This is a genomic window from Kitasatospora sp. NPDC057965 (assembly GCF_042887135.1).
Lineage (GTDB): Bacteria > Actinomycetota > Actinomycetes > Streptomycetales > Streptomycetaceae > Kitasatospora.
In genome coordinates this window covers 137,171-194,841 of the sequence record NZ_JBHVPZ010000001.1, presented here as the reverse complement: position 1 = coordinate 194,841, position 57,671 = coordinate 137,171, and the positions used below count along the sequence as shown (strand labels likewise).

At 71.6% G+C, this 57,671-nt stretch carries 42 protein-coding genes (2 of these 42 running past the window's edge); 22 read left to right on the top strand and 20 right to left on the bottom strand.

Going from position 1 to position 57,671, the window contains the following annotated elements; translation table 11 throughout:
- A protein-coding gene (locus ACFVVU_RS00700) for an aminoglycoside phosphotransferase family protein (protein ID WP_380684566.1) crosses the window boundary here: on the top strand, positions 1-398 show its 3' end. The gene continues 469 nt to the left of window position 1, outside the view; 398 of the gene's 867 nt are visible here — the last part of the coding sequence; the start codon falls outside the window, past its left edge; it ends in the stop codon at positions 396-398.
- A gap of 91 nt (positions 399-489) precedes the next feature.
- On the opposite strand, the gene ACFVVU_RS00695 is transcribed toward ACFVVU_RS00700, so the two are convergent.
- Positions 490-1,704: an 8-amino-7-oxononanoate synthase gene (locus ACFVVU_RS00695; RefSeq protein ID WP_387787299.1), complete on the bottom strand. Its 1,215-nt coding sequence runs from the start codon at positions 1,702-1,704 to the stop codon at positions 490-492.
- 224 nt (positions 1,705-1,928) lie between these two features.
- Between ACFVVU_RS00695 and ACFVVU_RS00690 the strand changes: the two genes are divergently transcribed.
- The 4 genes from ACFVVU_RS00690 to ACFVVU_RS00675 all read left to right on the top strand — a co-directional run bounded on the left by ACFVVU_RS00690 (position 1,929) and on the right by ACFVVU_RS00675 (position 7,865).
- The gene (locus ACFVVU_RS00690; protein WP_387787296.1) at positions 1,929-2,381 is read left to right on the top strand and encodes a WXG100 family type VII secretion target; all 453 of its coding nucleotides are present in this window, start codon (positions 1,929-1,931) and stop codon (positions 2,379-2,381) included.
- 13 nt (positions 2,382-2,394) lie between these two features.
- Positions 2,395-4,668, top strand: coding sequence for a hypothetical protein (locus ACFVVU_RS00685; RefSeq protein ID WP_387787294.1), 2,274 nt, complete (start codon positions 2,395-2,397; stop codon positions 4,666-4,668).
- 4 nt (positions 4,669-4,672) lie between these two features.
- Positions 4,673-5,305, top strand: coding sequence for a hypothetical protein (locus tag ACFVVU_RS00680; RefSeq protein ID WP_387787292.1), 633 nt, complete (start codon positions 4,673-4,675; stop codon positions 5,303-5,305).
- A gap of 67 nt (positions 5,306-5,372) precedes the next feature.
- Positions 5,373-7,865 carry a DEAD/DEAH box helicase gene (locus tag ACFVVU_RS00675; protein ID WP_380684571.1) on the top strand — a complete coding sequence of 831 codons (2,493 nt, stop codon included), beginning with the start codon at positions 5,373-5,375 and terminating at the stop codon, positions 7,863-7,865.
- Positions 7,866-7,927: 62 nt separating this feature from the next.
- Here ACFVVU_RS00675 and ACFVVU_RS00670 read toward each other — a convergent pair whose 3' ends face one another.
- Positions 7,928-8,692, bottom strand: coding sequence for a hypothetical protein (locus tag ACFVVU_RS00670; RefSeq protein WP_355372543.1), 765 nt, complete (start codon positions 8,690-8,692; stop codon positions 7,928-7,930).
- A gap of 326 nt (positions 8,693-9,018) precedes the next feature.
- Here ACFVVU_RS00670 and bioB point away from each other — a divergent pair, with 326 nt between their 5' ends.
- The 5 genes from bioB to ACFVVU_RS00645 all read left to right on the top strand — a co-directional run bounded on the left by bioB (position 9,019) and on the right by ACFVVU_RS00645 (position 13,775).
- The gene (gene bioB / locus ACFVVU_RS00665; RefSeq protein WP_387787289.1) at positions 9,019-10,284 is read left to right on the top strand and encodes a biotin synthase BioB; all 1,266 of its coding nucleotides are present in this window, start codon (positions 9,019-9,021) and stop codon (positions 10,282-10,284) included.
- Positions 10,285-10,378: 94 nt separating this feature from the next.
- Positions 10,379-11,683, top strand: coding sequence for an adenosylmethionine--8-amino-7-oxononanoate transaminase (locus ACFVVU_RS00660; RefSeq protein ID WP_387787286.1), 1,305 nt, complete (start codon positions 10,379-10,381; stop codon positions 11,681-11,683).
- A gap of 50 nt (positions 11,684-11,733) precedes the next feature.
- The gene (bioD, locus tag ACFVVU_RS00655; protein ID WP_387787284.1) at positions 11,734-12,498 is read left to right on the top strand and encodes a dethiobiotin synthase; all 765 of its coding nucleotides are present in this window, start codon (positions 11,734-11,736) and stop codon (positions 12,496-12,498) included.
- Positions 12,499-12,638: 140 nt separating this feature from the next.
- On the top strand, positions 12,639-13,085 hold the full coding sequence (locus tag ACFVVU_RS00650) for a hypothetical protein (RefSeq protein ID WP_387787282.1): 447 nt from the start codon (positions 12,639-12,641) through the stop codon (positions 13,083-13,085).
- 36 nt (positions 13,086-13,121) lie between these two features.
- The gene (locus tag ACFVVU_RS00645) at positions 13,122-13,775 is read left to right on the top strand and encodes a hypothetical protein (RefSeq protein ID WP_387787279.1); all 654 of its coding nucleotides are present in this window, start codon (positions 13,122-13,124) and stop codon (positions 13,773-13,775) included.
- A 28-nt stretch (positions 13,776-13,803) separates the two neighbouring features.
- Here the strand turns inward: ACFVVU_RS00645 and ACFVVU_RS00640 are convergent, their stop codons facing one another.
- Together ACFVVU_RS00640 and ACFVVU_RS00635 are read right to left on the bottom strand one after the other, a co-directional pair.
- Entirely contained in the window at positions 13,804-14,742 is a 939-nt protein-coding gene (locus ACFVVU_RS00640; protein WP_387787276.1) for an aldo/keto reductase, read from the bottom strand.
- Positions 14,739-16,241 (bottom strand): MFS transporter, encoded by a 1,503-nt coding sequence (locus ACFVVU_RS00635; RefSeq protein ID WP_387787274.1) that lies wholly within the window; start codon positions 16,239-16,241, stop codon positions 14,739-14,741. The genes ACFVVU_RS00640 and ACFVVU_RS00635 overlap by 4 nt, the downstream gene beginning before the upstream one ends.
- Positions 16,242-16,300: 59 nt before the next feature.
- Here ACFVVU_RS00635 and ACFVVU_RS00630 point away from each other — a divergent pair, with 59 nt between their 5' ends.
- Entirely contained in the window at positions 16,301-16,444 is a 144-nt protein-coding gene (locus ACFVVU_RS00630) for a hypothetical protein (protein ID WP_387787271.1), read from the top strand.
- A gap of 25 nt (positions 16,445-16,469) precedes the next feature.
- Here the strand turns inward: ACFVVU_RS00630 and ACFVVU_RS00625 are convergent, their stop codons facing one another.
- Together ACFVVU_RS00625 and ACFVVU_RS00620 are read right to left on the bottom strand one after the other, a co-directional pair.
- Positions 16,470-17,375 carry a helix-turn-helix domain-containing protein gene (locus ACFVVU_RS00625; RefSeq protein ID WP_387787269.1) on the bottom strand — a complete coding sequence of 302 codons (906 nt, stop codon included), beginning with the start codon at positions 17,373-17,375 and terminating at the stop codon, positions 16,470-16,472.
- 209 nt (positions 17,376-17,584) lie between these two features.
- On the bottom strand, positions 17,585-17,938 hold the full coding sequence (locus tag ACFVVU_RS00620; protein ID WP_387787268.1) for a deoxyxylulose-5-phosphate synthase: 354 nt from the start codon (positions 17,936-17,938) through the stop codon (positions 17,585-17,587).
- 141 nt (positions 17,939-18,079) lie between these two features.
- On the opposite strand from ACFVVU_RS00620, the gene ACFVVU_RS00615 reads away from it, so the two are divergent.
- Positions 18,080-18,886, top strand: coding sequence for a thioesterase family protein (locus ACFVVU_RS00615; protein ID WP_387787266.1), 807 nt, complete (start codon positions 18,080-18,082; stop codon positions 18,884-18,886).
- A gap of 11 nt (positions 18,887-18,897) precedes the next feature.
- A complete protein-coding gene (locus ACFVVU_RS00610; RefSeq protein ID WP_387787263.1) occupies positions 18,898-19,050 on the top strand; it encodes a hypothetical protein in 153 nt (50 codons plus the stop codon).
- Between the two features lie 71 nt (positions 19,051-19,121).
- Here the strand turns inward: ACFVVU_RS00610 and ACFVVU_RS00605 are convergent, their stop codons facing one another.
- The 9 genes from ACFVVU_RS00605 to ACFVVU_RS00565 all read right to left on the bottom strand — a co-directional run bounded on the left by ACFVVU_RS00605 (position 19,122) and on the right by ACFVVU_RS00565 (position 25,936).
- Positions 19,122-19,895, bottom strand: a complete 774-nt coding sequence (locus ACFVVU_RS00605; RefSeq protein WP_387787261.1) for a maleylpyruvate isomerase family mycothiol-dependent enzyme — start codon at positions 19,893-19,895, stop codon at positions 19,122-19,124.
- A gap of 89 nt (positions 19,896-19,984) precedes the next feature.
- Positions 19,985-20,533 (bottom strand): SixA phosphatase family protein, encoded by a 549-nt coding sequence (locus ACFVVU_RS00600; protein ID WP_380688856.1) that lies wholly within the window; start codon positions 20,531-20,533, stop codon positions 19,985-19,987.
- A gap of 173 nt (positions 20,534-20,706) precedes the next feature.
- Entirely contained in the window at positions 20,707-21,486 is a 780-nt protein-coding gene (locus ACFVVU_RS00595; protein WP_387787259.1) for a class I SAM-dependent methyltransferase, read from the bottom strand.
- Positions 21,487-21,508: 22 nt separating this feature from the next.
- Positions 21,509-22,030, bottom strand: a complete 522-nt coding sequence (locus ACFVVU_RS00590; RefSeq protein ID WP_387787255.1) for a hypothetical protein — start codon at positions 22,028-22,030, stop codon at positions 21,509-21,511.
- A gap of 68 nt (positions 22,031-22,098) precedes the next feature.
- Complete coding sequence (locus ACFVVU_RS00585; RefSeq protein ID WP_387787254.1) at positions 22,099-23,505, bottom strand: pyridoxal phosphate-dependent aminotransferase; 1,407 nt, start codon at positions 23,503-23,505, stop codon at positions 22,099-22,101.
- A gap of 114 nt (positions 23,506-23,619) precedes the next feature.
- Positions 23,620-24,087 carry a hypothetical protein gene (locus tag ACFVVU_RS00580; protein WP_380687705.1) on the bottom strand — a complete coding sequence of 156 codons (468 nt, stop codon included), beginning with the start codon at positions 24,085-24,087 and terminating at the stop codon, positions 23,620-23,622.
- A gap of 197 nt (positions 24,088-24,284) precedes the next feature.
- Positions 24,285-24,674 carry a hypothetical protein gene (locus ACFVVU_RS00575; protein WP_387787252.1) on the bottom strand — a complete coding sequence of 130 codons (390 nt, stop codon included), beginning with the start codon at positions 24,672-24,674 and terminating at the stop codon, positions 24,285-24,287.
- A 77-nt stretch (positions 24,675-24,751) separates the two neighbouring features.
- On the bottom strand, positions 24,752-25,189 hold the full coding sequence (locus tag ACFVVU_RS00570) for a GNAT family N-acetyltransferase (protein WP_387787250.1): 438 nt from the start codon (positions 25,187-25,189) through the stop codon (positions 24,752-24,754).
- Positions 25,190-25,246: 57 nt separating this feature from the next.
- Positions 25,247-25,936 (bottom strand): class I SAM-dependent methyltransferase, encoded by a 690-nt coding sequence (locus ACFVVU_RS00565; RefSeq protein WP_380687699.1) that lies wholly within the window; start codon positions 25,934-25,936, stop codon positions 25,247-25,249.
- Positions 25,937-26,227: 291 nt separating this feature from the next.
- Between ACFVVU_RS00565 and ACFVVU_RS00560 the strand changes: the two genes are divergently transcribed.
- Both ACFVVU_RS00560 and ACFVVU_RS00555 read left to right on the top strand, forming a co-directional pair.
- Entirely contained in the window at positions 26,228-27,016 is a 789-nt protein-coding gene (locus tag ACFVVU_RS00560) for an SDR family oxidoreductase (RefSeq protein WP_380687697.1), read from the top strand.
- A gap of 333 nt (positions 27,017-27,349) precedes the next feature.
- Positions 27,350-28,534, top strand: coding sequence for an ROK family protein (locus tag ACFVVU_RS00555; protein ID WP_387787246.1), 1,185 nt, complete (start codon positions 27,350-27,352; stop codon positions 28,532-28,534).
- Between the two features lie 48 nt (positions 28,535-28,582).
- Here the strand turns inward: ACFVVU_RS00555 and ACFVVU_RS00550 are convergent, their stop codons facing one another.
- The 3 genes from ACFVVU_RS00550 to ACFVVU_RS00540 all read right to left on the bottom strand — a co-directional run bounded on the left by ACFVVU_RS00550 (position 28,583) and on the right by ACFVVU_RS00540 (position 37,430).
- On the bottom strand, positions 28,583-28,840 hold the full coding sequence (locus ACFVVU_RS00550) for a hypothetical protein (protein ID WP_380686582.1): 258 nt from the start codon (positions 28,838-28,840) through the stop codon (positions 28,583-28,585).
- A gap of 38 nt (positions 28,841-28,878) precedes the next feature.
- The gene (locus ACFVVU_RS00545; protein ID WP_387787243.1) at positions 28,879-36,438 is read right to left on the bottom strand and encodes an RHS repeat-associated core domain-containing protein; all 7,560 of its coding nucleotides are present in this window, start codon (positions 36,436-36,438) and stop codon (positions 28,879-28,881) included.
- Between the two features lie 218 nt (positions 36,439-36,656).
- Positions 36,657-37,430, bottom strand: coding sequence for a GntR family transcriptional regulator (locus tag ACFVVU_RS00540; RefSeq protein ID WP_380683901.1), 774 nt, complete (start codon positions 37,428-37,430; stop codon positions 36,657-36,659).
- A gap of 275 nt (positions 37,431-37,705) precedes the next feature.
- Here ACFVVU_RS00540 and ACFVVU_RS00535 point away from each other — a divergent pair, with 275 nt between their 5' ends.
- The 4 genes from ACFVVU_RS00535 (at position 37,706) to ACFVVU_RS00520 (ending at position 45,866) form a co-directional block, all read left to right on the top strand.
- Entirely contained in the window at positions 37,706-38,509 is an 804-nt protein-coding gene (locus ACFVVU_RS00535; protein WP_387787240.1) for an exodeoxyribonuclease III, read from the top strand.
- Positions 38,510-38,897: 388 nt separating this feature from the next.
- On the top strand, positions 38,898-42,953 hold the full coding sequence (locus ACFVVU_RS00530) for a hypothetical protein (RefSeq protein WP_387787239.1): 4,056 nt from the start codon (positions 38,898-38,900) through the stop codon (positions 42,951-42,953).
- A complete protein-coding gene (locus tag ACFVVU_RS00525; protein ID WP_387787237.1) occupies positions 42,857-45,202 on the top strand; it encodes a hypothetical protein in 2,346 nt (781 codons plus the stop codon). The genes ACFVVU_RS00530 and ACFVVU_RS00525 overlap by 97 nt, the downstream gene beginning before the upstream one ends.
- Positions 45,189-45,866, top strand: coding sequence for a hypothetical protein (locus ACFVVU_RS00520; protein ID WP_387787234.1), 678 nt, complete (start codon positions 45,189-45,191; stop codon positions 45,864-45,866). Before ACFVVU_RS00525 ends, ACFVVU_RS00520 begins: the two co-directional genes overlap by 14 nt.
- Positions 45,867-46,206: 340 nt before the next feature.
- Here ACFVVU_RS00520 and ACFVVU_RS00515 read toward each other — a convergent pair whose 3' ends face one another.
- Together ACFVVU_RS00515 and ACFVVU_RS00510 are read right to left on the bottom strand one after the other, a co-directional pair.
- Positions 46,207-50,808 (bottom strand): ATP-binding protein, encoded by a 4,602-nt coding sequence (locus ACFVVU_RS00515; protein ID WP_387787232.1) that lies wholly within the window; start codon positions 50,806-50,808, stop codon positions 46,207-46,209.
- 1,198 nt (positions 50,809-52,006) lie between these two features.
- Positions 52,007-52,204, bottom strand: coding sequence for a hypothetical protein (locus ACFVVU_RS00510; RefSeq protein ID WP_387787230.1), 198 nt, complete (start codon positions 52,202-52,204; stop codon positions 52,007-52,009).
- 122 nt (positions 52,205-52,326) lie between these two features.
- Between ACFVVU_RS00510 and ACFVVU_RS00505 the strand changes: the two genes are divergently transcribed.
- The 3 genes from ACFVVU_RS00505 to ACFVVU_RS00495 form a co-directional block, all read left to right on the top strand.
- On the top strand, positions 52,327-53,586 hold the full coding sequence (locus ACFVVU_RS00505; protein WP_387787227.1) for a helix-turn-helix transcriptional regulator: 1,260 nt from the start codon (positions 52,327-52,329) through the stop codon (positions 53,584-53,586).
- 28 nt (positions 53,587-53,614) lie between these two features.
- A complete protein-coding gene (locus tag ACFVVU_RS00500; protein ID WP_387787224.1) occupies positions 53,615-54,913 on the top strand; it encodes a hypothetical protein in 1,299 nt (432 codons plus the stop codon).
- 476 nt (positions 54,914-55,389) lie between these two features.
- A protein-coding gene (locus ACFVVU_RS00495) for a WGR and DUF4132 domain-containing protein (protein WP_387787222.1) crosses the window boundary here: on the top strand, positions 55,390-57,671 show its 5' portion. 1,366 nt of this gene lie beyond the right edge of the window; only the first 2,282 of its 3,648 coding nucleotides appear in the window; the start codon lies at positions 55,390-55,392; its stop codon lies beyond the right edge, outside the window.

Sequence of the window (57,671 nt, the reverse complement as noted above, 5' to 3'; positions counted from 1 at the left end):
TCGAGCTGACCGGCCGCCGGGCCCCCGGGGTGCCGACGGCCGACGCGCGCGCCCTGGCCCGGGAACTGACCGCCTACGGCGCCCCGGTGGCCCTGGTGCACGGCGACCTGCACCCGGCCAACGTGCTGCTCGGCCCGGACGGCCCGGTGGCGATCGACCCGCGCGCGTGCCTGGGCGACCCGGACTTCGACCTGGTCGACTGGGCGCTCGACGGCGTCACCGACCCGGCCGCCCTGTCGGCCCGCATCGGCGCGCTGACGGCCCTGGTCCCGGGCGCGGACGCCGACCGGGTGCTGGCCTGGTGCCGCGCGACGGCCGTCGTGGCCGCCGCCCCGCGGCTGACCGCAGGCCGACGGGACGCCGGAACCCGCTTCCTGAGCGAGCTGGCGGGCCTCTAAACCGCTCTTCGGACCACGTCGACGCCCGGCGTGATCCGAAGGCGCAGGCCCAACGCGCGGCCAGGGCGCCCGCGAAGCCCACCGGACCCGCTCATGCCGGGGCGGTGGCGGCGATGACCCGCACCGCGTCGACGATCTGAGCATTCGTCAGATCGCCCCGGGCGGTCAGACGCAGCCGGGAGACGCCGTCGGGGACGGACGGGGGGCGGAAGCAGCCGACGGCGAGGCCGGCCCGGCGGCAGTCGGCGGCCCAGGCGACGGCGGCCTCGGGGCCGGGCGCGCGTACGGAGACGACGGCGGCGTCGGGGCTGGAGGCGTGCAGGCCGGCGGCGGTGAGGCGGGCGGCGAGACTGCGGGCCACCTCGCGGGCGCGTTCGGCACGGTGGGGTTCGGCCCGCAGCAGGCGCAGCGCGCCCAGCGCGGCGCCGGCGGCGGCGGGGGCGAGGCCGGTGTCGAAGATGAAGGTGCGGGCGGTCTCGGTGAGGTGCCGGATGACACGCCCGGGGCCGAGGACGGCACCGCCCTGGGAGCCGAGGGACTTGGAGAGGGTGACGGTGGTGACGACGTCGGGCGCACCGGCGAGCCCCGCGGCGGCGGTGGCGCCGCTGCCGCCGGGGCCCAGCACGCCGAGGCCGTGGGCGTCGTCGATAAGCAGTGCCGCGCCGAACCGCCGCGCGGCGTCGGCGAGTTCGGCGAGCGGGGCGGCGTTGCCGTCGACCGAGAACACCGAGTCGGTGACCACCAGGGCGCGCCGGTGGGAGCGCCCGGCGAGCACCTCGGCGACGGCGCCCGGGTCGCTGTGCGGGGCGCGGTGGACGTCGGCGCGAGCCAGGCGGCAGCCGTCGATCAGCGAAGCGTGGTTGTAGGCGTCGGAGACGATCAGGGTGTCGGGGTCGGTGAGCGCGGTGAGCGCGGCGAGGTTGGCGGTGTACCCGGAGGAGAACACCAGCGCCGCCTCGGCCCCGCAGAAGGCGGCCAGCTCCTCCTCCAACTCGGTGTGCAGCGCCGTGGTGCCGGTGACCAGCCGCGACCCGGTGGCACCGCCGCCCCACCGCAGCGCGGCCTCGGCGGCGGCCCGGGTGACGGCGGGGTGGCGGGTGAGCCCGAGGTAGTCGTTGCCCGCGAGGTCGAGCACGGCGTCGTCGGCGGCCCGGCTGCGCAGGGTACGGGTCAGCCCGGCCCGGGCCCGCTGTCCGGCGCTCTCGTCGAGCCAGTCGAAGACGGCGCCGGGACCGGCGAGGGCGGAGCCGTCGGGGCCGGACACCTCGGACGCCTCGGAGGTCTCGAACACGCTGCGGTTGACCATGCCCGGCACTCTGACACGCCCCGCCCGACCCGGGCAATGTGCGCCGGGGCACACCGCCGGAGGCGGAGCCACCCCGTCAGAACCACAGATTCACCTAAAATAAACCTCGCATTTCACATGCATTCATTCATTCGATCATCGTCCTCCGATTCCCGCGAACTCGACCGATTGTTCGTCCTCCCCCGGTAGTGTCCCCACAAGTCGAACAGTCCTGGGGGGACTTGGTGGCAGACCTCGAATTCGAGCGACGGATGAACCCGTGGCTCTTCGACAGTTCCGGAAACCTCACCGCGGAGGCGAAGAAGCAGTTCCCCGACCTCGCGGCGGCCGCCGCCGGGGCCCCGCCACCCGTCACGCTCCCGCCGGCCGCCGGCGGCCCGTCCGTCAAGGCGAACCCCGGGATGATCCGCCAGGCCGGCACCAACGCCACGGCCCTGCGCGAGTCCGTCCGCACCGAGTGCGCACAGCCCGCGGGGCACGTCACCGGCGCGGTCACCGCGCTGATGGGCTGGAACCTCTCCACCGCCCTCAACACCGCGTGGAGCGTCTGGTCGGGCCAGGCCCACACGCTCGGGGAAGCCGTCGGGACGATCGGCAAGAACCTGCACGCCACCGCCCAGAACTACGACAACACCGAGAGCGCGATCCACAGCCAGTTCGCGCAGCAGCACGGCTGAGACGGGGCCCGACATGGTGACGTACACCCAGCTCCAGACCGTCGACCTCACCGGCCTCAACGCCGCGGCCGGCGACTTCGAGAAGATGGTCCGCGCCTGGGACCTCTCGACCAGGATCCAGAACGAGGTGATCGGCCCCGTCCAGCAGTCCGGCTGGACCGGGCCGAGCTCCGAGTCCGCCGCGACCGCCCTCACCCAGGCGCGCGACCAGATCCGCGCCGCCTTCGAGGAGGCCTCGGCGATCGCGCGCACGCTGCGCGACGCGCACGACGAGTTCGTCGCCGCGAGGAAGGACCTCCAGGTGGCCGTCCAGCACGCCACCGAGCAGGGCCTGACCGTCGCCGCCGACGGCAGCGTGCACTGGCCGCCGGCCACCGACCCGGCCGACAAGCACGACCCCGACTACGCCAGGACCCAGCGGGAGACCGCCCAGGCCGCCGCCCAGGAGATCGGCAAGGCGCTGGACCGCGCCACCGAAGCCGATTCCGCGGCCGCCCTGGCCCTCGCGATGGACACCGGCAACGACACCAAGAGCTTCAACAGCACCCCGCTGGGCAGCGTCGCCGACGCCGAGGCCAAGCAGGCCGCGCAGATCCTCGGCCTCGGCAGCGCCGCCACCGACGCCCAGCTCACGCAGTTGCAGGCCCTGCTCCAGCACCACTCCGGCGACCCCCGGTTCGCCACCGCCTTCTACGGCGGCCAGGACCCGGGGACCTTCCTCGCCTCCTACGGCGCGCTGGCGCAGAGCGGCGACTTCGCCGGCAGCCCCGTCCGCGCGGCCGCCGTCAGGGGGATCCAGGAAGGGCTCGGCCTCACCCTGGCCACCGCCACCAACAGCGGCGGTCAACCCCACCTGCCCCCGGACTGGGGCGAGCGACTGCGCCGGGCCGGCAGCCGGCACATCCAGCTCGGGCCCGGCGCCGACTACGAGTCCAGCCCCTACGGCTACCAGATCCTGGGCAACGTCCTGCGGTACGGCAACTACGACGCGGCGTTCCTCAAGCCGATCGCCGAGCACGTCACCCAGCTCACCCAGGAGAACCCGGCCCGCTGGGACGCGGTGGCGATGAAGGGCGGCGCGCCGTTCCAGGACTTCTGGTTCACCGGCACCCCGGACGAGAAGGGCAACTACCACGGGTTCAACCCGATGGGCTCGGTGCTGAACGCGCTCGGGCACAGCCCGGACGCGGCCACCAGGTTCTTCACCGACCCGCCGACGACGTACTGGCCGGACGGCTCTGTGAGGAGCACCGGCGGGACGAACACCTATTTCACGCTGCTCACCGACACGGGCCCGCGCTCGCTGCTGCGCGACGTCTCCTACCCGCTCGCGCCGAACAACGGCAAGGCGGGCCCGCTCCAGGTGGAGGCGCTCGGCCACGCCCTGGAGGCGGCGGCGACCGGGCGGGCGTACGACGACGAGACGGGGCCGCTGCCGCCGCACAGCAAGGCGATGGCCGACGTGATGCAGCGAACCGTGCACAAGTTCGGCGGGGACGAGGCGTCCGCGCTGCTCTACGACAAGGACAAGGCGCTCTTCGGCGATCTGCAGGGGTCGCTCGGCAAGATGGCCGGCGCGTACATGGGCGACGTGCAGACCGCGCTGGCCGGCCCGTCCACCAAGCTGCCGATCAACGGAGAGATCGCCCGCCTCAGCGAGATAGACGCGCAGCGGCTGCTGGTCACCCTCGGCCACAACCCGGAGGCCTACGCCGCGGTGGCCGCCGCGCAGCAGGCGTACACCACCGCGGCGATCAACGACGTCCTGCTGCACGCCTCCGACCACGGCGACCTGACCGCCGCGATCGGCGCATCCGCACAACCCGGCGGCACGGTCGCCGGACTCCTGAGCAAGGGCATGGTCGACGAGGTCTTCACCGACGGAAAGAACCACGATGAGGAGTTCAACTCGGCCGTCAGAACCACCCGCGACTGGGCGGGCACAATCTGGGACGCGACGCTCGGATCGGTCCTGGAGACCAGGGCGCCGATCGTCGGCCCCTACGCGAACGACGCGGTCGACAAGATCATGGACGGCATTGCCGAGAGCTACCAGGTGAACACCGACGCGCAGACCACCAACAAGGCGCAAGCGGCGCAGAACCACGCGTTGGCGGGCGCCCAGGGGTCCGTCCAGGACGCGATCCGTGACGCGGCGGACCGGACCGGCCTCGAACGGAAGTACCTCAACGACATGGCCCCCTCCGTGGAAGGCGACATCAAGGGCGCGTTCGGCGCTGCCACCGGCACCGCATGGCAGGTCACCCATCCGAAGAAGGAGGACTGAAACGGTGCGGCGAAACGGCAGGCGGATCGCGGTCGCAGCCCTGGTCACGGCGCTGGTGCTCATCGGGGGCGGACTGTGGTGGTGGCAGCAGCCGTCGAAGTCGACGGACGTGCCGGCCAGCGCCTGCTGGGGGCTGGTCACGGCGGACGACCTGCGGACGCTCATGCACGACGACGGGAAGGCCGTCAAGACACCCTTCAGCAGCGGAGACCTGTCGGGCCGGAGTGTCAAGGCCGAATGCGAGGTCGAATGGCAGCCAGCGCAACAGGATCACGTGGTGGAGATCGGGGTGGCTCAGATCGAGGAGGACTACTACCGCGCCACGCGGAACCACGAGACCGAGATGGCCGGCACCGGGCAGAACACGGTTCTCGACTTCGGGGCAGGGGTCGAGGGCTGGCTCCAGCCCTTCAACTCCCTCTTGCTCTTGCTGCGGTGCGACAACGGCCGGCCGGCGCAGCCGAGGAGGGTCTACCGGCAGATCCACCTTTCGGGCGGCCGCGACAGCGGCCTGCCCGAACGGGAGCGCCTGCAGCTCTTCACCGACCTCGCCCGCCGCACCGCCGCCGAGATCGTCCGCCAGGAGGGCTGCCCCGACGTGCGGATCGCCGAGCGGGCGCCCGTGGTGGCGGGCTGATGGGCGCCGGGCTTTGCCGGGGGTGGCGGCGAGCAGGCAAGATAGCCGGGTGACCCTCCTTGATCTGATGCCGAAGCCCGCCACGCCCGACGCGCTGTACGAGACGTTCGCCGCCTGGACGGAAGAGCGCGGGATCTCGCTGTACCCGGCGCAGGAGGAGGCGCTGATCGAGCTGGTGTCGGGGAACAACGTGATCCTGGCGACGCCGACCGGCTCGGGCAAGAGCCTGGTCGCCGCCGGCGCGCACTTCGCGGCACTGGCGGAGGGGAAGCGGACCTTCTACACGGCGCCGATCAAGGCGCTGGTGTCGGAGAAGTTCTTCGACCTGGTCAAGATGTTCGGGACCGAGCAGGTCGGCATGATGACCGGCGACGCCTCGGTGAACCCGACCGCGCCGATCATCTGCTGCACCGCGGAGGTGCTGGCGCAGATCGCACTGCACGACGGCGCCCGGGCCGACATCGGCCAGGTGGTCATGGACGAGTTCCACTTCTACGCCGAACCGGACCGCGGCTGGGCGTGGCAGATCCCGCTGCTGGAGCTGCCGCAGGCGCAGTTCCTGCTGATGTCGGCGACGCTGGGCGACGTGCGGCGGTTCGAGGAGGACCTGACCCGCCGCACCGGCCGCCCGACCACCGTCGTGCGCAACGCGACGCGTCCGGTCCCGCTGTTCTACGAGTACCGGCGCACGACCATGCACGACACCCTGGAGGAGTTGCTGCAGACCGGCCAGGCGCCGGTGTACGTGGTGCACTTCACGCAGAAGGAGGCGGTGGAGCGGGCGCAGTCGCTGATGAGCATCAACATGTGCTCGAAGGCGGAGAAGGACGCCATCGCCGACCTGATCGGCAACTTCCGCTTCACCACCAAGTTCGGCCGCAACCTGTCGCGTTACGTCCGCCACGGGATCGGCGTGCACCACGCGGGCATGCTGCCGAAGTACCGGCGCCTGGTCGAACGGCTCGCCCAGGCGGGCCTGTTGAAGGTGATCTGCGGGACGGACACGCTGGGCGTGGGCGTCAACGTGCCGATCCGCACGGTGCTGTTCACCGCGCTGTCGAAGTACGACGGGCAGCGGGTGCGGATCCTGCGCGCCCGTGAGTTCCACCAGATCGCCGGCCGCGCCGGGCGGGCCGGGTTCGACACCGTCGGCCAGGTGGTGGCGCAGGCGCCCGAGCACGTCATCGAGAACGAGAAGGCCGTCGCCAAGGCGGGCGACGACCCGAAGAAGAAGCGCAAGATCGTCCGCAAGAAGGCGCCGGAGGGCTTCGTCGGCTGGTCCGAGGAGACCTTCAACAAGCTGATCGCCGCCGACCCGGAGCCGCTGGTCTCCCGGTTCAAGGTGAGCCACGCGATGCTGCTGTCGGTGATCGGCCGGCCCGGCAACGCCTTCGAGGCGATGCGCAAGCTGCTCACCGACAACCACGAGGACCGCCCCGCGCAGCGCCGGCACATCCGCACCGCGATCGCCATCTACCGCTCGCTGCTGGAGGGCGGCGTGGTGGAGCGGCTGCCGGAGCCGGACGCCGAGGGCCGGATCGTGCGCCTGACCCTGGACCTCCAGGAGAACTTCGCGCTCAACCAGCCGCTGTCCACCTTCGCGCTGGCCGCCTTCGAGCTGCTGGACCCGACCTCGCCGTCGTACGCGATGGACGTGGTGTCGGTGGTCGAGGCGACCCTGGACGACCCGCGCCAGATCCTCGCCTCGCAGCAGAACAAGGCGCGCGGCGAGGCCGTCGGCGAGATGAAGCGCGACGGCATCGAGTACGAGGAGCGGATGGAGCGGCTCCAGGAGATCACCTACCCGAAGCCGCTGGAGGAACTGCTCACCCACGCCTACGAGGTGTACCGGCGGGCGCACCCGTGGATCGGCGACCACCAGCTGCAGCCGAAGTCCGTGGTGCGCGACCTCTACGAGCGGGCGATGACCTTCTCGGACTACGTCGGCCACTACGAGCTGGCCCGCACCGAGGGCATCGTGCTGCGCTACCTGGCGGGCGCCTACAAGGCGCTGGAGCAGACCGTTCCCGAGGACGTCAAGACCGACGACCTCAAGGACGTCATCGCCTGGCTCGGCGAGCTGGTCCGCCAGGTCGACTCCAGCCTGCTGGACGAGTGGGAGCAGCTGGCCAACCCGACCGAGCCGCAGGCCGCCGAGGTGACCCTGGACGACAAGCCGGCACCGGTGACGGCGAACGCGCGGGCGTTCCGGGTGCTGGTGCGCAACGAGATGTTCCGCCGGCTGGAGCTGTGCGCGCTGGAGCACTACGACGAGCTCGGCGCGCTGGACGGCGAGTACGGCTGGGACGCGGACCGCTGGGCGGACGCCATGGACGGGTACTGGGAGGAGTACGACGACCTGGGCACCGGTCCGGACGCGCGCGGCCCGAAGATGCTGATCATCGAGGAGGAGGACTCCGCCTGGCGGGTCCGGCAGATCTTCGACGACCCGGAGGGCGACCACGACTGGGGCATCAGCGCCGAGGTCGACCTGTACGGCTCGGACGAGGAGGGCCGCGCGGTGCTGCGGGTCACCGCCGTGGACCGCCTCGGCGGCTGACGCGAGATCGGCCCGGCCCGGCGGAGCGCCCGAAGGCGGCTCCGCCGGGGCCACGGGGCCCGCTACATCCAGACGAACGGCGCGCCGGCGGTGAACGAGATGGCCCGGGTGGCCTCGTCGAGCAGCTGGTCGAGGTTGGCCGCGCTCATCGACGGCACTGGCAGCGGGCTCACCGGGGAACCGGACGGGCTCGGCGAGCCGGTGCCGGAGGCGGTGGCGGCGCCGAAGCCGGGGTGCGCGTCGGCGGGCCGCGAGCTGGTCACCGTCACGTAGTGGCCGACGAGTTCGACCCGCGCCTCGGTGGCGGGCCGGGCCGCGGCGGCCGGCAGGGCGGGGGCGGTGGAGGCGTCCGGGAGGATGAAGGCGACCGAGCCCGGCTTGGCCCGCAGCGACTCGGCGGCGCGGGCGGCGGCCGGGGCGTCGGCGAAGCGCAGCAGGGTGATGCTGCTGAGCACCGGCTTCTCCTGGGCGGTGAAGCTGACGCCCAGGTAGCCCTTGCAGCCGGCCTCGCGCAGCAGCTCCAGGGTGCGGTCCTGGAGCACCTCGGTGCAGTTCTCCCCGCGCCGCACCCCGGAGCGCTTGCCCTTGTAGCCGCCGGACTCGACGACCCGTTGGGCCGGGAAGTAGACGTCGACGTCGAGCGCCTCCGGGTCGGCGACGGTGCGCGGCGGCGGGTCTCCGACGATCGGCGGGGTCTTGGACGCCTCCTTGCTGGAGGGGCCGAGCCCCGGTATGTAGTCGCCGGGCGTGGGACGGGTGACGATCCAGCCGCCGGCCGCCACCACACCCGCGACGGTGATCCAGCCGACGACCCGTCGGGTGGTCACGCGTCTGGCCCGGAGGGCCCCCGCCCCCGCCCTCGCCCTCGCCGGATGCTGCGACGTGTGCTCTGCCGATGGTCCGTCCGGTCGCTCTGCCGGCGACGGGGCGCGCTCCCCCTGCGTGGTCATGCGGCAGATTGTATGCAGGTCACGAGTGGTGGAGATCACGGGGGCGCGGACCCGTCGGGCGCCGTCCGGACGGCCCGGCGCCCGACGTGACCCGCACCACTACGGTGAGCTGCGACACTGTGACAACTCGCACAGCTTCCCCCGGGATCTTCTGGTGGGTTTCCTCTGGCGTCCGTCGCGGGGCAGCAGGCAGGATCAGCCCCATGGATCTGCTCGATACCCTCACCGCCAAGGGCCTGCGTGGGGAGACCCCCACCCGCGAGGAGGCGCTCGCCGTCCTCGCCACCACCGACGACGAGCTGCTCGACGTGGTCGCGGCCGCCGGGCGGGTGCGCCGGCGGTGGTTCGGCCGCCGGGTGAAGCTCAACTACCTGGTGAACCTGAAGAGCGGACTGTGCCCCGAGGACTGCTCGTACTGTTCGCAGCGGCTGGGCTCCAAGGCCGAGATCCTGAAGTACACCTGGCTCAAGCCGGACCAGGCCGCCGAGGCGGCGAAGGCGGGCGTGTCGGGCGGCGCCAAGCGGGTCTGCCTGGTGGCGAGCGGCCGCGGCCCGACGGACCGTGACATCGACCGGGTCACCGACACGGTGGCGGCGATCCGGGAGGCCGACCCGGCGGTCGAGGTCTGCGCCTGCCTGGGCCTGCTCTCCGACAACCAGGCGGAGCGGCTGAAGGCGGCCGGCGTCGACGCCTACAACCACAACCTCAACACCTCCGAGGGAACCTACGGCGACATCGCCACCACCCACACCTACGCGGACCGGGTGGACACCGTGCAGAAGGCGCACGGCGCGGGCCTGTCGGCCTGCTCGGGCCTGATCGCGGGCATGGGCGAGAGCGACGAGGACCTGGTCGACGTGGTGTTCGCGCTGCGCGAGCTGGGCTCGGACTCGGTGCCGGTGAACTTCCTCATCCCGTTCGAGGGCACCCCGCTGGCCAAGGAGTGGAACCTCACCCCGCAGCGCTGCCTGCGGATCCTGGCGATGGTGCGGTTCGTCAATCCGGACACCGAGGTGCGGATCGCCGGCGGGCGCGAGGTGCACCTGCGCAGCCTGCAGCCGCTGGGCCTGCACATCGCCAACTCCATCTTCCTGGGCGACTACCTGACCAGCGAGGGCCAGGCCGGGCAGGCCGACCTCGACATGATCCGGGACGCCGGGTTCGAGGTCGAGGGCATGGGCGAGCGCACCCTGCCGCGGCACCGCGCGGACGTCGCGGCGGGCGAGGCGCAGGCGTCGGCGGCGGGCGGCTGCGGGACGGCCCCGGCGGCGGGCGGCTGCGGGACGGGCGGCGGCTGCGGCCCGTGCGGCGGTCACGCCCACGGCGACGCCGCCACCGACACCGCTCACGCCGACACCGGACCGGACGTCGGCCACGACGCCCCGGAGCCGGGCGCCGACGAGGCGCGCACCGACCTGGTGCGGGTGCGCCGCCGCGGCGCGGGCACCGAGCTGGCGCCCAACGCCTGAGCCCCGTCCGCACCACCCCCGGCCCGACGGTCCGGGCCCGGCTCCGGCTCCGGCCGCCCGGGCCCCGACGAACACCCCGGAAAGACCCTCACCCATGACCCAGCTGTCCACGGACACCCTGCTCGCCCTCGACCGGGCGCACGTCTGGCACCCGTACGGGCCGATGCCCGGCACCGCCACCCCGTACGTGGTGGAGTCCGCCTCCGGCGTGCGGCTGAAGCTGGCCGCCGCGGCGCCCGGCGGACACCGCGAGCTCGTCGACGGCATGTCGTCCTGGTGGGCGGCGATCCACGGCTACGGCCACCCGGTGCTCGACGAGGCGGTGCGCGGGCAGCTGGGCCGGATGAGCCACGTGATGTTCGGCGGGCTCACCCACGAGCCCGCCGTCCGGCTCGCCACCACCCTGGTGGAGATCACCCCGGAGCCGCTGCGGCACGTCTTCCTCGCCGACTCGGGCTCGGTGTCCGTCGAGGTCGCCATGAAGATGTGCCTGCAGTACTGGCAGTCGGTGGGCCGGCCGCGCAAGCGGCGGCTGCTGACCTGGCGCGGCGGGTACCACGGCGACACCTTCCACCCGATGTCGGTGTGCGACCCGCAGGGCGGCATGCACCACCTGTGGGGCGGGGTGCTGCCCGAGCAGCTGTTCGCGCCCGAGCCGCCGGCCGGTTTCGACGCCCCGCTCGACGAGGAGTACACGCGCTCCTTCGAGGAGTTGATGGAGCGTCATGCCGACGAGCTGGCGGCGGTGATCGTCGAGCCGGTGGTGCAGGGCGCCGGCGGGATGCGCTTCCACTCCCCCGCGTACCTGCGGATGCTGCGCGAACTGTGCGACCGGCACGGGGTGCTGCTGGTCTTCGACGAGATCGCCACCGGCTTCGGCCGCAGCGGAGCGCTGTTCGCGGCCGACCACGCGGGCGTCGCGCCGGACGTGATGTGCCTGGGCAAGGCGCTCACCGGCGGCTACCTCACCCTGGCGGCGACGCTGTGCACGGCGCAGGTCGCCGAGGGCATCAGCCGCGGCGAGATGCCCGTCCTCGCCCACGGGCCGACGTTCATGGGCAACCCGCTGGCGACGGCGGTCGCCAACGCCTCGATCGGCCTGCTGCTCGCGCAGGACTGGCACACCGAGGTCAAGCGGATCGAGACCGGCCTGCGCGGGGGCCTGGCGGAGGCCGCCGAACTGCCCGGCGTCAAGGACGTCCGGGTGCTCGGCGCGATCGGCGTCGTCCAGCTGGACCACCCGGTGGACATGGCCGCGGCGACCGCGGCCGCCGCCCGGGAGGGCGTCTGGCTGCGCCCGTTCCGGGACCTCGTCTACACGATGCCGCCCTACGTGACCGGCGACGAGGACGTGGCGCGGATCGCCGCGGCCGTGACGGCGGCGGCGGTGGCCGGATGAGCGGGTCGGCGGAGGAACGGGCGACGGACGAGCGGACGGAGGCGGCAGCGATGGGACGGGTCCTCTTCGTGACCGGGACGGGCACCGAGGTCGGCAAGACCGTGACCACGGCGGCCGTCGCCGCGAGCGCGCTGCGCGCCGGGCTGCGGGTCGCGGTGCTCAAGCCCGGGCAGACCGGCGTCGGACCGGACGAGCCGGGGGACGCCGAGGAGGTCGGCCGGCTCGCCGGGCCCGCCGCCCCGGCCCCGGACCGGCTCACGCTGCGTGAACTGGCCCGCTACCCAGAGCCGTTGGCGCCCGACACGGCGGCCCGCCGCTCCGGGCTGCCGTACCTGGCCGCGGAGGACGTGGCCAAGGAGGTGGCCGGCCTCGCCGAGCGGCACGACCTGGTCCTGGTCGAGGGCGCGGGCGGCCTGCTGGTCCGCTACGACGAGCAGGGCCGCACGCTCGCCGACCAGGCCCGCGCCGCACGCGAACTCGGCCTGCCCGCTGAGGTGTTGCTGGTGGCCTCGGCCGGGCTCGGCACGCTGAACACCACCGCGCTGACGGCGGAGGCGCTGGCCGCGCGCGAACTGCCGCTGCCGGGTGTGGTGGTCGGCGCCTGGCCGGACTCCCCCGGCCTCGCGGACCGCTGCAACCTGGCCGACCTGCCGCGCGTGGCGGGCGCCCCGCTGCTCGGCGCACTGCCCGAACACGCCGGCCGGGCCGGGGACTTCCCCGCACTCGCCGCCGCCGCGCTCGCGCCCGCCCTGCACGGCCACTGGGACGCCGCCGCCTTCACCGCCCTCCACGGGGCCGGCCAGGCGCTCCGGTAACCCACCGGGAACCCACCGGGAACCCACCGACGCAGCCTCCCGCCGCCCGCGCGGCCGAACCCGCCGGTTATCCCTCGAACGGGTGAGATCCGGGCCTGTCCCGGCCCCACGGCGCGGGAGGGCTCAATACGGTTCTCCGCATGACGGATGGCCTGATGGTGGACGAGGCCCTGCGGGCCCTCGCCGCGCTCGAAGCGGCGTGGAAGGACGACGACGAGGCCCTGGCCGCGCTGGCCGCACGGGGACCGGCCGAGCGGCCGCTCGCCGCCCTGGTCGCGACCTACGGCGAGCACGCCGTGGACACGCTGATGGCGCTGGCCTTCGGGCTGCGCTCCAGCATGACCGACGAGGAACTCGCCGAACTCACCGACGCGGTGAGCTCCAACATCGGCGCCCGGATGAGCGCCCTGCTCACCCGGACGCTGTGCGCCTGGGGCGAGACCGCCGGGGACGACCTCGCCGTGGTGAAGGTGATCGCGCACGCGGTGATCGACGCCATGCGGGCCGTCACCGAGGAGCCGAACAAGACCGACGTGCTGCCGCTACTGGCCACCTTCCGCACCTACGCGCTGAGCAACACCCCCTGACGGCCGACTGTCGGTGCCGTCTGCTTCACTTCAGGCATGCACGACAGCCAGCACACCCTCCCTGACCTGCGCGGACTCCTTGCCCGCCTGCCCGACACGGCCGCACTGCGTGACCGGTGCCGGGGCCTGGCCATGCTCGAAGCGATCCTCGGCCCCGACTGGGCGGACCGGCACTACTCCTTCGACTCCCGCTGGAGCGAGGGCGAGGAGACGGCGTCGATGCGCGACGGGCAGGGCGACGACTGGTTCCTGGTCTTCTCCGCCGCCGGAGCGTACGCGCGCGGCTTCGACCACACCGCGCCCAACGCGGGGGCGCAGCTGCTCCCGGAGGTCCCGGCGGCGTTCCGCTCCTGCGTGACGGAGCCGGCGTTCGGCGAGGAGGACGGCGCCCCGCTCGCGACCGTCTGCTTCTGGCGCGAGCCCGGGGACGCCGCGTGGCGGGCGCCGTCGGCCGCGCCCACCGGCGGGGTGGCCCTCTTCGACCTGCTCGCCGCCGAGGACCTGGTGGAGGCGTACCGGGCGTGGGCCGAGGAGTACTACGAACTGGAGGACGGCCTCGACCCCGCGCCGATCGCCCACGTCCTGGCGCTGCGCCCGCTCACCGAGGCCGTCGTGTCCGCCCTCAACCCCGAGCTCGACCTGGACGAACTCGCCGACGACATGGCCGAGATCGGCTACCCGATGGCCTGACCCCACCCCCGCTGCCCGAGCGGCAGGCCTAGAGCGCGGCCTCGTCCAGGGTCCGCCGCTGCTCGGCCGTGAGCGTCAGGTCGAGGGCACCGAGCGCCTCGTCGAGCTGGGCGACCTTGCTCACGCCGACCAGTGGCAGGATCCCCGCCTCGTGGTCGAGCAGCCAGCTGAGCGCCACCTGGTTGACGCTCGCGCCGGTCTCCTCGGCGACCGCGCGCAGGGCGGCGAGCCGCTTGGGCGTGCCGGGGTGGTCGTAGGCGGCGCCGATCTCGACGTCCTCACGGGTGAGGCCGCCGGAGAGGATCGGGCTGTACACCCAGAGCCGGAGGTCCCCCTCGGAGCGCACGTAGTCGAGGAGTTCGGGCGTCACGTGCACGTGCGCGGAGGACGGCAGCGGCACGTCGAAGCGCGGCTGCAGGTAGGAGTACCGGTACTGCAGGTGCGCGTAGCGCGGACCGTCCCCGGCGAGCGCCCGGGCCCGCTCGACCCGCCACACGGCGTGGTTGCTGGCCCCGACCTCGCCGGCCTTGCCCGAGGTCACCAGGTCGGCCAGGGTCTCCACGGTCTCGGCGAGCGGCACCGAGCGGTCCTCGACGTGCGCCCAGTACACGTCGACGTGGTCCGTGCCGAGGCGCCGCAGGCTGCCCTCGACGGCGGCCCGGACCGCCTTCTCCGACAGCCCCTCCGCCGCCTCCAGCCCCGCCCCCGGCACCGTGGGCCGGGCGCCCACCTTGGTGCTGATGACGACCCGGTCCCGCGCCTTGCGGCCGGCGAGCCAGCGCCCGATGACGGTCTCGCTCTCGTCCCCGGTCGCGCCGTCGAGCCAGAACGCGTAGTTGTCGGCGGTGTCCAGGACCCTCCCGCCGTTCTCGACGAAGTGGTCGAGCAGGCGGAACGAGGTCTTCTCGTCGACGATCGTGCCGAAGCCCAAGGTCCCGAGGACGACGGTGCGCTGAGGAACAGTCATGGCTGTGCATCCCTCCCGTTGTGGTCTGGACCATTGAAGGCCCATTCACCACCACCCGCAACAGCCTCCCCGTTCGCCCCGCCACGAACGCCAACGCCCCCAGCGCCACCACCATGCTCCCCCCGAACGCCGACCCCGCCCACAACGCCGCCTCCGTCGCCCGCGCCCCGAGCCGGGTCCGGAGGATGAACGCCACCAGCCCGGCCACGGTCGGCGCCCAGGGCCGGGTCGGTGGGCGTGACGCCTCGCCGACGCCGCCGAAGTCCGTGGCAGCCGTGGACGACGGCGGCGAGGGCCGCTGTGAGGATCATGGCGAGGCCGCAGCCGCTCAGCAGGACCGGCGCGGCCACCCGGTTCAGGAGCAGCGCGCCGAGTGCGGCGCCCAGGGGTGCGGCCGTGATGAGCACCGCGCTGCGGGCGGCGAGCACCGTGGTGAGCGAGCCGCTCGGCGTCCTGTTCTGGAACAGTGCGAGGGACAGCGCGGAGTACGGTCCGTAGACGACTCCCGCCGCGGCGAAGCCGATCAGTGACGGCACGGCGGTGTGGGCGGCCGCGAAGGGCAACAGGGCGATTCCGTGGCCCGCGACAATGGCGATCACGGTCGGCCACAGCGCCAGCCGCCCGGCCGCTCCGGCGCCGAGGGCCCCGACGACGGATCCGAGGCCGAACGCGGCCCAGTAGACGCCGAGAAGGCCGGCGCCGTCGTCCAGGGAGTGCACGACGAACAGCGGCAGCGCGACCTCGACCGGCCCGTAGGCCAGGTTGAACAGCCACGTCGGCACCAGCAGTCCGAGCAGCTCCGGGTAGTGCCGCAGCACCCTCAGCCCCTGCCGGGCGCCACCGGCCCCGGCCGGCCCGGTCGTCCCGGTCACCCCGGGCGGCGCCGGCAGTGCGACCCGGCCGGCCTGGACCGCGAGCACCGCGAAGGTGACCGCGTCCAGGCCGATGATCCACGCCGGTGACACCGTGCCCGCCAGCAGTCCCGCCAGCGCGGGGCCGAGCACGGTCGCACTCGACAGACTGGCGCTCAGCAGGCTGTTCGCGGCCAGCCGTTGACCGTCGTCCAGGAGCGGCGCGAACAGGGCGTACTTGCCGGCCCTGCCCCAGGCGTGGAACAGCGAGGAGGCGCCCAGCAGCAGGACGTAGCCGGTCGGTCCGAGCAGGCCGACCAGGTACGCGATCGGGATCGCGCCCAGCAGCACCGCCCGCAGGACGGCGTCCACGACCAGCAGTCGCCGCGCCGACCACCGCCGCAGCCGGCGGCCCAGCACCAGTGCACCGAACGCTCCCGGCAGCGTGTACGCGGCGACGCTGATCCCGACCAGCACGCCCTCCCGACCGTCCGGGGCCAGCGAGAGCGCCAGCCAGGCCACGGCCACGGCGCTCATGCCGTCCCCCAGGTCCGACAGGGCGAAGACGGGCAGCAGTCGACGGAACGGGCGGACGGCGAACAGCGGGCGCCAGGCCTCGGGCAGCACACGCCGCGGAGATGAGAACATGCACGTCACACTCGCGCTTCAAGCTCGCGTGAAGTCAACCCGTTCTGGGGAGCGTCGACGTGCGGTACCTGGGGATCGGCGAACTGGCCCGGACGGCGCGGGTGCGGGCGTCCGCGCTGCGTTACCGGGAGGAGCGCGGGCTGCTGACGGCCCCCGGTGAGGCGTTCCAGCCGATCAACACCCTTCCACGAACCTCCAGGTAGCGCCGCGGATCAGCCACCGGCGGTGCTACCAGTCGACGGCGTAGAGGTCGAAGAAGTCGCTGAAGCAGCCGACCTCCCGCGCCGCCGCGGCCGCGCCGGGGGCGGACAGCCGGGCGGCGATGCCCCGCAGTTCGCCGGGCGTGCGACCGGACAGGGCACGGAAGTCGCGGTTCATGTGGGCCTGGTCGTGATAGCCGCTCATCGCCGCGACGTCGGTGAGCGAGGGGCGGCCGAGGCCGGAGAGTGCGAGCGCGCGTTGGAAGCGCAGGATCCGGGCGAGCGTCTGCGGCGGGACGCCGACGTGGTCCCGGAAGAGCAGCTGGATCCGGCGTTCGCCCCGGCCCGTCGCGTCGGCGAGTTCCCGGGCGCTCAGGCCGCCGTGCGCGTCGCGCAGCCGCTGCCAGGCCTCGACGGCCAGGCCCGGCGTGGGCGGGGCGGCGGCGAGCCGTGGGGCGAGGGCGGCGTCGAGGACGGCCCAGCGGGCGGACCAGTCCGGTGCCTCCGCGAGCCGTTCGGTGAGCCGCGCGGTCCAGCCCGGGCCCATCGCCTCGTCCGGATGGGCGGCGGCGTTGGCGAGCAGGTGCAGCGGCAGGCCGAGGAAGCGCGACGCCCCGACGGCCGTGAACTCGACCTCCACGGCGTAGCCGGACCCCCGGTAGCCCGCCAGCACCGGGGCCGTCTGGAGGCCCGCGATCATCGCGTGCCGCGTCTGCTCGCGCTCCGCGCCGCCCAGCCCCTGCCGGATGTGCAACGGCCCGCCCCAGCCGACCAGCAGCGTCACGCCCGCACTGGGCAGGGTGATCCTCGGGTGCTGGCGGCCCACCGACCGGTAGCCGCGGCAGCTGACCACGTCACCGCGCATCCACGCCGGCGGGCGCCGCACGACGCTCTCGCCCCGGTCGTCCACCGTCATGACGTCCTCCGAGCCCACGGCCTCTCCCCTCGCCCACGGAGTTCGCTTTTGTACAAGGATCCACCGGTGCCGCGGCCCCATCCTGGACGGGCGCCGCTCGGTGCCGGCCCCGCGCGGGGGGCGGGGCCGCCACCGAGCCGGACGTCAGGCACAGGAAGTCGGACCGGCCGACTTCCTGTGCCGCGTCCTGCGTCTCGTCGCGCGTGCCGCCGGAGCCCCCGCGGTGCTCACCGGGCCGTCACCGGCTCCCAGGGGATCTCCCGGCGCAGCAGCGCGCGCTCCAGCGGCTCGCCGGAGCGGTGGGCCCAGAGCCGGCGCTCGCGCACCTCGCGTCGGGTGCGGGGGCGGTAGCGCGGTTCGCCGCAGCTGGTCTTGGGGAAGCCGATGCCCGCGTTGAGCAGCAGCGTGACGGTGCGCCAGGCGGCGACGTCCCGGCGGGGCGGGGCGGCGAAGCCGGAGCCCGCGTACACCAGCGTCCCGGCGCAGCGCGGACAGCGCCGTTCCTCGCTCTCCCACCCGTGGTGCTGCTTGTAGGAGGCCCGGCAGGGGAGGCAGACGTACGAGGTCCTGGTGTAGCCCATGCGCGCCAGCCTAGGGGTCGACCGCCATCCCCTTCATCTCCCTTTTCGCCCCACTGTGCGACAGATCACGGCGACCGCCACCGCCCCCGCCGCCTACGATTCGGGAACGATGCACCTGCCCCGGTCGAGGAGACGCCACCCGTGACCAGCACGATCGAGCGCGAAAGCTACTACCACCGGACGGGCGAGCACACGTTCAAGCCCACCGCGCACGCGGGTGGTGCGTGGAGCGTCGACGAGCAGCACTTCAGCCCGCTGGCCGGCCTCGTGGTGCACGCCCTCGACCAGCACCTCGCCGGGCGTCCCGGGGGCCTGGCGCTCGCCCGGATCAGCTACGACATCCTCGGCCGGATCGCGCTCGACGAGTGCGAGATCACCGTGGAGACCGTCCGCCCCGGCCGCACCATCGAGCTCCTCGAAGCGACGGTGACGATCGGCGGTCGCGCCGTCGTCCGGGCCCGCGCCTGGCTGCTGGCCACCCTGGACACCTCGGCCGTCGCCGACGGTCCGCGCGAGCCGCTGCCCGCGCCCGGTTCGCTGCCGCAGTGGACGATGGGCGAGGCGTGGGACGGCGGCTACATCGCCTCCCTCGACGTGCGCCGGGTGCCGCCGGCCCGCCGGGGACGGGCGACGGCGTGGCTGACCTCGCGTGTCGACCTGGTCGCGGGCGAGCCGAGCAGCCCGCTGGCGACCTTCGTCGCACTGGTGGACACCGCCAACGGCATCGCCCCGCAGCAGGATCCGACGGAGTGGATGTTCCCCAACGTCGACCTGACGATCCACCTGCACCGCGCGCCGAGCGGCCCCTGGACCGGCCTGGACACCACCGTCACCTTCGGCCCGACCGGCCAGGGCCTGACCAGCACCGTCCTGCACGACGTGGACGGGCCGGTCGGCCAGGCCGAACAGATCCTCACCGTCCGCCCGCAGCCCCGTCCGCTGGGCTGACCGCCGCCCCGGTGACGCCGACGTCGCGCTCGCCCGTCGCGTACACCGGCGGCGGGGCGATCGTCTGCCCGCCCGCCCCCGGCCGACCCGCAGGCCCGCAGGCCCGCAGGCCGATGAACAGCGCGGCGGTCGCCCCCGGCAGACCCGCCCGCACCGGCTCGTGACCCGGGCAAGGGGCCGCCGCGTCGTCCGCGCAGAGCGGGACGGCCGGCCGCCTGCCGGCGACATCCGCGTTCTACTCGTTCGGGTCCCACTCCGCGAGCCGCTCCATCGGCTCGGTGTTCCCGGTGTTCTCCAGGCCGTCGAGCGGGACGCGCGCGTAGAAGTAGAGGACCAGTTCGCTCGCCGCACCCCGCATCACCTGGTCGCCCGGCTCCGCGTCGGCGGCGAGGTCGTCGCAGCGGACGCCGTCGGCGTCGAGGGTCAGGCGCCAGGAGCGGCCCTCGGTCGCGTGCAGGTCGATGGTCGCCGGCTTGAACGGCCAGGGGACGGTCGTCGCCGAGACGGTGGTCAGGAACTCGTCGACGCCCTCGACCGCGACGTCCGTCGGCAGCGGCTGTGCGGCGCCCAGGGTGAGCTGGACGTCGTAGGTGTGGACGGCGATCTCCTGGATCTGGTGCCGGGCCACGGCTCCGCTGGTCTCCGGGGCCTGCGAGCGGCCCCACCAGGTCCAGCAGCCGCGGTCCGGGCCGGCCTCGCGCAGCGCGGCGAGCATGAGCTCGGTCGACTCGGCGAGCCAGGCGTCCAGGGCCTCGCGGTCGCGGGGCGCGGTCAGGGCGCCCTTCGGGTCCGTCTTCGCCGGGGGCTCGGCGCCCGGGCCGGCCGCGACGATGGCGGCCTGGCGGCGCCGGCCGTCGCCGAGGTGCTGCGCCAGTTCGCGCAGCGTCCAGTCCGGGCAGGCCGGGACCTGGACGTCAAGGTCGGGAGCGGACGCGATCGCGGCGCGGAACGCGGCCGAGCGGTCTTCGATCAGCCGCAGGACCTCGGGGAACTCCAAGATTTTTTGCACGCCGGTTGTGTATCACGGCGCTCCGGCCGCCGGGTAGCGAATTTGTCCGGCCGAACGCGCCGCCGGCCGGGCGGAGCGCCGCCGGGGCCTCAGCCTTCCGGCGGCGTCCAGAACGCGGCGAGCCGCGCGACGCCGGGTCCGAGCGCCTGCCAGGAGCCGTCGAACTCCAGGACGGCCACCGACCCGGTCGGGAAGCCGGACTCCGCCGCCCGCTGCGCGAGGTCACCGTCGGCCGCCCCGGCCAGGAGCGCGACCAGCTCGTGCAGGCTCGGATTGTGTCCGACGACGACCAGGTCGCGCACGCCGTCCGCGGTGTCCCGCACCGTCGCGACCAGCTCGGCGATCCCTCCCTCCCCACGGTGGATCTCCACGCTCAGGTCGTAGAGCCGCTCCTCGTGGATCGTCTCGGGAACCTGCGGCAACGCGGCGGCCACGCGTTCCCAGGTCTCCCTGGTCCGGCGGGCGCCGGAAACCCGCGCGAGATCCGGCGTGATGCCGGAATCCGCGAGCCATCGCCCGGCCCGGGACGCCTCCGCCCGCCCCCGCTCGTCGAGCCGCCGTTCCTGGTCGACCGGCGTGTCCCGCTCGGCCTGCGCATGCCGGATCAGGACAACCCTCCGGCCGGTGCTCGTGGCCACGTCGTCCTCCCCTGGTTCGCCGTCCGCGGCACGGCCGACGGAAATCGTTGATCCTCTGCACGCGAACGCTACCCCAGCCGGGGTCGGATCCGACTCGCCGCCATGGCCGGCGGGAGCTGCTGCCGGAGGCCGGCGAACGGCCCTTCAGCCCGCCGGCGTCGGCAGGGGTGCCGTCAGAGCCGCTTGGCGCGCAGCACGCCGGTCAGCATGGGGAGGGTGAACTCGCCGTCCGCGAGCTCGGGCCGGCCGGCGAGGTAGGCCCGGATCGCGCCGCGCCTGGCCTCGCGTTCCCGCTCCGGCATGACGAGCATGCCCGCGCGCGTCGCCAGGGTGTCGACGAGGGAGTCGGCGGTGCGGCGCTGTCCGTGCGGGAAGGCGGACTGCTCCGGCGAGCCGAAGCGGGCGGCGTCACCGTTCGCGGGAAGGTGCATGCCCGCCGTCACGGCGCGCCAACTGGCGGGCGTGTCACGCTCGCCGATCGCCTCCGCCCCACTGACCCGTGCGAGCCCGGCGACCCAGTCCACCTCGTCGTCCAGCAGGTTCCACAGCCCGGCCAGCACACCGCCGGGTGCGAGGACGCGGGCGATCTCGGGGCCCGCGACGGCCATGTCGAACCAGTGCATGGCGTTGCCGGCGACGACGGCGTCGACGGAGGCGTCCGGCAGCGGGATCCGCTCGGCGCTGCCCGGCAGGGCGCGGACGGCGGGCAGCGCGCGGCGCAGCTCGCCCAGCATCGCCGCGTCCGGCTCGACGGCGACGACGTCGGCGCCGAGGGCCACCAGCGTGCCCGTCAACTTCCCGGTCCCGGCGCCGAGATCGAGCACCCGCGTCCCGGGAGCCGCCTCCAGCGCCCACCGCACCGCGGCCTGCGCGTAGTCCGGCCGGTGCTCGGCGTAGGCGACGGCCGCGGAGCCGAAGGACGACGCGTGCAGTGACTGTTCGTCATGATCCATACCTGCACGCTACCCCGGTCCGCTACTCGACGGGGCCGGCCAGGGTCTCGACCGGCCACAGCGGCGAGGTGGGCTTCTTGCGCGCGAGGGCCGCCAGCTCCTCGGGGGGTTCGGCGCCGTCCCGGACGGCCGCGAGGTAGGCCTTGGCCTCCCGCAGGCCCAACTCCGGTGCCTGCTTGCGCAGATGTCCCATCGCGGCCACGACGCCGGCGGACCGCGCCAGTTCACGGACGGCGGCGGCCAGCGGATCGGGGCGGCGGGCGCCCTTGGTCTGGAGCAGGTAGTGGTCCTCCCACCCCTCGGTCGGCCCCCAGGCGTCGGGAACGTAGTGCAGGCTGCCGTCGTACCGGTCCACGAGCACGTGGCTGTCCCCGCCGACGGGACGGCCGACCCCGGTGCCGGTACGGGCGGACGCGGCCGGACCCCAGAACACGAGCCACCCGACGTCGTACTCCTCCACGGCGTGGACGGTCCGCTCGAATGCGGGCCCGTCGCTCGCCAGGTAGGACTCGACGAGTTCGATGGCGCGTTCCTTGTCGATCACGCTCTCATCCTCCGGCATCGGTCAAGCGAGTAGGGCGCAGGAAGTCGGCCGGGCCGACTTCCTGCGCCCTACTTCAAGAGGGCCAGGGCCTTCGCCACGCGGTCGATCGCCGTACACACGACCTCCGGCTGGTAGGCCGTGTAGCACAGCCGGAAGAACCCGGGGGCGGGGCTGTGCATGGTCTGGCCCGGGAGGAGGGTGACCTCGGTCGGTGCGCAGCGGAGGTACTCGAAGAGCCACAGCTCATCGGGGTCCATGTCGTTCGGCGGGGTGAACGGGAGCGGGCTACAGGGCTCCTTCTCCTTCCGCTTCCCCAGGTACGCCGTCAGGTCCAGCCAGAAGAACTGGGCCGGGTTGTCACCCTCCGTGTAGACGAACTCGATCCCCCTCGCGACCAACCGCTCCCGCACCTTCACGAAGCTCTCGCTCAACAACTCCTTGTAGCGCCGCATCGCATAGCTGGTGTACAGCTCCGCGCCGGGCCCGTTCACGGTGGCCTCCAGCAGCTCGCCGAGCACGTAGTGCTTCAGCGAGTCGACCGGCGTGAACCACGGCATCGGGTTCCTCTTCTCCTCGATGCCCGTCGTCCCCAGCATCGCCCGCTGCACCGGCCCGTACTTCGACACCACGAACCCGGTCCGGAACCCCGAGAGCCCGAAGTCCTTCGCGAACCCCCACACCACGTGGATCCGGTCCCACGCGCGCCCGTACGCCTCCAGCGCCAACGCACTCGTGAACGGCACCCGCACCCCGTCGACCTGCGAATGTGCGTAGATCTCGTCGGAGATGATGTGCATCTCGGTCTCGTCGAGCACCCAGGCGTAGATCTCGTCCAGCAGCTGCTTCCCGTAGTTGACCCCCAGCGGGTTCTGCGGGTTGGTCAGCACCAGCAGCCGGGGGTACTCGGCGTGCACGCGGTAGTACCTGTCGTACTCGTTCCTGATCGCGTCCAGCGTGAGCCGGAACCGGTCCGGCCCCTCGGTGGGCAGCCCCACCGGGACGCACGTCAGCTTCGGCCGCTGCTCGAACGACCAGTTGAACCCCTGCCAGTACGGCGCCGGCAGCAGCACCCCGTCGCCCTCCTTCAACGGCGGCGGACCGACCTCCCCCTTCCTCGGCGGGTCCTGGAGCGCGAACGCCAGACACTCCAGCGCCGACCCGACGCCGCCCGCACCGAACACGTCGCCCCACGGCACCTCCACCTCGAAGGCCTTGGTCAGCAGCGCCGCGACCTCCTGGCGCAGCGCGTCCTCACCGTACGGGCGCTTGTAGTGGATGTACTTCTCCGGCAGCAGCTCGATCTCGTCGAACACCATCTTCTGCATCGAGTCCTCGTACACGAGGACGTTCTCCGCGACGGACAGGTTGATGGCCGTGGGCGGTTCCTGATCGCGGTAGAGGGCGAGGGCCTGCTCGAAGTCGGGGATCCGGGCGATCGGCTCAGCGGGCTCGATCGGCCCGGTCGGAACGGTCATGACGGTGCGGCTCACTTCCATGGGCGCGGACGGTTCGCATGCGGATTGCCCCACCGCATCACGCCCCCGCACCCCCCGCCACCCGTCCGCGCCCATCCGGCGGCCGGGGGGCGCTCATCCGGCCCGCCGCGCCCTCCCCCGCACCGCCACGCCGCCGCTCACCAGCAGCGCCGTGCCCAGCGCGTACACCGGCAGCCACCGCGTCGTGGTCGCCGCCAGACAGTCGTCCACCGCCACCCTGCTCTGCTGCTCCTGCGCGTAGGCCAGCGCCGCCGCGTCCTTCCCGGCCAGCTCCCCCAACGCGGCCTGCGCGTGCAGGCTCTCGTACCGGCCCGCCTGCACACACCCGTCCCGCGTGCCCGGCATCGGGAACAGCCACTCCCACCGCTGCAGCGCCGGCGCCAGCGCGAGCGCCACGCACAGGCCCACCACCAGCGAGTACGCCGCCAGATTCCACCCGTAGCCGACGGCCCCCCGCCCCGGAACGCGCCCGAAGGCCAGGACGACCGTGAGCAACGTCAGCCCCAGGTACGTGGAGAACCACTCCCACGAGCCCTCCGCCAGCGAGAACGCCAGCACCACTCCGAGCGCCGTACCGAGGACCCCGGCATCAGGGCCCCCGCCCTCCGCACCACCACGACCACGACCACTCACACGTCCTCCCGACCAGCACCACCTGCCCGCTCCAAAGCAACCAGCCTCCCGCCCGAGCCCGCCCCCACCGCCCCGGCACCGCCGCACCCCCACCCGAACGGCTCAGCCCGCCGCCGGCCAGGGGGTCAGGCGAAGCCTCTGCCGGACCAGGGCAGTGGCTCTCCGGTGAACGGGTCCACCCCGGACTCGAAGCGGCGGCGCGCCTCGCGCCAGTGGACGAAGTGAGGTGACGGATCGCCCCAGAGGGAGGCGTCACCGAGTGGGCACTGGTCGAAGTCCCGGGTGAACAGCCGCCGCAGGAACTCCGCCATGCCGCAGTCGTAGAGCCACCAGTGCGGCCAGGCGTGCCGTTCCCGGACGAGCACCGGCCACCTGTCGGGGTCGCCGTCGTAGGTGAGCCGGCCGATGACGTCGGCTCCGCGGCCGCCGCCCCACGCGCTCACCGAGTCCGACTGGGCGGGGGCGGAGTTCTCGCCGCCACCCCGCCCCCGCAACGTGAGCCGCGACAGCACCACGGGCCGGTTCACCTTCGACTGGGACGAGTGACCTTCACGGCCCGCTCCGAGCCTTGCCGGCTCCAGCCCCGGGCGGGTCAGTCCGCCGCCAGGGGCTTGACCCAGCGGGTCCACTGGGGCTGCGGGCGGTAGCCGCCGGCCTGCCAGGTGCGGTGGCCGAGGGCGTTGTCGTCCAGGACCATCGCGTCCGCGCGGCGGCCGCCGAGGGCGGCGAACCGGGCCTCCGCGGCGGCCAGCAGGGCCGCGCCGATGCCACGGCGGCGGTGGTCCGGGTCGACGGCGAGGCGGTACAGGTGGCAGCGCCAGCCGTCCCAGCCGGCGATGACCGTGCCGAGCAGGACGGCCGGGTGGTCCGCCCGGGTGGCGAGCAGCAGGCACTGCGGGTCGCGGGCGAGCAGCGCCGCCACGCCGTCGGCGTCGTCGGTGATGCTGGTGCCCTTGGCGGCGCGGGCCCAGAGGGCGAGCACGGCGGGGATGTCGTCGGGGACGGCGGTGCGCAGGGTGAAGTCGATCACGAGTGCGTGTCTACCAGGGCCGTGCGGCGGCCACAGCGAATTCCGGCAGGTGGACGCTCAGCCGCCCGCCAGTTCCCACACCGTCGTCGTCTTCAGCGCCGTGTCCTCCAGGTCCGCGATCACCGGGACGTCGTACGCCGCCAGGGCCGTGAACCGCTCGCGCGGCAGGTAGGCGCGGCCGGGGTCGCCGACGATGACCACCGCGCCCCGTGACCGGGCCCGTTGCAGGAACGGCAGGAAGCGGGCCGCCATCGCCCGCTCGTAGAAGACGTCCCCGGCGAGCACCACCTCCGCCGGTGCGCCGTCCCCGTCCAGCAGGTCCTCGACGGCCGCCGCCACCTCCACCCCGTTGGCGGCCGCGTTGACCTCGATGGCGGCGACGGCGTAGGCGTCGATCTCGGCGGCCCGCACCGACCGGGCGCCGCGCAGCGCCGCCGCGATGCCGACCAGGCCGGAGCCCGCCGCCAGGTCCAGCACCGTGCGCCCGGCGACCAGTTCCGGGTGGTCCAGCACGTACCGGGCCACCCCGACGCCGCCCGCCCAGGCGAAGGCCCAGAACGGCGGCGGCAGCCCGACCTCGCCGCGCGCGGACTCGGTGGTCTCCCACAGCTCGATGGCGTCCTCCGCCATGTGCAGCCGCACCTCGGGCACAAACGGCACCGGCCCGATCCGGGTCTGCGCCCGCACGAACTCCTGGTCCGACAAGATGGCCGCCCCCGAACCCACCGGGCGTGTCTCGCTCAGCATGCGCAGCAGCATAGGGCCCCTGACCGGGTGCTCCGTTCACGCCGTTGCGCCCGGCCGGCCGAATGCCGTCCAACTTCCCTTCTCACCTGGCACGTTGTGAACGATCCAGCCGGAGGACCGGCCGTGCCGCAAGGATCCGGCCCTCCCCGGAAAGCCTCAGCAGCGCCCTCTTTGACGTCCGCTCAGTTCGGCCGGCGCCGCCCTGCCGGAAGCTGCTGGCCGGGGGATCCGGCGGAGGGTAGGTTCTCCCCGAAGCCGGTGTGCGGCCGGCAGGGAAGCGGGGTGGGCCGGATGTCGGACGAGGTGTCGGGCGCGATGTCGGGCGGGATGCCGAGCGGGGTGCTGGCCGGACGCGCGGCGGTCGTCACGGGCGGCTCGCGCGGGATCGGGCGGGCCGTGGTGGAGCGGCTGGCGGCGGACGGCGCGCACGTCGTGTTCGGCTACGCGCAGGACGACGCGGCAGCGGCCGAGGTGGTGCGCACGGTGGCCGCGCGCGGGGTCGGACGGGCGCACGCCGTGCGGGCCGACCTCGGCGAACCCGACGGCGCGGAGCGGCTGATGGCGGCGGCCGAGAAGGAGCTCGGCGGCCTCGACATCCTCGTCAACAACGCGGCACGGAGCTTCACCCGCACACCACTCGCCGAGACCGAGGTGGCGGACTTCGACGCCGTGCTCGCCGTCAACACCCGCGCGGTGTTCCTGACCCTGCGGTACGCGGCGCGCCGGATGCGCGACGGCGGGCGGATCGTCAACGTCTCCTCCCTCAACACCCGCCGCCCCACCACGGGCATCGCCCCGTACCTCGCCGGCAAGGGCGCCCTGGAGCAGCTGACGGAGGCCGCGGCGCTGGAGCTCGGGCCGCGCGGGATCACCTGCAACACCGTCTCCCCCGGGCCGGTGGAGACCGAACTGCTGCGCTCCACCAACCCCCCGGAGGCGCTGGAGACGGTCGCCGGGATGACCCCGCTGCGGCGGCTCGGGCAGCCGGCGGACATCGCCGACGTGATCGCGTTCCTGGTCGGCCCGGACAGCCGGTGGGTCTCCGGGCAGAACCTCGGCGCGACGGGCGGCCTGCGCTGACGGCGCTGCGGCGACCGCGGGGCGGTGGGGCGGTAGGTCCGTGATCACGCAGGATCACGCACTGCCACCCGATCCGTACCATTTCGATACCGAAGCCTGGATGAGCTGGGAAGATGCTCGCCGGGCGGAGCGGGCCCCGGTAGCATCCGGCTCAGGCCACCCGGACCGGCCAGGCGGCGCAGCACCGCCGTGCCGGTTCCACCGGGCGGCCGACTCCCGCGGGTCCGCCCGGGGGCGGCCCCGGGTGTGACGCTCCGGCGGCGCCGCCCGACGGTGCCCGTTTACACGGCACGCGCGCAAGGGCAGTCGCGCGGAACGGCGAAGGGCAGCGTCTTGGCGGACAGACTCACCGGTGGCGACTCCTCACTCCTGCGGCGGATCAACGCGGCGGTGACCCTCCGGGCGCTGCGCGAGGGCCACGCGGTGACCCTGACCCAACTGGTCGGCGACACCGGGCTGTCCCGGCCGACGGTCGAGGGCGTGATCGAGGGACTGGTGGAGACCGGCCTGGTCGCCGAGGTCGAGCAACCGCAGTCGGGCGGCCAGGCGGGTGCCGGGCGGCGCGGCCGGCCGGCCCGGTGGTTCCGGTTCCGCGCCGAGGCCGGGCACATCCTCGGCATCGAGATCGGCGTGCACGACATCCGGATCATCCTCGCCGACCTCGCCGGAGAGGTGGTGGGCAGCCACTTCCGGCCGGTCGAGGAGTCCCTGGACGCGGAGGAACGGCTCGCCGCCGTACGGTCGGTGGTCGCGGAGGTCCTGCGCAAGGCGGGCGTGTCGCGGGACAACCTGTGGGCGGTGGGCGTCGGCACCCCGGGCATCGTCGACCGGGACGGCACCGTGCAGCTGGGCACCGCGATGCCCGGGTGGACCGGGCTGGACCTCGGGGCCCGGCTGCGGCGCTCGTTCCGCTGCCCGGTGATGATCGAGAACGACGCCAACCTCGCCGCCATCGCCGAGCACTGGCAGGGTGCGGCGGTCGGCGCCGACGATGTGGTGTTCGTGATGGCGGGGCTGAGCCCGGGCGCCGGTTCGCTCATCAACGGCCGTCTGCACCGGGGCTTCGGCGGCGCGGCCGGCGAGATCGGCGCGCTGCACCTGCTGGGGCAGGAGGTGACGCCCGAGCGCCTGCTCTCCACCACCGGCAAGCCGCTCAACCCGCTGGACGAGGCGGCGGTCGCCCGGGTGCTGCGGCTGGCGCGCGAGGGCGACGAGGTCGCGCGGGTCGCCACCGACCGGTTCCTGACCCGCCTGGTGCAGAGCGTCGCCGCCCTTGTGCTGGCCATCGACCCGCAGCTGGTGGTGATCGGCGGCTGGGCGGCCGGCCTGGACGGCGTCCTCGACCCGCTGCGCGAACGCCTCGCCGAGTTCACCCTGCGCGCCCCCGAGGTGGCGCTGGCGGCCCTGGGCTCGGAGGTCGTCGCGATGGGCGCCCTGCGGGTGGCCCTCGACCAGGTCGAGGAACAGCTCTTCGCCGTCAACCCCCCGACGGCGGAAGCGGGTTCGGCCCGGGCCTGACGAGCCGGGGCTGTCGCGCAGTGCGACAGCCCCGGCTTGACGGCGCGATCAGCGGTCGAGCCGCCGCCGGGCCTCGTCGAGGGCCCAGTGAACGAACGCCACCGGCAGCCGGTCCACGTCCGGAGGAACGCTGACGACGGCGTCCTGCCAGGTACCGTCCTCCGGCCGGATGACGGCGAGCACCGTGCCGGCCTCGTCGATCCTCGGGTCACGGAACTCGACGATCCAGGTATCGGGATCCGACCCCTCGGATTCGATCACCCGGGTCTCCGGCCCCAACCGCCACTCCGCCGGGTTCTCCAGCATGACTCACGCTCCTCTCGACGATGGTACGGACGGGCAGGTCAGAAGTTCAGGAAGGTCTCGAAGACGCTGTCCATCGAGAACCGCGCCCCGTGCGGCTCGCCCGGTATCTGCAAGTCGTAGCAGTCCTCGAACTCGCCGTCGATCCGTCCGCGTTCCACGGTCACCACACCGTCCGGGTGTCCGAGCATCCGGTCAAGGAGGGCTTCCGCGATCGGGTTGAGGTTCACCGGGTTGCCGGGAGCGGTCGGCCAGCCTCCGCTGTTGCCGTCCCGGCCCGACTTCTTGCCGAGGGCCCGGCCGGCGCGGCTCTGCTTGGGGACGTCCTTCTGCCCCTTCGTCCCTTTGGGAGCCTTGGCCCTCGGATCCGGCTCCTTGCCGCTCTCCGACGCCTTGGCACGGTCGAAGTTTGCCGCGGGATCGGGTGTGCAGCCCGCCTGGTCCGGACCGCCCGTGCCACCCCCCTTGCCGCCCTGGCCGGCGTCCGCCGGTCGGGGGTCGAGGGCGCCCGTGGGGAGGCGGCCGTCGGCATTGGCCGCGAGGCAGGCGTCGGCGGGGCCTCCGGTTCCGCAGCCGGCGTCGGGGTCGCTCGGCTCGTCGAGGTGCGGGTCGGCGCTGCTGGTGTCGGTGGGGGTGGGCAGCTGGATCGGATGGGTGAGGTCGATCAGCGCCCGCCACACGGTCTCCCAGTAGTGGCGGACACTGACCTGCGGCCCGCTCTTGGTCCAGGAGCCGTCGGAGTAGTAGGAGGTGACCCGGGTGGTGTCGGTGATCCAGGTGTCGGTGCGCTCGTAGAGGTAGGTGTCGTCCCACCAGGTGGTCACCTCGGTGCGCACGTCGGTGGTCGTCGCCTTGCTGGTGCTGACGACGTACGGCCGGGGCGGGGAGGACTGCGGCGGCTTGGGCTTGGCGGGCTGGGCGCCGACGGGGGGCTTGGGGAGCTGGTTGGTGCCCGGGTCGGTGACGGTGACGCCGTCGGTGCCGGAGCCGGTGGAGACGGGGCTCAGGCTGCCGTCGGCGTTGACCACCTCGTAGACGACGTAGCCGACGAAGGCGACCACCACGATCGCGCCGACCACCAGCGCGGCGGTGCAGGCGACCGAGCAGGTGACCGCGGCGGCGCCGGCCTCGGCCACGGTGGCGCCGACGGCGACGATCTCGCCGCCCACGGCCGCCGCCTCCTCCGCGACGGTGACGGCCAGGCCGCCGCCGGCCCGCAGGGCGGTGCCGAGCAGGTCCAGGCCGTCCCCGGCCAGGCTGCCGACCGCGCGGGCGCCCTGCCCGAGCAGCGCGCCGAGGTCGAAGTGGCCGTCGGGGTCCCAGCGGCCGACCGGGTCGCCGGCACCGTAGCCGTAGCGGTTGGCGGTGGCGGCGGTGCGCAGGCCGGGGACCCGGTCGTCGGCGGAGGTGAAGCGGCCGGTGCCGGGGTCGTACCAGCGGGCCTGGGCGTGCACCCGGCCCGTGGCGGGGTCGGTCCAGCCGCCCTGGAAGCCCAGGCCGGGCGCGGCACCGGTGGTGATGGTGGGCTTGCCGAACGGGCTGTAGGAACGCCCGGCGGCCAGCGCGCCGCTGCCGGTGTCGGTGGCGCCGAGCACGTCGTGGTGGGCGTTGGTGAGCAGGGTACGGGCGGTTCCTCCGCCGCTCGGGGCGGCTGCTATCGCGGTGCCGTCCGAGGCCCGGGCGTAGGACCAACTTCCGTCGGAGTCGGGCTCTTTGGTGAGTCCTGCGTAGCTGAAGGAGGCCGCCGCGGCGGTGCCGGCGGTCGCGGCGGTGAGTCGGTCGAGGGCGTCGTAGGCGTAGCTGCGGCCGTCGACGCCGGTGAGCCGGCCGAGCGCGTCGTAGCGGTTGGTGGAGGTGGCGGTGACGGCGCCCGCGGCGTCCTTGGTGGTCGTGGTGGCGAGGGTGCCGCGCGGGGTGAAGGTGTAGCTGGTGGTCGCGCCGTCGGCGGCCGTGCTGGAGGTGAGGCGGTTGCGCGGATCGTAGGCGGCGGTGCTGGTGCCGGTGGCGGTGTGCTGGGCGGCGGTGCCGGTCCAGTCGGTGACGGAGGTGCGGTTGCCGGCGGCGTCCCAGCCGTAGTCGGTGCCGGTGCCCTTGGTGGTGTCGGTGACCCGGGTGAGGCGGCCGGCGGGGTCGTAGTCGTACGTCTCGCCGTGCGGGTCGGCGGTACCGGTGGAGCCGCTGGTGAGCAGTCGGCCGGCCGGGTCCCAGCTGTAGGTGAGCTGGGTGGAGAGGTGGCCGGCGGGGTCGGTGACGGTGTCGGTGGCGATCCGGCCGAGGCCGTCGTAGCCGAGGCTCCGGGTCGGTCCTGCGCTCTGGCCGGCGTTGCGCTGTTCGGTGGTGACCTGGCCGGCGAGGTCGTGACTGAGGGTGCGGGTCAGGCCGGAGAGGTTGTCGGTGACGGTGGCGAGGTCGGTGTTGCCGTTCCAGGTGTAGCTGACCTTGGCGCCACCGGGGGCGGTCTCGGTGAGCGGGCGGGCGGCGGCGTCGTAGGTGAAGGAGCTGGTGCCGAGCGGGCCCTGGCTGCCGGTGAGCAGGCCGCGGTCGTCCCAGGCGAAGGTCTGCGCGCCGCCGGGGGCGGAGGCGGAGGTGACCCGGCCTGCGAGGTCGTAGCCGAAGGTGCGGGAGGCGTCGCCGTCGCCGCCGGTGCCGGACTCGTTGGTCAGCCGGCCGAGACCGTCGTAGCCGAACGTGCGCCGCACGCCGCCGGGCTGGGTGATGGCGGTGACCTGTCCGGCCGCGTCGTAGGCGGTGGTGGTCGTCCGGTCGGCGGCGGACTGGTCGGCGGGGACGGCCGGCAGCGACTGCGCCTCGGCCAGGCCCAGGGAGTTGTACCGCTGGTGGGTGGCGTTGCCGTTGGCGTCGGTGATCCGGGTGAGCCGGCCGAGCAGGTCGTGGCCGAGGCCGGTGACCGGGGCGGAGGCGGCGTCGCCGGGGCGCACCGCCGGGTCGGTGAGCGTGGTCGGCCGGTTGCGGGCGTCGTAGGCGGTGCGCCGGACCTGGCCGTCGGGGTCGGTGACGCTCACCGTGTTGCCGTTGGCGTCGTAGCCGTAGCCGGTGCGGGCGAGCACGGTGCCGGCCGGGTCCGCGACGGTCCTGGCCGTCGCCCGGCCGGCCAGGTCGTAGCTGGTGGTGGACTTGCGGCCGAGCGGGTCGGTCACGGTGGCGGTGCGGCCGGCGAGGTCGTAGGTGTAGCGGGTGGTGCCGTGGCCGGCCGGGGTGCTGGAGGTGCGCTCGCCGAGCTTGTTGTAGGTGTAGGTGGTGGAGGTGGCGCCGAGGGTCTCGGTGAGGACGTCGCCGAAGTCGTCGTGGGTGTAGGCGGTCGTGTGGCTGTCGGGGGTGGCGGTGCCGTTGCGGACCACCGACGTGGCGGAGATCCGCCGGTCCATGCCGTCGTAGACGGCGAGGGTCTGGGCGCCGGTCGGGTCGATGACGGAGAGCACGTTGCCGTTGTCGTCGCGGCGCACCACGGTGACGCCGGGCGCGGCCCCGGGGGTGGCTGGCGGCAGGGTGGTGCGCACCAGCCGGTCGCGCAGGTCGTAGGTGTAGGTGGTCGTGCGGCCGAGCGCGTCGGTGTGCGAGGTGGTGTTGCCGTCCGCGTCGTAGGTCCATTTCTCGACCGGGTTCAGGGCGGCGGTGGCACCGGGCGGGGTGTAGGCGGGCAGCCGGGCCTCGGTGCGGTGGCCCTGCTTGTCGTAGAGGAAGCGGGTGACGGCCCCGGTGGCGTCCTTGACCTCGGTGACCTCGCCGAAGGTGTTGTAGCCGCGGGTCGTGGTGCCCTGCTGGGCGGTGGCGGTGGCGCCGGGCGTGCCGTCCTCGACCGGGGTGGCGGGCGTGGTGGTGCTGGAGAGCCGTCCGAGCTGGTCGAAGGCGTTGGTGGTGGTGTACGCCGGGTCGGGCAGGCCCGGGGCGCCGGGCTGCGGCATGCCGCGCGGGTCGGTGGTGGCGAGGACGCGTCCCCCGGCGTCGCGCAGGTAGCCGGTGACCAGCGCGGTGGCGGCGTCGGGGCGGGTGACGGTGGCGGTGAGCCGGCCGGTCGCGGCCTCCCAGACGTTCTCGCCGGTCTCGGTGCGGGTGCCGTCGGTCACGGTGGTGGAGGTGACCAGGCCGGCCGTGTCGTAGGCCGTGGTGGCCGTGCGGTTGAGGCCGCCCGGGTCGCCGGTGGTGGAGGTGACGCGGTTGGCGGCGTCGTAGGCGAAGACGGTGGTGCGGGCGGCGGTGCCGTCACCGCGCACGTCCTTGACGACGTTTCCGGCGTTGTCGTAGGTGAAGGTGTGCAGGGTGATCTCGCGGGTGCTCGTCCCCTGCTGGTTCACCAGCGAGAACTTCTCGGTGAGCACCAGGTTGTCGTTGGTGTAGGTGTACGTCACCAGGTGCTGCATGGCGTCGGTGACGTGGGCGAGGCGGCCGGCGTCGTCGTAGCCGAAGGTCTTCAGCCGCACCTGACGCGGCGGGGAGTTGGCGCTCGGGTCGTCGACGAAGCCCAGGAGGTCGACCTGGCTCAGGCGGCCGTTGATGTCGTAGCCGTAGACGTAGTGCGCGCCGTTGGGGCTCCAGCTGTCGGTGACGTTGCCGATCTGGTCGTAGACGACGCGCTTGGTGGTGATGCCGTCCTCGGTGACCCTGGTGAGCCGGTCCTGCGCGTCGTAGCCGTAGGTGGTCGTACGCGCGGCGTCGCCGCCCTGGGCGGCGGGGGTGAGGTCGGCGACCGTCTTCGTGGCGACGTTGCCGTCCGGGTCGTAGGTGTAGCTGGTGCGGGCCTGGTGGGTGACGCCGCTGACCGGGTTCAGCACCGCGGGCGCGGTCTCGGTGGCGAGGCGGCCGAACTTGTCGTAGGTGTAGGTGGTGGTCGCGCCGTTCGGCTGGGCGGGGTCGGTGACGGTGCGCCGGGTCACCCGCCCGAGGTCGTCCGTGAAGGTGTCGGTACGCCCGCCGCCCGGGAGGACGACCATGGTCTGGTCGCCCTCGCGGTTGTAGCCGTAGCGGGTGAGCCTGCTGCCCGGGTCGGTGACGCCGACCACCTTGTAACAGGTGCCGCGGTCGCCCTCGCGGTGATTGGGGTGGATGTCGTTCGTGATGGGCGCGCCGCAGGACCAGGTCAGGCCGGTGGTGCCGCCGACCGGGTTGGTCTCGGTGACGAGGCGGCCCATGGGGTCGTAGTCGTACGCGGTGGTGTGGCCGTTGGCGTCGGTGACCTTCGTCGGCTTGCCGTTGACCGGATCACCGATCCGGTTCGTGTCGAGGTGGTACTCGGTGCTCTCCTGGAACGGCTGGAGGGGGGTGCGGTAGCGGATGACCCGGGTGCGCATGCCGAAGTTGCTCCAGCCGTACCGGGTGACGTTGCCGTTCTCGTCGACGGCGGCGGTCAGTTCACCGAAGATGTCGTAGGTGAACATCCGCAACCGGTTGGCGGGCGGTGTCGGGGTCGCCGTCCACCGGTAGGCGAGCTGCCCCTCCCGGTTGTACTGGTAGTAGGTGTGGACACCGCGCGGGTCGGTGCGGTGGACGATCGGCACCGGGCTCGGGCCGGAGGTGTCGATCCTGCGGTCGTACGTCCAGCCGTTGTCGACACCCGTGGCGTTGTTGTCGGCCCGGCCGACGTGGAACACCCGGTCGCCGTCGTAGACGACGGTGGTGACGTTCTCGGCTCGGGCGCGCTGCGCCTTGACCAGGCGCTTGGTGCCCCCGCCGGGCCGGCTGCTCTCGTAGGTGTAGGTGGTGCAACCGCCGGCCGGGTCGCAGACCTTGGTCAGGTAGTCGTCGGTGTAGGTGTAGGACCAGGTGATCGCGGTCGGAGAGTCGTACACCCGTTCGGTGGAGACGGAGCTGATGTGGCCGCGGCCGTCCCATCGGACGTACAGGGCGCGGTTCGAGGACGCGAGGTACATCCGGGAGGTCTGGCCGTTGGGGTCGCCGTGCTCCAGTTGGAGGTTGCCGCCTCCCGTCCAGTCGGTGACCTGGAGGTCCTGGCCGGTGAAGTAGTAGTCGCGGGCGCCCATCCGGATGTGGCTCGCGTCCACCCACTCGCCGAGGCCGCCACTGCCGTACTGGGCGACGAAGCCACTGTTCGGGTAGGGCTCACGGCCGAAGTTGACCTTCCGTCCGTCGTCCAGTCTGAGCGTGAAGACACCGTTCCCGGCGTCGGCGACGCCCATGTCCCACAGCGAGCTCCAGCCGATGCCGAAGGAGGTGTTGGCGGTGGCGGCGCTGTTGTAGGTGCGCTGCACCTGGAGGCCGATGGTGGGTTCCGGAAAGTCGAAGTCGGTCTCGCGGCGGGTGTAGTTGCCGAGGTAGAGGTTGACGCCGACCTCGTCGAGGGCGCCCGGGTCCAACCCGAGGCGGGCGGCGTCGTTCGGCGGCGGCACGACGGTCGTGAAGGGGCTCATCCCGCTGAACGGCGAGGTGTAGCCCGGGTCCTGGACCCGGATCCGCCACCAGTAGGTGGTGTTCCAGTGCAGCGCGTCGGCGGGCGGGGTGAAGGTCGCGACCGCGCCCCATCCGCCCGGGTGGGCCGGCAGGTTGACCATGCCGGAACCCCAGCAACCGGGCTGCGCCGGGTCGCTGGTCGGGCAGAGCTGGATCTCGTACTGGGTCTGAACGCTGCGGTCGTCGCCGACGAAGGCGGAGAGGGTCGGCACGCGGGTGGCGACGGTAGCGCCGTTGGTGGGCCAGCCGTCCTTCGCGGTCGGCGCGTAGTGCGGCACGACCAGCCGGGCGGCCTGCGAGGCCGGGACTCCGTAGTGGGAGAAGGGGTAGGCGCCGTCGGCCAGGTCGGTCATCTCGTAGGACAGCAGATAGGCACCCGGACCGAGCTCCGGGATCACCGCGTCGAAGGTGATGGACTGGCCGGGCGCCACGTCGACGGGCAGGGCGGTGAGTGCGGCGATGAAGTTGATCAGGGTCTGGTCGTCGCGGTACAGGTGCAGGACGAGCATCTGCCCGCTGGTGGTCCAGGTGAAGTCGGACGTGTTGTTCACGGTGATCCGCTGGTAGCCGATCGCGTTGTAGCGCGGGGCCACCTGGAGCGCGCCGACCGCGTAGGTGGCGCCGTAGTGCCGCGTCGCGGCCACGCCCTGCGGGGCTGCGGCCCCGTTCCGCCCGGAGTCCTTCGCGACGGGCGGGTCGGCCAGCTGGTCGAGCGTCAGCGGTGCCGGGCCGGTCGCGTGGCGGCGCTTGCCGGTGTCGTCCACCTCGGTCGGCGGAATGCGGTACCCGGGAAGCGGTCCGGCGGCCTTCAGCGCGGCCAGCTGCCGCTCGTACTCCTCGGCGTCCGGCGCCGGGGCCGGGGCGGGCGCGGGCCGGGGCGGTTCCGAGGCGGCCTTCGCCTCCGCCGCGATCGCGGCCCGCTCGCGGCCGAGCGGGCTGTCGTCCGGGATCGGGTCCTGGGTCGCCGGCGACTCGCCGGCCCCGGGGCCGCCGGGGCCCGCATCGGCGCTCACCCGGCCGGGCGGCAGTGGCGCCGAGACGACGGTGCGGTCCTTGGGCACGGCCCAGGCGGCCGGCGGAATGCCGAGCCCGACGCCGACCAGCGCGAGGATGAGCAGCTGGGCCACCCTGCGGCCGGCAGGTCTCTCGACAATCTTGCGGTACCAGTGCGCGTTCACGGCCCCCACCCCTGAATCGACGGACACTCGGGTTGCACAGAGATCGTTCGGAACCTACCGATCGATTTGGCATCGGCCCAGGGGTGGACCCAAACGGTTCCCCCCCGTTCAGGAACCCGTGATATGCGCCCGCCTCACGAAATCCGGGTACGAAACGGCCCAGGCCCGGACACCTGGCGGGGTGTCCGGGCCTGGGCCTGAGGGTTTTCGGAAATGGTTCAGGAAGCGGCGGCACCCACGGGGGTGGCACCGACGGGGGTGACCTCGACGAGGCCGGTCTCTCCGAAGGTCAGCTTGCAGAGGTCCGCGCGGTAGGTGGAGACGGCGAGCGCGACCAGCCGGCCGGCCGCGGCGTACTGCGTGGTCATCACCAGCACCGGCGAGCCGGGCGGGCGCTCCAGCAGGGCGGCCTGCTCGGCCTCGGCGACGCCCAGCTCCACGGAACGGGACTCGCCGTCGACCTCCAGGCGCTCCAGCTGGCGCAGCACCGAGCGGGCGCGGTCGCTCTCGGCGCGGAAGCCGGGCAGGTGCGGCAGCGCGGCGGCGGGCACGTGCAGCGACTCGGTGGCCATCGCCCGGCCCTGTACGAGCCGCACCCGGCGCACGGTGTGCACCGGCGCGCCCTCGGCGACGCCGAGCGCCTCCGCCAGTCGCCGGGTGGCCGGGGCGGTGGTGCAGTCCACGGTGCGCCAGGCCTGGCTGCGGGCGGCGCCGGGCCAGCCCTCCTCCTGCCGGTTCACCGGGACGCCGACCCGGGGGGCGGCTATGAGGGTGCCGATCCCCCGCCGGCGGACCAGCCGGCCCTCCAGCTCCAGCTGGTCGAGCGCCTGCCGCAGGGTGGCCCGGGCGACACCGAAGCGGGCGGCGAGCTCGCGCTCGTTCGGCAGGATCTGGCCGGTGGAGAACTCCGTGTCGATGGCGCGGAGCAGCACCGTGCGCAGGTGCCAGTACTTCGGTTCCGGTACCGCCGTGAGCTGTGCCGTCGTTCCCACCGTGTCCTCCACCCTGATGTCTTCCGCCCTGCTGAAGGAGGGCGGATCCCGGCCCGCTGCCCGCTGTTGCGGCAGGTGGGAGAGCGGGCTTTTTCCGTCCTTCTTTATTAAAGGACCTTGCAGTAAGTGACCCTAGGGGCTCGATCGGGAGATGGTCAAGACCAATGGCGCGGCCCGGCGGGACTGCCACGGAGTTTCATGGTGCGTTCACGTCAGCTCCGCAAGCGGACGCGTCGCGGCACGGCCCCGCACCCGGCAGTGGGTAGGCTCTCCGGGTGATCGTGGTGACGAGTGTGAACGTGAACGGAATCCGGGCGGCGGCCAAGAAGGGGTTCATCGAGTGGCTGGCCGCCACCGAGGCGGACGTGGTCTGCCTGCAGGAGGTGCGCTCGGAGCCCGAGCAGCTCCCCGTCGAGCTGCGCGACCTTGAGGGCTGGCACGCGGTGTGGGCCCCCGCCGCAGCCAAGGGCCGGGCCGGCGTGGCGATCCTCTCCCGGACGGAGCCGAGCCGCTCGGTCATCGGCTTCGAGTCGGCGGAATTCGACAATTCGGGCAGGTACGTCGAAATCGACCTTCCGGGCCTCACCGTCGCCAGCCTCTACCTCCCCTCCGGCGAAGTCGGCACCGAGCGCCAGGACGAGAAGGAACGCTTCATGGCGGAGTTCCTCGTCCACCTCCACAAGCTCCGCACCCGCGCCGCCGCCGACGGCCGCGAGGTCGTGGTCTGCGGCGACTGGAACATCGCCCACCGCCCCGAGGACCTCAAGAACTGGAAGGCCAACCAGAAGTCCGCCGGCTTCCTCCCCGAGGAGCGCGCCTGGCTCTCCCGCGTCTACGACGAAGCCGGCTACGTCGACGTCGTCCGCCACCTCCACCCCGACCGCACCGGCCCCTACTCCTGGTGGTCCTACCGCGGCCGCGCCTTCGACAACGACTCCGGCTGGAGAATTGACCTAGTTATCTCTACTAGAAACCTCGCTGAGAAATGCGTCGAGGCCTTCGTTGAGCGGCCAGCCTCCCACGCCGAGCGCTGGAGCGACCACGCGCCCGTCACCGCAGCATTTGATGTGAACAACTGACTCTCAGATTAGGTCATTTGACCACTCTGGAGGTGGCCCCACTTTGCAGTACGACGCACAGCCGGGGCCACCTCGCGGCGACAGCTGAGCTGCCACCAAGGGGCCTCTAATAAATCAGCTGCCAATTCGGCGAGCGACGCGTCATATCCCTTGGACATTCAGACAGGCACACTATTACTGCTCCTCGTATGGCGAGGTTGCTCCTGGGCGGACACCATCACAGCCGCACCGCGGAAGACTGACCTACCCGGGCAAGCATCGAGGTACGCAGCCTGCAGAACATCTGCCCGGTGCTACGTTGTGCAGACGTCGCCTCCTGTCCCCCTCCTGCGATGTCGAGGAGAGTCTTGTCGAGCCGCAACGATACCCAGCTCCGTCAGGTCCACGGATGACCGAGACCGATCGTCTTCGCGCGAGTCGGGACGGCGACCAGTTCCACTACCACTGGGGCGCCCGGCAGGCGCTCAAGCTGTTGTCGCCCGACACGGACCTGACGGCAGTCGTCGTCGAAGGCGTTTCGCCGGATGATACCGAAGGCAACGACGGCGAGGATGTCATCGACATCGCCGAGTACTACGGGGCCAGCGGCCTTGAGGGTGCCAGCCGCGTTGTGTACCGACAGCTCAAGCACTCGACTGTCCAGGCGGACAAGGAGTGGACGGTGTCGGGACTCTCCAAGACCGTCAAGGGGTTCGCCGAGAAGTTCCGCCGCATCAGGTCCGAGCTCCCCGGGGCCGAGCAGAAAGTATCGTTCGACCTCCTCTCCAATCGGCCGGTGAGCAGCTCGGTCCTGAAGGCCATCGAGGCCCTCGCCTCAAATTCTTTGAGTAGCACGTGCTCGACGAGTGCAGCGCAGGAACACAAGAACGAGATCAAGTTCCTCAAGCAGTACGCGGCGTTCAACGACGATCCGGATGGCGAAGCACTGTTCTTCGGTCGTTTCGAGGTCGATTCCAAGGCTCCGGGCCTGCTACGCCTGGAGAGTCTCTTCAGGCTGGATCTCGCGGGCTTCCTCCCTGGCGCTCCTGACGTCGAGCACGTGCTACTCAAAGAAATGGTCGCCCGGCGCGCCACGTCCCTCGAATCCGACCCCGTCATCACCAGGCTCACGGTCCTCACCTCGCTCAGGACCTCTCCCGATCTCCTCCTCCCCGCGCCGAACCTCATCGACCGTCCCGGCTCCGTGATCGTCACCGCGCAGACCCGTGCGATTGTCGACGAAGTCGTGGAGCTCGCCGGGCGGCCCGTGATCGTGCACGCAGCCGGCGGCGTTGGGAAGTCGGTCTTCGCCACGCAGGTCAAACAAAGCCTCCCGGACGGCTCCGTCACGCTGGTCTATGACTGCTTCGGCAACGGCGGATACCGGCGAGCCAGCGCACCGCGGCACCAGCACCGGCAAGGCTTGGTGCAACTGTCGAACGAGCTGGCCACACACGCGCTGTGCGATCCTCTGATTCCTTCGGCGACGGCCCTGCCCGCCGACTACGCCAAGGCGTTTCTGGCCCGGGTCCGGACCGCGTCGGAGACCCTGTCGGCCACAGCCCCACAGGCGCTGCTGACCGTGATTGTGGATGCAGCTGACAACGCGGCCCTTTTCGCCGCTGACTGTGACGAACGCACCTTCGTCACCGACTTGTTGCGCGAACCTCTGCCCGCCAACGTGCGGCTGCTGATGCTCTGCCGGACCGAGCGCATCGACCTGCTCGATCCACCGCCCCTGGCACGCCGGATCGAGCTCGTGGGCTTCAATGTCGGGGAGACCAAGCAGTTCCTCGAGTCGGTGTTCGGCGTCGTCACCGATCAGCAGGCGTCGGAGTTTCACCGTCTGACTGACGGGAACCCTCGGGTACAAGCCCTCGTGCTCGACTCGGCCACGGACATTGAGGCCTGCCTCGCCTCCCTCGGCACGGTGCGACAGACCGACGGCACCATGCTCGACGGGCTGCTGCAGGGCCTGGTGGACAAATGCAAGGATGCCCACCACTCCGCCTATGAGATCGACCAGTTGTGCGAGGCCCTCGCCGCGCTGCGGCCGCGGATCCCCGTCCGTGTCCTGGCAGATCTGTGCTCGGTGCCGCCTGCTCTGATCCATAGCTTCGTGGTAGATCTCGGACGACCGCTGCTTGTGGACGGCGACACCCTGCAGTTCCGCGACGAACCGACCGAAACCTGGTTCCGGACCAGATTCCGCCCGACCGGCAGAGCCCTGGGCGACTTCCTCGACCGGCTGAGTCCGCTCGCCGACACGGAACCATACGTGGCAGCGTGCCTGCCCCAGTTGCTCTGGGAGGCGGATCAGGTCGACACCCTCGTCGATCTGGCGTTGACCGACGGCGCTCTACCTCGAGGCAACGACCTGGAAGAGCATGAAATCGCTCAGCAACGCGCTCAATTCGCTCTCAAGGCGACCCTTCGCGCGGGGCGGGACTTCGAGGCAGCTCGGCTTGCCCTCAAGGCCGCTGGTCTGGCCGCCGGCCACTCCCGCAGGCTTCAATTGCTGCGCCAGAACACCGATCTGGCTGGGCAGTTCCTGGATGCGCGGACCATCGAGGACATGGTTGCCATGCGCAGTCTTGCAGGGGACTGGCCGGGATCGAACCTGCACTACGAAGGGGCGCTGCTTTCTGCCGCGGAGGGGCGAACGGACTTCGCCCGCAGCAGGTTGCGCAGTGCTGCCGACTGGGTCCGGGCCTGGGTGCGGCAACCCCGCGAAGAGCGCCAAGATCACGGCGTTGGCGCCACAGATATCGCCGAAATCGCTTTCGGCCTACTGAATACCGACGGGGTTGAGGCCTGCATCGACCACCTCGCCCGATGGCGACCGAAGCAGCTTGCGTTCGACACGGGGCTGATCATCGCGACCCGGCTCGCCGACGCTGGCCGCACCGACGAACTTGAAGAGCTCGGCCGAATCGCGACACGAGTGAAGTACCTGCGATTCGCGGTCGCCGCGGCCGCCTGGAACGCCAACGTCGTCTGCCGAAGGCCGCTCGCACAACGTTTGGTCAGGGTACTGAGGAGGCAGCGGAGACCGATTTCCTTCCGCAACCGCTACGGGCAGGAGAACCTCGAACTCCAGGCAGTCATATGGATCGTCGCCATGGGGCTTCGGCATGGCGTTCTGCCCAACAGCGAAGCCGAACGGATCCTCCGGCTGAATCTCCCAAGGGACCTGGGACGGGCAGCGGGAAGTCGATATGGTCACGGCACGGAGACCCTTCTGTGCGGGTTCTCGTTGCTCGCCAGAGTTCGGCAGCAGCCCTTCGAGCTGGATGACATCACCGGGGCCGATGTGATCGAGGCACGTCGCCACCCGTACGTCCACTCCCGAGAACTGACGGATCATGAGAGCAGCGTGGTGCCCCTGGCCGGATTGGCTGCCCTCTGGGTTGACTGCCTGGTCGGCACCGCGGAGGACACAGATGCCCGGTTCGGGGAGCTAGCGGTGACCAGGCTCAAGAGCTACTCCGACTACGAGACCCCCCACCTCTTTATCCGGGGTGCCTCGCGCTTCGGCTCCCGAATCCTCGCCTTCGGTTCGTCAGAGGAATCGCGGAAGCTGCTCCTCGCCTGGTACTCGGAGACGGAACGTCACATCAGTGTCACCAGCCTCATCGACGTGGTACGGACAGCGGCCGGCATCCCGGAGCTGGCGCACATCACGGTGAGCGTGGCGGAGCTGGCCGCGAAGGTGCTCGACGCCTCTCACGAAAGTGCGGAGTTCAAGGCCGAGCAGATGGTCAATCTGGCCCGGGCCGTCTACCGGTTCGATCCCAGGGAGGCCCAAGCCTACTTCACTCACGCCATCGATCTGACGGATCGCGTCGGGGACGACGTCCACGCAGTGTGGCAAGCACTTGTCGCTCTCACACGGGCTGCCTCATCGGAGACCGAGGACGACGATGCCCGCGCCTATCGCGTCGCGCAAATCGTTGAGGGTCTCGACCCCTTCGTCGGCAATGCCGCTGACCCCTCCACGGCACTCTCCGCAATCAGCCGCCTTAGTGGACGATCGGCAACAGCCATAGCCTCTCGCTGGCGAGACCGTCGCTTCTGTTCCGAACTGCCGTTCATTCGAGCAGTCACCGCAGAGAACAACAGTCCACTCACCGCCACCGTACAGCTGGGGCTCCTGCCGTTCGGCGGCCACATCGTTAACCCCCTTGGCTTGTCGAGCGAGCGTTCCGCCATGCGCCCGCCCAAGGCCGACCCATTGCCCAGGCAGTCGGGGAGTTCCTCCGAGCCGAGCGATTTCGCGTCGAGTCCTTTGACCGCCTCGATCAGACTGCCAATGAGCTCGGTATCGAGCTCGACGGGACGCCGCTTGCTCCTACCGCACGACACTTCGTGTTCCCCTCGGCCGCCGGCACGCGTTCGCGAGACTGGTACGGCGAGGAGGACGAGGACCGAGTCGCGCACAGACAGCAGGCGGAGGAAGCCCTAACGGCGTACGACCTCACCACCGTCGAGGGTTGGGAAGCAGCCCGCGTACTGGTTCGCGACTCCAAGGCCCGGCTGAGATGGGAGAGTGTCGTCGACCGAGCCGCTCACGTCCCGCTCCCCAAGCTCGACGACATGGTGGCCGCCTTTGAAGGCAACCCCCACTTCTCCATCTTTGACCACGCGGCGATGATCAAGAAGCTCGCCAGCCAGCCCGTTCTCCCACAGGCTACCCGCAGGCAAATCGGTCATCTCGGCCGGACGGCCGCCATGAGGTTCTGCCGAGAAATCACGACCCGGAGTTATGACACCCTCGATTTGAAGGTACTCGTCGAGCTTGCTGGTACTCCGAACGAAGACCTGTTGGGAGCAGCCCTCAAGGAACTCGGATCACATCAGGTCCCACTCGCCTCCGAGGAGTGCTACGCCCTGGCCGGGCGGTTGGCACAACGACTTCCACACCTTCAGGCAGCGGTACTTCTCGATGACCTCACCACCATGCTCGGCGACGTTGCACCCACAGACTCCGGCGATGGCGAGTTCGCCCGACTCCCTGCTGTCCCATCAAGTATCACCGAATGCGTGGCCGGCTACGTGTGGACCGCCCTCGGTGATCCCGCACCTGTCATGCGCTGGCAGGCAGCCCACTGCGTAAGGCTTCTCGCGGCCTTCGGCTGCACCGATGAACTCGATTCCCTGCACCGCCTCGCCCTAGGTGTCCTCGATGTGTCCCCGTTCAGGGACACCCGTCTTCCCTTCTACGACCTGCACGCGCGCCAATGGCTCCTCTTCGCGCTGGCACGGGCAGCTCAGGACCCTGCCGCACACCACCAGATCGCGCTCTTCGCACCGCTATTGAGGAAGGTCGTCTTCGACGATGTTCCCCATGTCGTCATGCAGGAGAGCGCCAGGACCACCCTGATCTCGTTGGCGTCCTCCGACACCGTTCAACTGACGTCGGACGAGCTCTGCAGCTGCCGGTCCGTCAATGTGCCGACGGAGATCATCCGCCACTCCTGGCGGAACCGGACAACTCGGCGGCAGAAATTGCCCGCAACCGAGGACAACCGCACAGGTGCAGGCGAGACCTCCGCAGTCCCCAGCACTGAGTCCGTCCGGTTTCGCTTCTTTCTGGACTTCTCCGACTACTGGTGCCGCCCCCTCGCAGAAGCGTTCGAAATCAGTGAGGAAGAAGTCGAAAGGCTCGCCGATCGCGTCCTCATCGATCGACTGAAGCCTCTCTATCGAGATGAGGACCCTCGCCATACATTGAGGCTCTATCCACGGGACTCAAGCTTCGCCTATAAATCGGATTGGCCCCAGGAGGAGGACCTTCGTTTCTACCTGTCCACCCATGCGCTGTGGGCTGCGGCCGGAGAACTGGTCACGAAGCACCCCGTCCTCCAGGATGAGGACTCACACACCGACCGATTCGCCGAGTGGCTCGGCAAGTTCCTCATCAGCCGTGATGATGGCCGATGGCTTGCTGACCGACGCGACCCCTCACCGAGAAGCATCTTTACCGGGTCGGACCATGCTCCCGCCCAGGATTGGATCTGGCGTCTCAACAGCCAGCACTTCAGTCAACGGCTCATTGCGGACGACGGATGGATCACAGTATGGGAGAGGTCGGACGACACCACCGACCGAGCGGCCCAGAACGTCTCCGTCCGAAGCGCTCTGGCCAGCTCTGCCAACGCCCGGGCGCTGGTCCTCGCTCTGCAGACTGCGTCCTACATGGACTTCAGTCTCGCTGGCGCCACAGACGAGGACGACCAGTTCTCAGCTGACGGCTTCGAGCTGAGCGGCTGGATCGTGGACCAGTACAAGCGGGAAGGCCAGGACAGCAGAGATCCTGTAGCCGCTGCCGTCGGATACCCTCCTGCTCACCCTGCCGATGAGTTCGTTTCGATACTCGGTCTCGTTCCTGACGCCGACATGCGCATCTGGAGGCGTTCTGATGGGCCTGTCCTTCGCAGCGCGGTCTGGAGCGACTATGCGGAATCCGGACGGCGCGTCGGCATCGGACAACAAGGCGAGCGGCTTGAGATCCGGCGTGAAGCCCTCCTCGAACTGCTCACCGCGACCGACCGAAGTCTGATCGTCGAGGTGATGATCGACCGCACCCACGACGACCACAAGCCCTCCTACTCCACCATTCGGGACAACAACGATGACGAACACCTCCCCTTCCCCGAGCGGTCCTTCAAGATTTACCTCTTCGATGCCTCCGGAGGATGTGGCGAGCTTTGAGAAGACTCTCGCACTCGGCCAGGAGATCGCAGAGAGCCTGCCAAGCAACGACGTCCTCGGCCGCTGGATGGCACATCACATCGGCGATCTGATCGTCCGCGTTCAGGCGGCGAATGAGTCTCAAATCGGCAGCGCTCGACGTGAAGCGGCAAGCACCATTCTTAACCTCTGGACCCATCGGGCATCCCTGAACACCCAGGACCCGCCGACGACCTCCTTCGAGCCAGTGTTCAAAGCATTGGCACGCCTGAGCGAGAAACAAGATCCCTGGCATTTCTACGGAATTTTCAGGTCAGGCCACCAGCCCGACGATGCGGACGTGGGAGTGGCCCCTCTGCTCAAGTACGCCCTTGAGCTGGAAGACATCGTCCGCGGGGTTGTTCGGGACGTTGTTTCCCTTGCTGCCGAGGAGGCAGCCGACAGAGAGGCGAAGTGGCTGGAGCTTTCCGAGCACCTTGAGGAGGACGACCAGCACCGCGCCATTCAAGAAATTTTCCGGCTGATTCGCGAGAGAAATCCTGAGCCGGACCAAGACCTCCCCAAAGGGCAGGCCGGAGACCTTGCGGGTAGAGGCTCGGAGGTCGCCGCTTCGCTTCGGAAGGCCGAGGCACGTATTGCCCGCATCCGCATTGCCCTTGAGGAGCATCTCTCGTCGGATAATTAACCCAATCTTCGGTGCTGGATTTGCGAAACGGATTAAGCCCCGTACGAGCCGTACTGCAGTCCTCCACGCCGACCGTTTGAGCGACCGCGTCTGTCACGATCCACCGGCCCGCGAATGCGAGGGGTCTGCCGGTCCAGATGTTCTTCCTTCCACGGTGCTACGCACACCTGCCCCACCAGCCCACGCCGCCCACACCTCCCCCTGGCGCCGGCAGGCCGACCCCGCCACGGCGACTGGCCTTCCCACCGGAGCTGTCCTCATCTCTGTGCCGACTCCTCCGGACCTGACCTAATCGGCACCCGCCAGCCGGGCCCAGGGGTGTTTGGCTCCTGTGCCGATCTCATGAGCCATCGGCAGGCCATTGCAGGACCAAGGCTTCCGCATCCACGTCACGCACCGCCTTGAGTTTGACGTCCGAGACGGGCTCGACCTCGAAGTGGCGCAGCGGGTCCTTGATGATGCGAAGCGTCGGCTCCCCCGTTCCCTGCTCCAGGTACGAGGCAATGACGAGCGAGAGGTTCTCACCCTCGGCCAGCGCACGAGTGAACTCCGCACTGGTGAGGGAGACATCCGTGGGCTCGGCCCCGCCGTGTGCCTTGATCTCGTAGAAGTGTCCGTTCGAGTCGACCGCGTCCGCGCCCAGCCGCAGGACACCGCGCTGGTCGTGGAGATCAATTTCGTCCTTCCGCAGGAACTGCGCGAGCAGCTCAATGACGAGCTTCTCCTTGTCACGGTCCTGGTAACTGAGGGGGCCGGACCGCTCTCGGGGCGCGCCCTCGCCCAGGCGGGGGCCCGGCAATGAGGTCACGCGTCGCCGACGGGCGACCTCACCTGGCCGGGCCGGCTTCACGGACGGTGAGACACGGGACACCTGCGGGCTGCGCTGGCCGAGTTCGGCTGCAGTGTGCAGTTCGCGAGGGCCGGGCACCGGTGGAACCGCCAGCGGCAGCACAGGCCGGCCGGATGGCACCGCGGGCACAGGCGGAGCTGCGGCGGACCGGGGCGCCGGCACCGCGGAGGACGGGGCCGATGTGCCGCGCGGTGTCCCCAGCGTGGCCGGAGAGCCGGGCATCGTCAGCTTGCGCTGCCGCAACAGGTCGTTCATCCGCTGCTGCTCCTCGTGGTCGTGCTGGCGCGCAGACACGAGCGGGGTCGCGCTCGACGGTTGGTCGGGCACGTCCGTCTCCCAGAAGTCGCGCCAGCGGTGGCCGACATGGGTCCGCTCACCCGAGAAGAAGCTCGCCACGGCCAGGCCTCCACCGCGAGTGGTCCGCAACGCCTCCGGGGTGGAGACGAAGAGGGCCTTGGCCGTACGGTCGATCTGTGCGTCGACGGGGAGTTCGAGCGCCTCCCCGCCGTCCCCGGAGTCGAGCCGGATCCGGAGCCCCGGCAGGACCCGGACCTCCAGCTCGGCCAGCCAGGTCCAGCCGGTGAAGGCGTTGGCCGCTTCGGGTTCGTCCCGGACAAGGATGTCCTGCAGTCCCGCCACGGCCCTCCGGAAGTCCTGGGTGAGCTGCGGATCGGGCACCCCGCCGTCCGGGTCGAGGACGCTCGCCCGGGCCGCCTCCAGGCGGGAGACCTTGAGTGGGCTCAACAGGCCGGTGAACTGCTGAATGTCCCCACCCGGCTGCCAGACCGGGACGCGATCGGCGAGCGTCCGAGCAATGACGGGGTGGTCCACCGCATAGACCGGACGCTTCCTCACCCACCCGGCACTCGTCCACAGCGGCAGCCAGCGCAGTTTAGACCGCAGGCCCGGCGACATGGCCGCACCGGCGGTCCGGACCGAGGCGCACAGCGAACGCAGGGCCTCCAGGACCACTTGCTGCCGCTCCCCGGTGGGCGGCGTACCGTCCGCAGCGATCTCCTTCAGTACGTCGACCAGGTCGTCGGCATCCGGTTCCTCGATACCGAGGACCGTCCACAGGGGAACGAGTTCGGGCCCGGTGAGAGCGAAGGACCGGAACCCTCTGAGGATGGACGTCCCCCGGAAGCAGTCATGGGGACGTGCCCACCCCTGATCGGTCAGCACCAGGTCGAGACCCTGAAGGAAGCTGGTCCTGATCTCTTTCTCGACGGCCGCACGGGGCGTGTCCACCGGTCCGTCCGTCAGTCGTCCGGCCAACGCCCGGTAGACGAGGAAGACCTCGGCCTCGAATCCGTCGGCCAGGGCCCCGGGGTAGGAGGAGGATCGTGCCCGCAGTTGCTTCAGCCGTGCGATCAACTCGGGAACATCCGGGTCTCCGGACACACCGAGAGCGGCCAGGACGTCCGTCCGGGTCGTCGTCGCCCGCTGGATCGCGGGGTGCAGGTAGCCCGGGTCATCCTGTCCGTAGAGAGCCTCGGCATCGCGGGTGCGAAGACGGAGGTCGGTGGGTGCACGGAGACGGCCCTGTGCGTCCTCGAGCCAGGCTGCTTCCCGCAGCCGCCAAACCCAGAGGGCCGCCGTTTGACCGCGCACCGTCCATCCGTGATAAGCCGTCGCCGCCTGTACCCGGGCCTGGTCCGGGGAGGTGACCAGGCCGGGCTTGCCCAGCGTCTGCAGCAATGCGGCGGTACGACGCCGGCGCTCGTTGACGTCCTGCTCGGCGATGATGTCCCGGATCACGGCGTCCAGGTCACGACAGATGTGGTCGTCCAGGGTGTGCGTGGCACCCAGCCTGCGCATCTCGTTCCGTCGGCCCGTGGTGGAGGAGGCGGCATTTTGCAGGAGACCGATCCGGTGGTCGATCTCGTAGGTCTTCACGGCCGTGCCATCCAGCAGCGGAACGAGCCGCGGCGCGACCGCCACCCCCAGCAGGCGCAGGAAGGCCGTCTGGCTCAGACCGTTGTTCCGGGACGCCGGCAACAGCGAGCGGGCATACGAACGGTCCACCCAGACCAGACCGGGCGTCTTCCGGGCGGCGACGGCGAACCGGTCTCCGTCCGTGCTCTCCAACGCCTGGGAAAGGTAGGCCTCGGACGGGCGTGCTCGACGCCGCTGTTCGTTCCCGTCCGCGTCGTACCTGTGGCAGTCCAGGAACACCGCACGCCCGATGCGCGGGCCGAGTTGCTCACGGACCTTCTTCGGGACCTCTCCCAGAGCCCGCTGGAGCGCGACCAGTTGCCCGATCCGCGATTCGCCTTCGCCGCGGAGAGTTCCGCCGAACATGCCCAGGTCGGCGATGCGGCGCAGTACGGCGACGGTGTCGTCCCGCCGTACCAGGCGACTGCGCTCCCTGAGCCAGCTCACCGTCCGCCGCGACCACCGGTTGTCCTCCCGATATGCGGGGTGAAGGTCGACCACAACACCCAGCTCGTCCAGCGGACCGCTGCCCTCGGCCTCCGCGAAGACATACGCATGGCTATCCGGCTTCAGCCGACGGGCATCGGCCGTGACGACACTCGGCTCAAGGGCGATCAGATGGCCGAGCCCCGCCTCGATCGCGGCCGCCGTGAGGCGGATGGTGCGACCAACCTCGTACTCGGGGTTTCTCAGGAGGCCGACCGCATGACTGATCTGCACCTCGTCGTGAAGGCCCGTCCGGCCGTGGGAGCGCCAGTCGGCGAGGACCCGACGCCAGCGACCGGCCTGGTCCCGGGCGTTCTCTGGGTAGGCGTGCGGCAGTCCGGCGAGCTGGGCGACATCCGCACGGTCGATCACTCCCGACAGGGCGGCCTCCTCGACGGCGAGGTCGGACAGCGGCGCCACCACGTCGTGCGGAAGCGAGAGTGAGAGCCGCTCGGCCACCTGGTTGCGGGCCCGGTCCAGGAGCGCCGCTCGAAGGGCATGCTGAAGCCTGGCCGGAGCGGTCGCGTCGGACTGCGACGGCAGCGGAACGAGGTGCCACGCCGAGGGTTCGACGTGGCCGAGGACGTCGAGAACGGCCGCCTCCCAGAGATCCGCGACCAGCGGGACCAAGGCATCGTTCAACTGGCTGGTGGCGAACTCCTCCCGACTGATGACGGGGTCGAACTGCGCGTTCACGCGCACCGCGACGTCCAGCGGCACGACCGGCAGCCCGGCGTGCACACTGCCGGCCGCGTCTGAACCAAGCGGGAGCGCCACTGCGACTGGCATCGACAATCCCGAGGCCTTGTGACGGCGCGTCCGTTCGCCGAACGACGCGACCCGGGTGTCGTACACCCGCCACAGCGAGCCGTCGGTCGTACGGGCCTCGCGGACACCGACGTTCGCCTCCGTCCCGCCAACCGGAAGACGTTGCAGCCCGACGTCCCGCCAGGACAACCGCAACACGGCGCTCGACCGGACCTCGCTCGAACGCGCCGTGCCAGGGTCGTCCCTCAGCACGGTGATCTGCTGCAAATGTCGCAGGAACAACAGTGAACTGTCGCTCCAGGTGTCGAACCACCGGAACAGCTCGGCCGGCGACAGGGCGTCGGGCTCCAGGGGGATCCTGAAGACCGTCCAGGCCTCGCCGACGATGTCGCCCGACAGGTCCAGCGGCTCGACGGGCTCCAGGTTGAGGTCGGCGAAGCGGACGTGGAAGGGGTGGCAGTGGACCTCCCAAGCCGTGGACAGCGCCCGCAGGGTCGCCAGCCCGATACCGAAGCGCCCGGTGGCCTCGGCGTCGCGGGCCTTACCGCTGAGCCAGGGCAGACCGAGGAGGAGTACGTCCCGCAGGCGCACCCCCTCACCGTCGTGCGTGATCAGGAGCTCGGTCGGCCGCCAAATGGCGCGGATCTCGCTCGCACCCGCGTCATCGGCGTTCTGCACCATCTCGGACAGGATCTGCAGCCGGTCCGACGAGAGGGTCTCGGCTCCCTTCTGCCCGCCCTCGGCCATCAGCCGGTACACCCCAAGCCCGTTGCGCAGGCCCTCGTCGAGCAGACGTACGGCCCGAGCCGCCTGCCGGACGCCGCGGACGTCGAACCCAGGATCCGTCCGAGGATCCCCAAGGAGCTTCTCCACCGCCACCGAAAGTGCTTCGTCGCCGTCCACACACATCCCCTTCCCTGTCTCCGGCATTCGCGGAGAGCCTCGTCGCCGAGGAGCAGCCAGGCGATCACGACCGCTGGGATTCCGCCAAAGACCGGCGTGTCGTGGTCGCCTCGGCCACGCGCCAGCACGGCGTCGCGCCGTGCACCGCGAGCGTTCCGAGGCCGGAGAGCGGCTTGAACCACCGTCACGAGAGCGGCTGAAAGAGCCGGCCCCGTACACCCGCGTTGTCGGACCTGGATGCTAGGCGCCCCTGGCAGTCGACATCACGGTGAGGAGCTCGGGAGGTGAAGTCACTCCTGCCCGGTCTCGGGGCCGGGCGGGTCCTTGACCTAGGCTCACCAGATTGAGAAGTACGACCATCGGCCCAACCAGGCGAGAGGGCCGCAGGGATGACGGCCCTTGATATGACCAGCGACGACCATGTGAGCCACTCGCCCGGGGCGGACGGCACGTTCGCGATCGAGCTGACAGAGCAGGGGGCATCGCCCCCCGGGGGGGGAAATCGTCGCGGCGTAACGGCCCTTGGCCAAACCCGCTGGGGCCAGGGCGATCTGCTCCGGCCCCCGCTACCTGCTGCGCACCCACCACGCTAACCACACGACGACGGTGCTGCCCAGCGTATGGTCAGAACCGCCGCAGGCCGAGCCTGACCACCGCTATGCGTCGGCCTTCACCGACCACCGGGGCTTGGGCGGACACCTTCGGTTTGCCCATCATCGGGCTTCCTTGCTCGTCCGTTCGAGATCGCGGGCCGCCCTGCGCGGGCCGCTGAACCCAGCAGACCAGCCGCCGCACTTGCGGGTTCCGGAAGGCCTCGGGGGTTCTACGTTCACGCCGGGGCTCAGCTGCACCGGGGGACAGCGCACCGCGCCAACGCGGTGCGCCCAACTCCCAACCAGTAGCGTGAGCTCATGGCGAGAACCCCGTCCAGCGCGGCCGACCGTCTGCTGCTCCAGCTCGCCGCCGAGCGCGGCGTGGAGGTGTCCGGACGCCAGAGACCCGCTGCCCAGGCGGCACCTCCAGCACCGCGACGGCGCCTGGGAGTGGGTCCGGGCGTCCACCTATCCTGACCCGTGGGCGGGCGGCGAAGTGGTGTCTACCGCCTGCTGAACGCCCCAGGGAGGCGCCTCCGGTCGCGGGGCACCGCCGTCGTTTCGGGGGTTGCGGAACATCTGGTAGTCGGACCAGTCGAGTTGTTTCAGGTGAGGAGGGCGGCGAGGGCTGCGGTCACGGTGGCGGCGAGTGTGATGATCGTGGTGAAGGCGGCGGCGGCGCGGGTGAGGGCGGCGGGATAGGTGGCACCGTCCATACGGGCGAGCTTGCCCACGCCAGCTGCAGCCAGCAGTGCGACAACGAACACGAGTGCGGTGGCCAGGATGACGACAGCGACGGTCACGGCAGACTCCTTGTAGTGGTAGGTGTGTTGCCGTGGTCGACGGTCGTGGAAACGGTGTGCGCCGGGGTATGCCGGGACGAAGATGAACACCGTCGAACACATCGGGGAACAGGGGCGAGTACGTGCACGACGAAGAGAGCGGCCGCGCTCCGGCGCTGGCCGAACTACGCAGAAGACTGACCGGCGGGATGGCGCGATCCCGGATGAACCAGACGCAACTCGCCGCACGGGCGGGACTGGGACGCACCACCGTGTCGGAAGCGCTCTCCCCCAGGAAACCGTTGCCGTCGCGAGAGACGGTGGCGGCGCTCGCCGACGCGCTGAAGCTGCCGGTACAGGAGCTGCTAGCGTTACAACAAGCTGCGGCCGACGAGGCGGGCACGGCCCCAACGGGCGGGCCAGGGAGGCCGCTCGGCCAGTGGGAGCCGCACGATCTGGAGGTGCACCCCGCCGGGCCCGGCAGGAACGGTTCGAGGTCCGACACGTCCGTAGGGCAGGTATTGCCCGGGTATGTGGCCCGCGCGCATGATGGGGTGCTCGCGGATGCGGTACGGAACGCCGCAGCCGGCCACAGCGGGCTCGTAGTGCTGGTGGGCTCCTCATCGACGGGCAAGACGCGGGCGTGCTGGGAGGCCGTGCAGCCCCTCGCCGACCGGGGGTGGCGGCTGTGGCACCCCTTCGACCCGACCCGCGCGCAGGCCGCGCTGGATGATCTGCACCGTGTCGGGCCGCGCACGGTGGTGTGGCTGAACGAGGCCCAGCATTACTTCGGCGACCGGGCGGTGGGCGAGCAGATCGCAGCGGCCATACACCGCCTGCTCGTAAGCCGGGAGCACGGGCCCGTCCTCGTGCTGGGCACCCTCTGGCCGGAGTACCACCATCAGTACATGGCTCTGCCCGCACCAGGGATGGAAGATCTACACAGTCGCGTGCGGGAAGTGCTTTCCGGCCGCACACTGAACGTCCCGGACGCCTTCGACACCCAGGCCCTGGCCGCCGCGGCCACGCTCGCCAAGAGCGGTGACCGGCTGCTGGAGGATGCCCTCACTCGCGCCCGCAGCGACGGAAGACTGACCCAGGATTTGGCCGGTGCGCCCGAACTTCTCAACCGCTACCAGCACGCCGGCCCGGCCGCCAAAGCGCTGCTGGAAGCGGCGATGGACGCGCGCCGCCTCGGCGTCGGTCTCCATCTCCCCCAAGCCTTCCTCACCGATGCCGCCCCCGACTACCTCACCGACACCGACTATGACCAGCTCACCGACGACTGGGCTGAACGGGCATTTGCCGAACTCGCCGAACCGGTCCACGGCAAACAAGCTCCCCTGCGCCGTACCACCCCCCCGAACGCCACGGCGCGCGCCCGCCCCCTCCAGCGTTGCTGACATTGCAGTCCCGCCGCCTGCGGGGCTGGTGTTCCGACTTGCCGACTACCTCGAACAACATGGCCGTACCACCCGCAGGCGGCTGTGCCCACCGGCCTCGTTCTGGCACGCCGCCTACACTCACCTCACCCACTCTGACGGCCTGCACAACCTCGCCGAGGCAGCCGAGAACCGGCACCGCCTGCAATGGGCCCACCATTTTCGCCGCCGCGCCGCCGACCACGGCGACACCAACAGCCTGTTCCGCCTGGCCGTGTTGCGGGAGCAGGCCGGCGATCTGGCGGGGGCCGAACGCCTTCTATGGGAGGCAGTCGACCATGGCGACACTGGCGCCTTGGACCGCTTGGCCGGATTGCGGGACAAGGCCGGGGACCGGGACGGCGCCGAGACCCTCGCGCGACAGGCTGCCGACCACGGCAACGTTGAGGTCCTGGGCTACCTGGCCGTGAGGCGGGAGGGGGCCGGGGACCTGGAGGGGGCTGAACGCCTTCTGTGCCAAGCCGCCGACCTCGGCTACACCTTCGCCCTGGTCCACCTGGTCGACCTGCGGGAGGAGACCGGGGACCGGGACGGCGCCGAGACCCTGGCCCAACAGGCCGCCGACCACGGCGAAACCGTTGCCCTGCGCCGCATGGCCGTGAGGCGTGAGAGGGCCGGGGACCGGGGCGAGGCCGAACGCCTTCTGCGGCAAGCCGCCGACTACGGCGACACCGACGCCCTGCGCGGCCTGGCCGTGCTGCGGGAGGGAGCCGGGGACCTGGAGGGGGCTGAACGCCTTCTGTGGCAAGCCGCCGACCTCGGCAATACCTTCGTCCTGGACCGCTTGGCCGAGCTGCGGGAGAGGGCCGGGGACCGGGACGGCGCCGAGACGCTGGCCCAACAGGCCGCCGACCACGGAAACTCCAACGTCCTGCTCCACCTGGCCAAGCTGCAAGAGCAGGCTGGGGACCGGGACGGTGCCGAACGCCTTCTGCGGCAAGCCGCCGACCTCGGCGACACCGTCGCCCTGCACCACTTGGCCGAGCTGCGGGAGAGGGCCGGGGACCGGGACGGCGCCGAGGCCCTGGCCTGGCAGGCCGCCGACCACGGAAACTCCAACGTCCTGGTCCACTTGGCCGAGCTGCGGGAGAGGGCCGGGGACCGGGACGGCGCCGAGGCCCTGGCCCGGCAGGCCGCCGACCACGGCACCTTGACCACCACATACACACTCAACAGGCTGTGGCGGTACGGCCTGGACCCAGATGGTGCGCCGACACCCCCATGGCAGCAGTCGGTGTCCGCACCGCTCGGCCAACACGGACCACCCGAAGCCCTGGCTTCCAGTTGATCCGACGTGTCGAACTGGGCTTCACCCCGAACATTGGACACTTCTGAGACGCGGATCTTCGGGTCCGCGGAGAGGATGTCCTCATGGGTACTGCGAGGCCGGTGGCGGGCATACGCTTCGTCCAGGACCGCATCGCGGCGGAGGGCGAGGAGGTCTGGTCCCTGCTCGAAGCTGGGCCCAGGTCTACGTCTGCGGCGAGGGCGCCCACATGGCCCCGACGTACGGGCCGCGTTCCGCACCCTCCACCTGAGCCACACCCCCAACGCGCGGGAGGGCGACGACGAGACGTGGCTTCAGTCATTGATCGACGCCGACCGATACGTCCAGGACGTGTACGCCGCTCGCTGAGGCACGAGGCGCCCGCGCACGGTGACTTCGACGGGGAGGTGAGTGCGGGGGCGGTCGGCCGGGGACTTGTCGGTGGGGCTCGCTAACGTTCGCCTCCTGATCATCAGTTCGAGGAGAGGGGTAGAGCTGTGCGGCGCTGGGAGTTCGTCGAGGGTGGCTCAGACAAGTTCTGGGAGGCCGCGGTCGACGGTGCCGCGGTGACCGTGCGGTACGGGCGGTCCGGTACGAAAGGGCGGGAGCAGGTCAAGGCGTTCCCGGCCGTGGATGAGGCGCAGGCACACTTCGCCAATGCGGTCGCCGAGAAGGAGCGCAAGGGCTACCGCGAGATCGGTGCGGGGGCGGGTACGGATCCGGGTGCAGCGGCGGATCCGGTGCCCGTGGCGCAGCCCGGCGTGTCCGCGCCCACGGCCGAGGCCGCCGGTCCCGAGGACGAGGACGTCTTCGTCATGCCGGACGCCTGGCGTCGGGCCCTGATCCCGCGCCGGGGCGGCATTCCCCGGAAGCCGTCCGCGCCGGGGAAGGAGCCGGTGACCTCGTACCGCGACGGGCTGCGGCAGATGGGGGACTGGCTGGAGCAGACGCTCACCTCGGAGCGCAGTGACCCGGAGCTGGTTACGGCCGCCCGCGCCCACCAGTCCGGCAGCCGGGACCCGCTCGGTGCGGCGGTGCTCGCCTCCGTGTTCTCGTACCGCAGCAACAACGGGGTCCGCGTGGCCGTGGACGCCTGGGTGGCGGAGTTCGGCCTGCCGTTCGCGGCCAGGGCCACCGTCGAGTTGTTCACGACGGCTGTCGAGACCGACTGGATCCACCAGAGGTCCGTCCACCCCCGCGTCCGGCGCGGGGCCAACCAGAGGCACGGCGGGTACCGTCCCGCCGCGGACAGGGTCCGGTCGCTGCTGGCGGACTGCGACGAGGAGACCCACCGCGCGGCGGTCGAGGCCCTGGCGGGTTGCCGCAACAACCTGACCCGCCTGGTGGTGGCGGCGTACCTGGTGCCGTCCGAGACCGCCTGGGTCGAGGAGTGCGTCGCGTCGGGCTCCCGTCTGGCCGCCGTCGAGTGGTCGATGTTGCTGTGCTCGCTCTCCTCGGCGGAACCGTTGGAGAAGCTCCCCCCGCTGCCGAGTCTGGGCTATGACGGTTGGTCCACCGAGATCATCGCGACCGTGGCGGAGGGCCTCGGCGGCGACGCGGCACCGGTGATGCTGCACGACCTGACCACCAGCTACCACCACAAGGACGGCAAGAAGCGGATCCTGGACGCGCTCGCCGAGCTCCCCTCCGACGAGGGCTTCCGGGGGCTGCTGGCCCAGCAGGACGGCATCAAGTCCACCCGCGCCGCCCTCATGGCCGGTCTCCGCCGCTTCCCCCGGCGTGCCCTGCGCCGGCTCGCCGAGGCCGCGGCGGCCTCCACCGACCCGGCCGCGCAGCAGCAGCTCGCCCGGCAGCTCCTCGCCGGCCACGTCGCCGTCCACCGCGCGACCGCGCTCGAACTGCTGCCGGAGCTGACGCCGGAGCAGGCAACCCTGGTCGAGCCGCTCACCGACCTCGGCGAGCGGGTGCCGGAGGTCGGCCCCGACTCGCTGCCGGAGCTGTTCACCAGCCCGCCGTGGACGCGGCCGCGCTCCGCCGGCAAGCCCCGCGTGCTGACCGGCCTCAGCGCGCCTCGGGAACCGCAGATGCGGTGGCTGCCGGGTGAGCGCGAGGCGTGGGCGGCGACCTCCGAGTCCTGGTACACGAGCTGGTCGGACGATGACTGGCAAAGGGTCGCGGCCACGATCCGGGCCAGGATCGGGCAACCCGAGGACGCGCGGCTGCGCGGCGGACAGCACACCGAGCTCGCGCTGTTCGCGTACGGCGACGAGAAGTTGGCCCGGCCCCTGCTCGCGCAGTGGCGCGCCGGTGAGCGCATCTGGCACTCCGGGGACTCCCTGCGCCGAGTCGCCGCCCGCTTCGGGACGGACGCCGTCGAACCGATCCGGGCCGCCGCGCTGGGGAACCCGGCCACGCACGCGCCCCTACTGCTTCCGTACCTGGACATCCGGGTGGCCGAGACCATGGCGGACTGGCTGGTGCGCCTCAAGTCGGCCGGGAGCACCGCGCGTTCCTGGTTCACCCGGCACGGCGTGGACGCGGCCCGACTGCTGGTGCCCGCCGCGCTCGGGAAGACCGGGCCGGCCCGGCACGGCGCCGAGCAGGCCCTGCGGGTGATCGCCGAGGCGCACGGCGCGGCGGCCGTGCGCACGGTGGCCGGCGCGTACGGGCCGAAGGCGGAGGAGGCCGTGGGCGCACTGCTTTCGGCCGACCCGCTGGTAACCGCGCTCCCGGCGAAGCTGCCCCCGCCCTGCGACTGGACGGAGCCGGTGATGCTGCCGCAGCTGCTGCTGCGCGGCGGCGAGGGCGCCCTGCCCGC

What these genes read in the sequence shown, in the direction of transcription:
- ACFVVU_RS00695 (WP_387787299.1), bottom strand. Translation starts at nt 1,704, where the DNA reads ATGGTCAACCGCAGCGTGTTCGAGACCTCCGAGGCGTCCGAGGTGTCC.
- ACFVVU_RS00685 (WP_387787294.1), top strand. Translation starts at nt 2,395, where the DNA reads ATGGTGACGTACACCCAGCTCCAGACCGTCGACCTCACCGGCCTCAAC.
- ACFVVU_RS00675 (WP_380684571.1), top strand. Translation starts at nt 5,373, where the DNA reads ATGCCGAAGCCCGCCACGCCCGACGCGCTGTACGAGACGTTCGCCGCC.
- bioB (WP_387787289.1), top strand. Translation starts at nt 9,019, where the DNA reads ATGGATCTGCTCGATACCCTCACCGCCAAGGGCCTGCGTGGGGAGACC.
- ACFVVU_RS00660 (WP_387787286.1), top strand. Translation starts at nt 10,379, where the DNA reads ATGACCCAGCTGTCCACGGACACCCTGCTCGCCCTCGACCGGGCGCAC.
- bioD (WP_387787284.1), top strand. Translation starts at nt 11,734, where the DNA reads ATGGGACGGGTCCTCTTCGTGACCGGGACGGGCACCGAGGTCGGCAAG.
- ACFVVU_RS00650 (WP_387787282.1), top strand. Translation starts at nt 12,639, where the DNA reads ATGACGGATGGCCTGATGGTGGACGAGGCCCTGCGGGCCCTCGCCGCG.
- ACFVVU_RS00645 (WP_387787279.1), top strand. Translation starts at nt 13,122, where the DNA reads ATGCACGACAGCCAGCACACCCTCCCTGACCTGCGCGGACTCCTTGCC.
- ACFVVU_RS00640 (WP_387787276.1), bottom strand. Translation starts at nt 14,742, where the DNA reads ATGACTGTTCCTCAGCGCACCGTCGTCCTCGGGACCTTGGGCTTCGGC.
- ACFVVU_RS00635 (WP_387787274.1), bottom strand. Translation starts at nt 16,241, where the DNA reads ATGTTCTCATCTCCGCGGCGTGTGCTGCCCGAGGCCTGGCGCCCGCTG.
- ACFVVU_RS00620 (WP_387787268.1), bottom strand. Translation starts at nt 17,938, where the DNA reads ATGGGCTACACCAGGACCTCGTACGTCTGCCTCCCCTGCCGGGCCTCC.
- ACFVVU_RS00595 (WP_387787259.1), bottom strand. Translation starts at nt 21,486, where the DNA reads ATGGATCATGACGAACAGTCACTGCACGCGTCGTCCTTCGGCTCCGCG.
- ACFVVU_RS00585 (WP_387787254.1), bottom strand. Translation starts at nt 23,505, where the DNA reads ATGACCGTTCCGACCGGGCCGATCGAGCCCGCTGAGCCGATCGCCCGG.
- ACFVVU_RS00565 (WP_380687699.1), bottom strand. Translation starts at nt 25,936, where the DNA reads ATGCTGAGCGAGACACGCCCGGTGGGTTCGGGGGCGGCCATCTTGTCG.
- ACFVVU_RS00560 (WP_380687697.1), top strand. Translation starts at nt 26,228, where the DNA reads ATGTCGGACGAGGTGTCGGGCGCGATGTCGGGCGGGATGCCGAGCGGG.
- ACFVVU_RS00550 (WP_380686582.1), bottom strand. Translation starts at nt 28,840, where the DNA reads ATGCTGGAGAACCCGGCGGAGTGGCGGTTGGGGCCGGAGACCCGGGTG.
- ACFVVU_RS00530 (WP_387787239.1), top strand. Translation starts at nt 38,898, where the DNA reads ATGACCGAGACCGATCGTCTTCGCGCGAGTCGGGACGGCGACCAGTTC.